This is a genomic window from Pacificibacter sp. (assembly GCF_039769035.1).
Classification (GTDB): domain Bacteria; phylum Pseudomonadota; class Alphaproteobacteria; order Rhodobacterales; family Rhodobacteraceae; genus Celeribacter.
In genome coordinates, this window is sequence record NZ_JBDMZG010000190.1 from 1 (window position 1) to 43,149 (window position 43,149).

At 53.6% G+C, this 43,149-nt stretch carries 42 protein-coding genes and 1 pseudogene; 15 read left to right on the top strand and 28 right to left on the bottom strand.

The annotated features are described in order from the left end of the window. The first annotated feature begins 57 nt into the window (after window positions 1-57). Complete coding sequence (locus tag ABF287_RS15350; protein WP_347185873.1) at window positions 58-1,041, top strand: OmpA family protein; 984 nt, start codon at window positions 58-60, stop codon at window positions 1,039-1,041. 14 nt (window positions 1,042-1,055) lie between these two features. Here the strand turns inward: ABF287_RS15350 and ABF287_RS15355 are convergent, their stop codons facing one another. From ABF287_RS15355 to ABF287_RS15370, 4 genes are all read right to left on the bottom strand, one after another. Further along, a complete protein-coding gene (locus ABF287_RS15355) occupies window positions 1,056-3,074 on the bottom strand; it encodes an NADPH-dependent 2,4-dienoyl-CoA reductase (RefSeq protein WP_347185874.1) in 2,019 nt (672 codons plus the stop codon). A gap of 131 nt (window positions 3,075-3,205) precedes the next feature. Continuing rightward, window positions 3,206-3,592 (bottom strand): hypothetical protein, encoded by a 387-nt coding sequence (locus ABF287_RS15360; protein WP_347185875.1) that lies wholly within the window; start codon window positions 3,590-3,592, stop codon window positions 3,206-3,208. A 9-nt stretch (window positions 3,593-3,601) separates the two neighbouring features. After that, the gene (locus tag ABF287_RS15365) at window positions 3,602-4,375 is read right to left on the bottom strand and encodes a DUF6478 family protein (protein WP_347185876.1); all 774 of its coding nucleotides are present in this window, start codon (window positions 4,373-4,375) and stop codon (window positions 3,602-3,604) included. Window positions 4,376-4,560: 185 nt separating this feature from the next. Next, the gene (locus ABF287_RS15370; RefSeq protein WP_347185877.1) at window positions 4,561-5,202 is read right to left on the bottom strand and encodes a hypothetical protein; all 642 of its coding nucleotides are present in this window, start codon (window positions 5,200-5,202) and stop codon (window positions 4,561-4,563) included. A gap of 143 nt (window positions 5,203-5,345) precedes the next feature. Between ABF287_RS15370 and ABF287_RS15375 the strand changes: the two genes are divergently transcribed. The 3 genes from ABF287_RS15375 (at window position 5,346) to ABF287_RS15385 (ending at window position 8,650) form a co-directional block, all read left to right on the top strand. Next, on the top strand, window positions 5,346-6,239 hold the full coding sequence (locus ABF287_RS15375) for a CPBP family intramembrane glutamic endopeptidase (RefSeq protein ID WP_347185878.1): 894 nt from the start codon (window positions 5,346-5,348) through the stop codon (window positions 6,237-6,239). 63 nt (window positions 6,240-6,302) lie between these two features. Further along, complete coding sequence (accD, locus tag ABF287_RS15380) at window positions 6,303-7,262, top strand: acetyl-CoA carboxylase, carboxyltransferase subunit beta (protein ID WP_347185879.1); 960 nt, start codon at window positions 6,303-6,305, stop codon at window positions 7,260-7,262. Between the two features lie 122 nt (window positions 7,263-7,384). Beyond that, a complete protein-coding gene (locus ABF287_RS15385) occupies window positions 7,385-8,650 on the top strand; it encodes a folylpolyglutamate synthase/dihydrofolate synthase family protein (protein WP_347185880.1) in 1,266 nt (421 codons plus the stop codon). Window position 8,651: 1 nt separating this feature from the next. Here the strand turns inward: ABF287_RS15385 and zapE are convergent, their stop codons facing one another. After that, entirely contained in the window at window positions 8,652-9,740 is a 1,089-nt protein-coding gene (zapE, locus tag ABF287_RS15390) for a cell division protein ZapE (RefSeq protein WP_347185881.1), read from the bottom strand. A gap of 113 nt (window positions 9,741-9,853) precedes the next feature. Here zapE and ABF287_RS15395 point away from each other — a divergent pair, with 113 nt between their 5' ends. Next, a complete protein-coding gene (locus ABF287_RS15395) occupies window positions 9,854-11,107 on the top strand; it encodes an MFS transporter (protein WP_347185882.1) in 1,254 nt (417 codons plus the stop codon). On the opposite strand, the gene ABF287_RS15400 is transcribed toward ABF287_RS15395, so the two are convergent. From ABF287_RS15400 to ABF287_RS15415, 4 genes are all read right to left on the bottom strand, one after another. Beyond that, window positions 11,104-11,727, bottom strand: coding sequence for an HAD family phosphatase (locus ABF287_RS15400; RefSeq protein ID WP_347185883.1), 624 nt, complete (start codon window positions 11,725-11,727; stop codon window positions 11,104-11,106). The two genes, ABF287_RS15395 and ABF287_RS15400, sit on opposite strands and share 4 nt — an antisense overlap. Beyond that, window positions 11,724-12,215 carry a YaiI/YqxD family protein gene (locus ABF287_RS15405; protein ID WP_347185884.1) on the bottom strand — a complete coding sequence of 164 codons (492 nt, stop codon included), beginning with the start codon at window positions 12,213-12,215 and terminating at the stop codon, window positions 11,724-11,726. Before ABF287_RS15405 ends, ABF287_RS15400 begins: the two co-directional genes overlap by 4 nt. A 22-nt stretch (window positions 12,216-12,237) precedes the next feature. Then, window positions 12,238-13,215: an iron exporter MbfA gene (mbfA, locus tag ABF287_RS15410; protein ID WP_347185885.1), complete on the bottom strand. Its 978-nt coding sequence runs from the start codon at window positions 13,213-13,215 to the stop codon at window positions 12,238-12,240. 123 nt (window positions 13,216-13,338) lie between these two features. Further along, a complete protein-coding gene (locus ABF287_RS15415; protein WP_347185886.1) occupies window positions 13,339-13,770 on the bottom strand; it encodes a cytochrome c in 432 nt (143 codons plus the stop codon). 359 nt (window positions 13,771-14,129) lie between these two features. Here ABF287_RS15415 and ABF287_RS15420 point away from each other — a divergent pair, with 359 nt between their 5' ends. After that, window positions 14,130-14,474, top strand: a complete 345-nt coding sequence (locus ABF287_RS15420) for a DUF2794 domain-containing protein (protein ID WP_347185887.1) — start codon at window positions 14,130-14,132, stop codon at window positions 14,472-14,474. A 3-nt stretch (window positions 14,475-14,477) separates the two neighbouring features. Here ABF287_RS15420 and ABF287_RS15425 read toward each other — a convergent pair whose 3' ends face one another. The 3 genes from ABF287_RS15425 to ABF287_RS15435 form a co-directional block, all read right to left on the bottom strand. Further along, a complete protein-coding gene (locus ABF287_RS15425) occupies window positions 14,478-15,296 on the bottom strand; it encodes an NlpC/P60 family protein (protein WP_347185888.1) in 819 nt (272 codons plus the stop codon). Continuing rightward, window positions 15,289-16,674: a leucyl aminopeptidase family protein gene (locus ABF287_RS15430; RefSeq protein WP_347185889.1), complete on the bottom strand. Its 1,386-nt coding sequence runs from the start codon at window positions 16,672-16,674 to the stop codon at window positions 15,289-15,291. The genes ABF287_RS15425 and ABF287_RS15430 overlap by 8 nt, the downstream gene beginning before the upstream one ends. Window positions 16,675-16,774: 100 nt before the next feature. Further along, window positions 16,775-17,152 (bottom strand): hypothetical protein, encoded by a 378-nt coding sequence (locus ABF287_RS15435; RefSeq protein ID WP_347185890.1) that lies wholly within the window; start codon window positions 17,150-17,152, stop codon window positions 16,775-16,777. Window positions 17,153-17,319: 167 nt separating this feature from the next. Between ABF287_RS15435 and ABF287_RS15440 the strand changes: the two genes are divergently transcribed. Then, entirely contained in the window at window positions 17,320-17,967 is a 648-nt protein-coding gene (locus ABF287_RS15440; protein WP_347185891.1) for a carbonic anhydrase, read from the top strand. 84 nt (window positions 17,968-18,051) lie between these two features. Here the strand turns inward: ABF287_RS15440 and ABF287_RS15445 are convergent, their stop codons facing one another. The 5 genes from ABF287_RS15445 to ABF287_RS15465 all read right to left on the bottom strand — a co-directional run bounded on the left by ABF287_RS15445 (window position 18,052) and on the right by ABF287_RS15465 (window position 23,842). Further along, window positions 18,052-19,704 (bottom strand): DUF4139 domain-containing protein, encoded by a 1,653-nt coding sequence (locus ABF287_RS15445; protein WP_347185892.1) that lies wholly within the window; start codon window positions 19,702-19,704, stop codon window positions 18,052-18,054. Window positions 19,705-19,871: 167 nt separating this feature from the next. Next, complete coding sequence (locus tag ABF287_RS15450; protein ID WP_347185893.1) at window positions 19,872-20,894, bottom strand: aspartate-semialdehyde dehydrogenase; 1,023 nt, start codon at window positions 20,892-20,894, stop codon at window positions 19,872-19,874. Window positions 20,895-20,976: 82 nt separating this feature from the next. After that, entirely contained in the window at window positions 20,977-21,600 is a 624-nt protein-coding gene (locus ABF287_RS15455) for a glycosyltransferase family 29 protein (RefSeq protein WP_347185894.1), read from the bottom strand. Continuing rightward, window positions 21,593-22,642 (bottom strand): glycosyltransferase family 4 protein, encoded by a 1,050-nt coding sequence (locus tag ABF287_RS15460; RefSeq protein ID WP_347185895.1) that lies wholly within the window; start codon window positions 22,640-22,642, stop codon window positions 21,593-21,595. The genes ABF287_RS15455 and ABF287_RS15460 overlap by 8 nt, the downstream gene beginning before the upstream one ends. Window positions 22,643-22,645: 3 nt before the next feature. Then, on the bottom strand, window positions 22,646-23,842 hold the full coding sequence (locus tag ABF287_RS15465; RefSeq protein ID WP_347185896.1) for an MFS transporter: 1,197 nt from the start codon (window positions 23,840-23,842) through the stop codon (window positions 22,646-22,648). A gap of 299 nt (window positions 23,843-24,141) precedes the next feature. Here ABF287_RS15465 and ABF287_RS15470 point away from each other — a divergent pair, with 299 nt between their 5' ends. Further along, window positions 24,142-24,360 carry a hypothetical protein gene (locus ABF287_RS15470; protein WP_347185897.1) on the top strand — a complete coding sequence of 73 codons (219 nt, stop codon included), beginning with the start codon at window positions 24,142-24,144 and terminating at the stop codon, window positions 24,358-24,360. A 236-nt stretch (window positions 24,361-24,596) separates the two neighbouring features. On the opposite strand, the gene nirD is transcribed toward ABF287_RS15470, so the two are convergent. From nirD to ABF287_RS15510, 8 genes are all read right to left on the bottom strand, one after another. Then, window positions 24,597-24,917: a nitrite reductase small subunit NirD gene (gene nirD, locus ABF287_RS15475; protein WP_347185898.1), complete on the bottom strand. Its 321-nt coding sequence runs from the start codon at window positions 24,915-24,917 to the stop codon at window positions 24,597-24,599. Further along, window positions 24,914-27,364: a nitrite reductase large subunit NirB gene (nirB, locus tag ABF287_RS15480; protein WP_347185899.1), complete on the bottom strand. Its 2,451-nt coding sequence runs from the start codon at window positions 27,362-27,364 to the stop codon at window positions 24,914-24,916. The genes nirD and nirB overlap by 4 nt, the downstream gene beginning before the upstream one ends. Before the next feature lie 377 nt (window positions 27,365-27,741). Then, a complete protein-coding gene (locus tag ABF287_RS15485; RefSeq protein ID WP_347185900.1) occupies window positions 27,742-27,945 on the bottom strand; it encodes a formate dehydrogenase subunit delta in 204 nt (67 codons plus the stop codon). Further along, entirely contained in the window at window positions 27,935-28,714 is a 780-nt protein-coding gene (gene fdhD / locus ABF287_RS15490) for a formate dehydrogenase accessory sulfurtransferase FdhD (protein ID WP_347185901.1), read from the bottom strand. Before fdhD ends, ABF287_RS15485 begins: the two co-directional genes overlap by 11 nt. A 4-nt stretch (window positions 28,715-28,718) precedes the next feature. Next, entirely contained in the window at window positions 28,719-31,625 is a 2,907-nt protein-coding gene (gene fdhF / locus ABF287_RS15495; RefSeq protein WP_347185902.1) for a formate dehydrogenase subunit alpha, read from the bottom strand. Then, complete coding sequence (locus tag ABF287_RS15500) at window positions 31,622-33,139, bottom strand: NADH-quinone oxidoreductase subunit NuoF (RefSeq protein WP_347185903.1); 1,518 nt, start codon at window positions 33,137-33,139, stop codon at window positions 31,622-31,624. Before ABF287_RS15500 ends, fdhF begins: the two co-directional genes overlap by 4 nt. Continuing rightward, window positions 33,136-33,612 carry a formate dehydrogenase subunit gamma gene (locus ABF287_RS15505; RefSeq protein WP_347185904.1) on the bottom strand — a complete coding sequence of 159 codons (477 nt, stop codon included), beginning with the start codon at window positions 33,610-33,612 and terminating at the stop codon, window positions 33,136-33,138. Before ABF287_RS15505 ends, ABF287_RS15500 begins: the two co-directional genes overlap by 4 nt. 167 nt (window positions 33,613-33,779) lie before the next feature. Further along, a complete protein-coding gene (locus ABF287_RS15510; protein WP_347185905.1) occupies window positions 33,780-34,727 on the bottom strand; it encodes a DMT family transporter in 948 nt (315 codons plus the stop codon). Between the two features lie 44 nt (window positions 34,728-34,771). Here ABF287_RS15510 and ABF287_RS15515 point away from each other — a divergent pair, with 44 nt between their 5' ends. Then, entirely contained in the window at window positions 34,772-35,134 is a 363-nt protein-coding gene (locus tag ABF287_RS15515; RefSeq protein WP_347185906.1) for a hypothetical protein, read from the top strand. A 57-nt stretch (window positions 35,135-35,191) separates the two neighbouring features. On the opposite strand, the gene leuB is transcribed toward ABF287_RS15515, so the two are convergent. Both leuB and ABF287_RS15525 read right to left on the bottom strand, forming a co-directional pair. Then, a complete protein-coding gene (gene leuB, locus ABF287_RS15520; protein WP_347185907.1) occupies window positions 35,192-36,295 on the bottom strand; it encodes a 3-isopropylmalate dehydrogenase in 1,104 nt (367 codons plus the stop codon). 218 nt (window positions 36,296-36,513) lie between these two features. Then, complete coding sequence (locus ABF287_RS15525) at window positions 36,514-37,380, bottom strand: TIGR00730 family Rossman fold protein (RefSeq protein ID WP_347185908.1); 867 nt, start codon at window positions 37,378-37,380, stop codon at window positions 36,514-36,516. Between the two features lie 137 nt (window positions 37,381-37,517). Between ABF287_RS15525 and dapD the strand changes: the two genes are divergently transcribed. Together dapD and ABF287_RS15535 are read left to right on the top strand one after the other, a co-directional pair. Further along, window positions 37,518-38,345, top strand: coding sequence for a 2,3,4,5-tetrahydropyridine-2,6-dicarboxylate N-succinyltransferase (gene dapD, locus ABF287_RS15530; protein ID WP_347185909.1), 828 nt, complete (start codon window positions 37,518-37,520; stop codon window positions 38,343-38,345). Window positions 38,346-38,412: 67 nt separating this feature from the next. After that, on the top strand, window positions 38,413-38,763 hold the full coding sequence (locus tag ABF287_RS15535; protein ID WP_347185910.1) for a hypothetical protein: 351 nt from the start codon (window positions 38,413-38,415) through the stop codon (window positions 38,761-38,763). Here ABF287_RS15535 and ABF287_RS15540 read toward each other — a convergent pair whose 3' ends face one another. Continuing rightward, window positions 38,764-39,819 carry a transporter substrate-binding domain-containing protein gene (locus ABF287_RS15540; protein ID WP_347185911.1) on the bottom strand — a complete coding sequence of 352 codons (1,056 nt, stop codon included), beginning with the start codon at window positions 39,817-39,819 and terminating at the stop codon, window positions 38,764-38,766. A 307-nt stretch (window positions 39,820-40,126) separates the two neighbouring features. On the opposite strand from ABF287_RS15540, the gene dapE reads away from it, so the two are divergent. From dapE to ABF287_RS15560, 4 genes and pseudogenes are all read left to right on the top strand, one after another. Further along, window positions 40,127-41,269, top strand: coding sequence for a succinyl-diaminopimelate desuccinylase (gene dapE / locus ABF287_RS15545; RefSeq protein ID WP_347185912.1), 1,143 nt, complete (start codon window positions 40,127-40,129; stop codon window positions 41,267-41,269). Beyond that, window positions 41,266-41,691: a GNAT family N-acetyltransferase gene (locus tag ABF287_RS15550; RefSeq protein ID WP_347185913.1), complete on the top strand. Its 426-nt coding sequence runs from the start codon at window positions 41,266-41,268 to the stop codon at window positions 41,689-41,691. The genes dapE and ABF287_RS15550 overlap by 4 nt, the downstream gene beginning before the upstream one ends. A gap of 17 nt (window positions 41,692-41,708) precedes the next feature. Next, a complete protein-coding gene (locus tag ABF287_RS15555) occupies window positions 41,709-42,290 on the top strand; it encodes a TIGR04282 family arsenosugar biosynthesis glycosyltransferase (RefSeq protein WP_347185914.1) in 582 nt (193 codons plus the stop codon). Between the two features lie 38 nt (window positions 42,291-42,328). Continuing rightward, window positions 42,329-43,149, top strand: a pseudogene (locus ABF287_RS15560) (ribonuclease R); the annotation flags it as partial.

Here is a 43,149-nt window from a genome sequence, read left to right on the forward strand (position 1 = left end):
CTTGGAATGCAAGAAGTTGATCACTACCATTACAGGCGAAAGGGGCACCCTTAACTTATGCCTGCGCATTCAACTAAGACGGCATTGCCGCGATTTCTATGCTCAACATTGATCTGGGGTTTGACGTGCCTGTTTGCACACCCAAGCTCGGCGCTTGACCTCGATCTGCCAGAAGCCGCGATTCAAACCGCGCTGCGTGAAGAGGTGGCAACATTGCAGCCACTCCCGTCTGGTGTTTTCACTGGATCTGAAACGCCTTTTCTATCTGCCGAGGGTCGCGTGACCCATTCGGCCTATCGGATTGCGTCCACCAGCCTCACCCCGTTCCAAATGATCGCCCCACTGCAAGAGCAACTGACTGCGGCTGGGTATCGGACCTTGTTTGCTTGCGCGGACACGGTATGTGGCGGCTTTGATTTTCGCTATCTTTTAGACCTCTTGCCCGAACCCCACATGCATGTCGATCTTGGGAATTTTCAGTATATTTTGACCCAAGACAGCGACAAAAACGCGGTGGCTATCATCACCAGTCGCGCGCGCACGGCTGGCTTCATCCATCTCACACAAATCAAGTCTGACGGAGCAACGGCCACCATCACCACGTCAACCACGACGCCTGACACCCCAGAAGTCATCGACACAACCGTGACCACTTCGATCACCAGCAACTTGGCGCAAACTTTGACAGCTCGTGGCTCGGTTGCGCTTGATGATCTTGCATTCGAAACCGGATCATCCGCATTGGGCGCCGGCCCTTTCGCATCGCTGGCATCCCTCGCGCAATTTTTGACGCAAAACGCAAATGCGCGGATCATTCTGGTTGGTCACACTGACGCCGAAGGCAGCCTTGAGGGCAACATATCCCTATCGAAAAAGCGGGCAACTTCGGTCCGTGATCGGTTGGTCGACACCTATGGTGTCAATGCGGAACAGGTATCGGCGCAAGGGGTTGGATATCTATCCCCGCGCGCCAGCAACGCCACAGAATCAGGGCGCGAAACCAATCGGCGCGTCGAAGCCGTTTTGGCAACGGCCCCCTAACGCCCATCATTACGTCAAAGCGTTGCCGCCAAGCGTGCACCTTGATCAATGGCGCGCTTGGCATCAAGTTCAGCGGCAACATCAGCGCCACCAATCACGTGCACTGCACGCCCCGCACTTTGCAATGCGTCAGCCAAAGATCGGTTGGGCAACTGCCCAGCGCACATCACAATCGTGTCTGCGTTGATGAACTGGCGCTCGCCAGCCTTGGTGATCCACAATCCGTCAGCCGTGATCTCATCGTAGCTGACACCCCCCATCATTTTGACGCCCTTCATCTGCAGCGTCATGCGGTGGATCCAGCCCGTTGTTTTACCCAAGCCTTTGCCGGGCTTTTCCGCTTTGCGCTGCAACATAACGACATTGCGTTGTGGCATGTCTGGCTTGGGGCCCTTTGGGGACAATCCGCCTCGATCGATATCCGGATCAGTGACGCCCCATTCCATCTTCCAGTCTGCAACATCCAATGTCGGGCTTTCATCCGTGGTCAAAAACTCGGACACGTCAAAGCCGATGCCGCCAGCGCCAATCACCACGACATTCTTGCCAACGGTGGCCGTGCCGCGCAGCACCTCCAAATATGAGACAACGTTGGCATGCGTGTTTTGCCCAGAAATTTGCGGGTCCCGCGGAGTAATTCCCGTTGCAATGACGACCTCGTCAAACGCTGCCAAATTCTGCGCCGTGGCTTCCGTGTTGAGCTGCACCTCGATGCCTGAACGGTCGACCATCGTGGTGAACCAATCGACCAAGCCATGAAATTCTTCTTTTCCCGGAACCTGCCGCGCCAAATTGAGCTGCCCGCCCAAAGCGTCGGCCTTATCAAACAACGTCACATCGTGCCCACGCTGGCGCGCAACCATGGCGACCATAAGCCCAGCGGGTCCAGCCCCGACAACGGCGACGGTTTTGACATTGGGCGCAGCCTCATAGGTCAATTCGACCTCATGACACGCCCGTGGGTTCACCAAACAGGACGTAAGCTTTCCGCCGAATGTGTGGTCCAAACAAGCCTGATTGCACGCAATACAAGGCGCAATTTCATCCGCTTTGCCTGCAATGGCTTTGGCGACAAAATCAGGATCCGCCAAGAACGGACGCGCCATCGACACCATATCGGCACATCCCTCGGCCAACACAGCCTCTGCCACATCTGGCATGTTGATCCGGTTCGAGGTGATCACAGGAACCGAAACTTCGCCCATGATCTTTTTGGTCACCCAAGAAAACGCGCGGCGCGGCACGGACGTTGCGATGGTTGGCACTCGCGCTTCGTGCCAGCCGATACCGGTGTTGATAATCGTCGCGCCTGCGGCCTCGATCTTTTTGGCCAACAGAACAACTTCGTCCCATGTTGATCCGTTTGGAATAAGGTCGATCATCGACAAGCGATAGATCAGGATAAATTCAGGGCCGACAGCGGCGCGCACACGCTTGACGACCTCAACGGCAAAACGCATGCGATTTTCATAAGATCCGCCCCAGCGATCTTCACGGTGATTGGTATGAGCGACAAGGAACTGATTGATCAGATACCCTTCGGAGCCCATGATTTCGACACCGTCATAACCGGCTTTTTGCGCATTCACAGCCGCCGTGGCGAAATCGGCGATTTGTTTTTCTATACCACCTTCATCAAGCTCGACGGGCTTAAAAGGAGAAATCGGCGATTTGATGGCCGAAGGGGCCACGCATTGCGGGCTGTAGGCGTAGCGGCCCGCATGCAGAATTTGCATCGCAATTTTGCCGTTTGCGGCATGAACACGGTCCGTGACGATCCGGTGATTTGCGATGTCTTGATCGGAAAACAGGCCTGCAGCACCGGGGAAAACGCCCCCTTCAGAATTCGGGGACATTCCGCCAGTCACGATCAACCCGACACCGCCTTCAGCACGCGCGCCGTAGAAAGCAGCGACAGCATTCCAGTCTTTTTGCTCTTCAAGGCCCGTGTGCATCGACCCCATCAACGTGCGGTTTCGCAGTGTGGTAAAGCCCAGATCAAGTGGGGCCAATAAATGTGGGTAATGTGTCATGCGTCGCGTCTCCCTTGTTGCAAAGATGACCAGCCTTAGAACGGCATGTCACGCGCGACGCCGCGTCATGGTAGGAGTTAAACACAGGGCAGGCACCAGTGATTCACAACCAACCTTCGGTGCAGACAGGTCTAGCGGTCTGCAACCTCGCCACAATGACGTCGAAAGGAACGCTTCAGCAAATCAAGCTCAGCGCGCAAAAGGTCCACCTCAGCACGGATATCGTCCGCCAATGCTTCCCCTGCAATCACTGAAAAATGGCCCAGTTTTTCACCGGTATCCACGTTAGACAGAACAAAAGCCTGCACACCATCATTCAAAAGCTTCGCCGGAACGGGAAAGCTGACATGCCACGTCGTCGAGTCATCGGATTTTTGCGTCAACTCGAGTCCGCCCACGGCTTGGCCATGTAGGGTCACAGATAGTATTGGCGGGGTATCGATGCTTTCAGGGGCCAAAAGTTCGCCCTGCCACACACCAGCATGCAATCGCGTTTTAACGAGTTTGATGTCGCTCATGTTCGTTCCTTACAGGTTTGCGCGCGGACGGCGAGAAAAGGTGAGATCGCGTAATACAATACGGTTCATTTCTGGGTCGCCAAAGATAAAGTCGATCCATACTTTCTCAACGCGTTTTTCGTTCAAATTGGTGTAAGCGAGGTCGAATTCAGCTGACATGCCAGCATCATCCAGAGGCAATTCACGCAAAATTTGTTCCACATTGGGACCATGTTTCACATTGAGACGCGCCGTGATTTTGACGGGCTTCTCGACATCGACGCTGCAATCAATGCGAAAGATGAAGTCTTTGCTCAGGCCCGCGCGGACGGTGTCCGGCATGTCCAAAGCCAATGACAAGAAATTCCCATCAAAACGAAAGATTTCTAGGCTCAAGCCAAACGGCGCAAGATCTTCTGACGAGGTGTTTCGAACTTGCTTATAGCTTAGCTCTGAAACGCGACAATCATGAAACAAAACTGCGCCCGAGCCGATCTGCGTTTTGTTCGCGACCGATGCCCCTCCTTGAGGTGTAATCGGACCTCGCCAGATTTCAGGACGGTTTGACCAATCGGTGTGGTGCGGCACTTGCATGGCGTTCGAGCCAACTGCAGGAAGCACCAAACGCGCATCTGCCTCGAACAGAAACTTGTTCAACTGCATTTTCAAAGCGCGGGCGTGTGAGCGTTCTTCACGTAACTCAAAGATGCTAAGGTCTTGAACATTGTCACCAAGTTGACCCCATTGCCCCAAGGACAAGGTGTTCAAATAGCGTTTCAAAAGTTTGCTAATGCGCGAACCCATAATGTTTTTACATGCCTCAGTTTTACTGCGCCCTGCGTGTTGCAATGCGCTGTCGCTTACGATCTTGGATTGCCCAGTCTCATGCGCGGCTTGTTTACTTTCACACCAAATTGCCAAGAAAAGATGACGACACCTTAATCACTGACTTCTAATCTTCTATGCCACTTCGTGACAGAAATTTAAAGCTAGCTGTCTGAATTGTCAGCCTTAAGTTGACGCGCAAGTTCAATAACCAGTGCATCCGCATTGTTTCGAGCGGCATGCGTCGCGATCAACGGAATCCCCGTCAGCGAAACCAATCGCCCCTTTGCAATGACAATCACCCTTGATTCGTCTTGCGCCAACCCTTTGTGAAGCGTTGGAGATGTGTCACTGGCTCGCAGCACCAAGATATCGCCGCTTAACACGCTTGCATTTGCAGACACTTGGCTCGGATCCCCACTGCGTGACAAAACGGCTCGGCCTTCAGTTGTTTCGAAAAATTGTGCCAATGTTTGAGATTGCAAACGGGCTGCATCCCCAAGAGGCGTAGAGACTGAGGCCGTCAACATGACCAGCTTCAATGATGCGCCTCGGGCAGCTGTTCCGTGTAACGCAGCACAATCTGCCATCATTACAAACCCAACCCTTTGCGTATCTTTGACCGAATTCTGGTCTACGCAAAAGCCGTCTGGCGCTGTCACAATAAGGTCTGATGAAGCGAGGCGCACAGAGGTTTGACCTGCGACATGATCAGAGTTGGTCACGCCTGCTGCGGGCAGTGCGAGCTGGCACCCAGCCAAGCCCAAGCACGCTAACATTGCAACGCCAACAGTTTTAAACTTCATGCCGAACACCTTCGCTCACTATCGCCCGCCAAATACATAGCGCATCTATGCGGCACAAGGGTTGCCTAGTATGCCCAAAAGCGATTTCTTGCGCATAAAGCCCCGTGGCTGATATCACCGAAATCAAAATTCTGGGGAAAATAATGAACTACAGTGCATATGCGGGAATGCTGGCGTCAGCCCAAAGAAAGCCAGCCTTTTGGCGTATAGCTGTGGTGTTGCTGGCGTCTTTTGCTGTCACCGTCATTTTGATGCCCACGAGCATCGGATTAATCGCATTGCTTGCCCCTGAACTGTCTGCAATCGACGCAGCAAACACGGGCACCGAAATCGGTGCCACGCAAGGCGGCCTCTTTGTGGTATTGGCCAGCTTCGCCTTTATGATCGTCTCCACAGTGCTCTTGTCCAAAAAGATGGCGCACCGGCGCCTGAGTGACCTCACAGGGCCTTCAAATCTTTTGCGCGCGCAGTTTTGGGGCGTGCTGAAGTGGATTCTGGTCCTCTCGGCTGTGATTGTGTTGATTCCGATGCCTGACGCAGCGGGAACCCTTACTCGGCAACTGTCTTTGGGCGCTTGGCTCGCATGGATGCCACTCGCCATCATTTGCGTCGCAGTGCAAGTCACGGCAGAAGAACTGCTGTTTCGCGGCTATTTGCAGACGCAAGTCATTGGCGCAACGCGCTCTTACGCGCTCGGCATGATCATTCCCGCTTTGTTGTTTGGCCTCGGCCACATGTCCCCGGAGCTTGATGGCTACGCGGCCCTGTTACCGATTCTGTGGGCCACGCTGTTTGGTCTTGTCGTGGGGGACCTCACCGCACGCAGCGGCTCGCTCGGCCCCGCCATTGCCTTGCATCTTGCCAATAACTTATTGGCAATGTTGTTTATGCCTGTGGCGGGTCAACTGTCAGGATTTGGCCTATGGACCAGAGATATGGATCTGACAGAAGCCTATTCAAACCCGTATTTGATCGCAATCGAGGTCTTATTTTTGCTTTTAACGTGGCTAACTGCGCGCATTGCCCTCAAGCGTTGATTGCAATTCCTCTCATTGCGTCTTATTTGAATCTTAACGCAGACTTCGGCCAAAGGCTCACGCATGAACTGGATTTCCAACTACGTCCGCCCGAAAATCAATTCGTTGTTTTCGCGCCAAGATACACCTGACAACCTTTGGACGAAGTGCAAAGAGTGTGGAAGCATGCTGTTTCACCGCGAATTGGCTGACAATTTGAACGTCTGCACCAACTGTGATCACCACATGCACATCACACCACGTGCACGCTTTGGCGCATTGTTTGATGGTGGGATCTTTACAGAAGTTGAAGTCCCAGCTGTCGTCGAAGATCCTTTGAAATTCCGCGACCAGAAAAAGTACCCTGATCGCATGAAAGCCGCGCAAAAAGCGACTGGTGAAAAAGACGCCATGCTTGTTGCAGAAGGCGAAATGGGCCGCACGCCTATCGTTGCAGCAGCGCAAGACTTTTCCTTCATGGGTGGGTCCATGGGCATGTACGTCGGCAACGCGTTTATCGCAGGTGTCGAACGCGCGATTGAGTTGAAACGCCCCTTCGTAATGTTCTCGGCAGCTGGTGGCGCACGCATGCAAGAGGGTATTTTGTCCCTCATGCAAATGCCGCGCACGACCGTTGCGATTGAGATGCTCAAAGAAGCCAACCTGCCTTACATCGTTGTGCTCACGCACCCGACAACTGGCGGTGTAACAGCGTCTTACGCGATGCTCGGCGACGTTCAAATCGCTGAACCAAACGCGTTGATCTGTTTTGCTGGGCCACGTGTGATCGAACAAACCATCCGTGAAAAACTACCTGAAGGTTTCCAGCGTGCTGAATACCTTTTGGATCACGGCATGCTCGACCGCGTCACGCACCGTTCCAAAATGAAAGATGAATTGGTCACGATTTTGCGCATGCTTGGCGGCCTGCCACCTGCAGTTGTCGCAGATCTTCCGGCACCAACCGAGGCAATCGAACTCCCAGCGCCAGAAGCGGCTGAGGCCGAAGCGCCCGCCAAAAAATCTGGCAAAAAAGCCAAATAAAAGTATCGGCGAAGCCCCAATGGCGTGCTTCGCCGCCAGCACTTCCACCTAATGGGTTCATCGCATCAACAGTGCGGCGAACCCACTCTCACAATTCCCACATCGAAATCACAGGTCCTCGCATGCGTTCCGATATCATCCTTGATCGCCTGATGTCTTTGCACCCCAAAGTGATTGACCTTGTGCTTGATCGCGTGTGGCGACTGCTGGACGCACTCGACAATCCGCAAGACAAGCTGCCGCCTGTCATCCATATCGCAGGCACCAATGGCAAAGGGTCCACCCAAGCCATGATCCGCGCGGGACTTGAGAGTGCTGGGAATACCGTTCACGCCTATACATCCCCGCATTTGGCGCGATTTCACGAACGTATCCGTCTTGCAGGCGAATTGATCTCAGAAGAGATGTTGCAAGAGATTTTGGAAGAATGTGAACGCGCGAACAATGGCGAGAACATCACCTATTTCGAAATCACAACGGTCGCAGGCTTGCTCGCCTTTTCGCGCACTCCTGCTGATTACACCTTGCTGGAAGTTGGCCTCGGCGGCACCCTCGACGCCACAAACGTCGTGGCCAAACCTGCCTTGACCGTCATCACGCCCATTTCCATCGACCACACCCAATTCCTTGGGGATACGATCGAACAAATCGCAGCCGAGAAAGCCGGTATCATCAAGCGCGGCGTGCCTTGCGTGGTGGGCCCGCAAACCGATGCGGCGCTTGAAGTGATCGAAGCACGCGCAGCCCGCCTTGGTGCACCGCTGTTGGTCTATGGTCAGCATTGGCACGTCGGCGAAGAACATGGTCGCCTTATTTATCAAGACGAAACTGGTTTGCGCGACTTGCCCTTGCCTGCGCTCATCGGCAAACACCAAGTGCAAAACGCGGGCATCGCCCTTGCTGCCTTGCGTCATCTAGAGATGCCAGATGTGGCGTTGGAAGCAGCTGTGACCAAAGCCGAATGGCCCGCGCGCATGCAGCGCCTGAAAAAGGGACCGCTGATCGATGCCGCCCCGCAGGGTGAAATCTGGCTTGATGGTGGACACAACCCAGCCGCAGGATTGGCACTGGCCGAAGCCATGGATCGCCTGCCCAAGCGGCCCACATATTTGATCTGCGGCATGCTGAACACCAAGGACATCACCGGCTATCTTACACCACTCGCGCGCCACTCAGAAACTCTGTTCGCCGTCTCGATTCCGGGTGAAACGGCAACGCTTACGTCGGCGGAAACGGCCAGCTTCGCGAAAGACGCAGGCATGACTGCCATTGAAAGTGAAAGTGTTCAGGACGCCCTTGAAACCATTGTGGCCCGCGATCCGCAGGCACGGGTTTTGATCTGCGGATCATTGTACCTTGCGGGTACAATCTTGCGCGAAAACAGCTGACCTAGTCAGCGCCTTCTGTGGCCCAGTCTTTGTCCTGCATTTCACGCAAGCGCGACGCCGTACGTTCAAATTCAAAGACACCTGCCCCTTCAATATAAAGGCTCTCAGGCTCGTCAACGGCACTGGCCACAACGCGCACTTTGGCCTCATAAAGCGCATCGATAAGCGTCACAAATCGTTTGGCTTCATTAAAGTTACCGCGGCCCAGCCGTGGAATGTCTTCGATAATCAACAGCTTCACTGCATCAGCGATGGCCAAGTAATCACCGGGACCAAACATTTGACCGCACAGATCCCAAAAGGTCGCGCGAGCAATGCCGTTGTGAAACTTGGGCAGATTTACATCACGCCCTTTCACCTTGATGGTCAAACCATCCGACACACCCCCTGTAAGGTCTGTCCAAATATCGTTGATAGTCGTTCGTGTGTCATCATTGATCGGGCTAAAGTACACGGGTGTTCCCGTCAGACGTCCTTGGCGATAATCGACAGGCGAGTGCAAATGGTGCACCTCAAGCTTGTCTTTGATGATCTCGATAAAGGGCAAAAACAACTGCCGATTAAGACCGTTCTTGTACAAATCATCGGGCACGCGATTGGACGTCGTCACCACAGTCACGCCGCGTTCAAACAGCCCCTCGAACAAGCGTCCGACAATCATCGCATCCGCAATATCCGTGATTTGCATCTCATCGAAACACAGCAACCGCACGTCTTCGGCGACCTTATCAACCACAGGCACAATCGTGTCCGCGATACCCTTTTTACGCGCCTCGAAAATCTGCGCTTGTACCTCTTGCATAAAGGCATGGAAGTGGACGCGGCGCGATGGCACCGGCGAATGCTCGTGGAACAAATCCATCAACATCGACTTGCCACGACCAACACCGCCCCAAATGTACAAACCTTTGGGCGTTTGCGGCTTCTTGCGCCCGCCAATCAATGACAGCAAACCGCGTTTGCCGACAGATGCGGTCGCCAAATCCTGTTGCAAACGATCAAACAGCGGCAACACTGCTTCTTGAGCGGGATCAGCGCGCAACGAGCCATCGGCGACGCGGGCTTTGTAAACTTGTGTCAAACTAACCATGACATACCCATACTGCCCGAAGTTCCATAAGAAAAGATGATGTGCGCCATGCCAATCAATTGTTTGACGCCACGCGCAACAAAGTCGATAGATTGTGCACAAAGGAGTTCCCCATGACCGACACGCGCGCACCGCTGATCACCCCCGTTCTTGTCGCGGGCTGTGCAGTCATTTTGGTCAGCTTCGCCATTCGCGCGTCCTTTGGGGTGTTCCAAATTCCAATTGCGACAGAATTCAATTGGCCGCGCGCAGAGTTTTCGATGGCGATTGCTATTCAAAACCTGTTTTGGGGCATTGGGCAGCCGCTGTTCGGCGCCTTGGCCGAACGCGTCGGCGACCGCAAAGCCATCATATTGGGGGCACTTTTATACGCAGCGGGTCTGGTTTTGTCGTCTTTCGCGGTCACGCCCGAAGCGCATCAATTCTATGAAACGCTCATCGGTTTTGGCATTGCTGGCACGGGGTTCGGCGTGATTTTGGCCGTGGTGGGGCGTGCCTCATCGACAGAAAATCGCTCCATGTCCTTGGCCATTGCAACTGCAGCAGGCTCCGCAGGTCAGGTCTTTGGTGCGCCTGTTGCTGAATGGCTGCTTGGCTTTATGAGCTGGCAAGAGGTCTTCTTGCTCTTCGCGGCCGCCGTGCTCACGTCCCTTTTGGCGCTCCCGTGGATGCGCTCACCGCAAATGGCGACCAAGACCGAGCTGGAAGAAAGCCTAGGACAAATTTTGACAAAGGCTTTCAAGGACCCAAGCTTTACACTTATTTTCCTTGGCTTCTTTTCTTGCGGGTATCAACTGGCCTTTTTCACGGCGCATTTTCCTGCGCTGGTTACCGAAATGTGCGGCGCGATTGATCCTCGCGGATTGCTGGCGGGGCTTGGCATCACCTCAACCTCTGCGCTTGGCGCTATCTCGATTTCCGTGATCGGCGCGGCCAACATTGGCGGCACGTTGCTCGCGGGTTACTTGGGGAACAGACTGCCAAAGAAATACCTACTTACAAGCATATACGCGCTGCGCGCCGTCGCTTCGATCGCCTTTATTCTGTCCCCGATCACACCTGCATCTGTGTTGCTGTTCTCGCTGGTCATGGGCGCATTGTGGCTGGCAACGGTGCCCCTCACATCCGGTCTCATCGCGCATATTTACGGGCTGCGTTACATGGGCACACTGTATGGAATCGTTTTTTTCTCGCACCAACTTGGCGCATTCTTAGGGGTGTGGCTCGGCGGGCGTCTTTACGACATTTACGGCGATTACACGGCTGTTTGGTGGGTCGGCGTTGGCGTGGGCATTTTCTCTGCCGTGGTCCATTTGCCAATCAAAGAAGTGCCATTGGGCCAACGCGTCGCCAAGGTGTTTTCTTAACCTGCCGCCTCTGCATCCGTCAGCAAGCCTTCAAAGACCAAGCGCTGCGCCCATCCTGATGGCCCATTAAACAGATGGGTTTTCCAGCCACGGCGCATCGCCGCGTTGATGTTTTCCTGACGGTCATCGGCGAACAAAAACTGCGCGCCAGTCGCTTGCTCGCCGGCCTCAAGCATCTCGTAAATCAAGCTATGTGGCTTCACACAGCCCATACGCCCTGACACATAAGTTTTATCAAACTCGGTCAGAAACGGATATTTTGTTTCAGCAAACTCGAAGCTTTCAATGCCAAAATTTGTCAAAGCCACAACCCGAACGCCCTTAGCCCGCAAGGCACGCATCAAAGCCACAGAGTGCGGAATCGCTGGGGTCGCCATATTGATCCAATCGAAATACCACATGAGAATTTCGTCTTTGAATTCAGGATAATCTTCAGTGGCTTGTTCAATCGTTGCACGAAATGGTGCGCCACAATCGACCTTGTCATTGATGCCATGCAAATCGACCGCCGCGAACATTTCTTTGCGTCGATCTTTACCTATGACACTGTCGTAATGTCGCTCTGGCTGCCATTCGATCAACACATTTCCAATGTCAAAAACAACAATATCAACAGTCATGCTAAATCCCTTTTTGCAGCCTGCACGGCGCGCTCTAATGCGTCCAAAAATCTTGATCTATCTGCTTTAGAAAATGGTTTGCCGCCGCCTTGACGAAACGGATCAGAGGCACGCAAATCCGCCATCAAATCCCGCGTCGCCAGCACGTTGCCAATATTGGCAGTCGTCAGCGGTTCGCCGTTGTGCTTGATCACCCGCGCACCAGATTCCACCACTTTGGCCGCAAGCGGGATATCGCCCGTCACCACAACATCGCCAACGCCAGCACGATCCGCGATCCACATGTCGGCCACATCGGGGCCATCTGGAACAAAAATCATTTCAACATAAGGGTTTGGCGATGGGCGCAGTCCGCCATTGCACACAAAAAGACACGAAATTTTGTGTCGCGTCGCCACCTTTTCGGCCTCGTCCTTGACGGGGCAAGCATCTGCATCAATATAGATCTTTGGTAACTTTGGCGCAGCTGGTTCTGGGGTGTCCGTCACAGGGGTCTCCTTTGCAACAAGTTTACCCGCCCCCGATCAAAGCACCAGCGGCAAAAACCAGTCCGCCCCCCAAAACAACCTGAAAAACGGCCCGCATGATTGGCGTTTCCATGTATTTGTTTTGAATCCAAGCGATCGCCCAAAGTTCGACAAATACAATCAAGATCGCCGTGATCGTTGCCGTCCAGAAATCAGGAATCAGATAGGGCAGAGTATGCCCCAATCCGCCAATTGTGGTCATGACCCCAGCGGCAATGCCACGTTTGATTGGCGATCCCCGTCCTGACAGCTGACCATCATCAGACGCAGCTTCCGTGAACCCCATCGAAATGCCCGCGCCAACAGACGCAGCCAAACCAACAAGAAAGGTCGTATGCGTGTTTTGAGTGGCAAAGGCCGTCGCAAAAATCGGGGCAAGGGTCGAAACAGACCCGTCCATCAGACCCGCAAGACCCGGTTGCACCCATGTCAAAATGAATTTGCGATGCGCATCGCTGTCTTCATTGGAGCGCGCACTCTCGTTCAGATGCGTGTCTTCCATGGCGCCGGCTTTTTGATCATGCGTCGCCTCTGCCGCAGCCAATTTCCCAAGCAAATCGCGCGTCGCGGCATCGGTCGTCTGCGCCGCCGCCTTAAGATAAAAAGCTTCTGCTGCTTGCTCCATGCCGCGCGCTTCGGATCTGATACGATCCAAAGACAAGTTTTCGATAAGCCACACAGGCTTGCGCGCATAGTATCCTGAAACATGTTCACGGCGGATCATCGGAATCGTGTCGCCGAACCGCTTTTGGTGCAGAGCGATTAATACTGACCTATGCTCGTCTTCCTCTGCCGCCATATCATCAAAAAGCGCCGCACTATCAGGGAACTCGTCGCGCAATTTCTGCGCATAGGTCCGGTAGATGCGGGCGTCATCTTCTTCCGACGAGATCGCCAATGCGATGACGTCCTGCTCCGAGAGATCAGAAAACCGTTTTCTCTGTGCAAATCCTGGAATCATCGGCCTACTCCTTTGGAAAATTCGATGGTGAATCTCTTCCAAAGGATGTCCAAATCAGACCTCGATAGCAAGCCGCACGGTGTCGCATGCCGTGCGGCTTTTCTTTATGAAGTACGGATCAAACTACATCCGGTATTTTGAATGGCACCCTTTGCAAGAGCCCCCGATCGCACCCATCGCGTCGCGCACGGATGCGGCATCCGTAATCGAGACCCCTTTTGCAGCACTCTCAAGTGCCGCAGCTTTCGAGACAAAATCATCCCAATTTGTCCAGATGTCAGCTTTGGCTTCACTCATTGGGTCCGATTCTTGAGCTTCAAACAAAACAGGTATCGCAGCCGCCTTTGCCGCAACAGCATCAACTGCCGCCTGCGCCGCAACAGCGTCAAATTCGACAGCACCTTTGGCCATGCTACCCAGCGTTTTCATCGAGGCGCCAATCGTTTTCATTCCCGCCATGCGATCCGCGACCGCTTGGTTCTCGACCCCAGAATGCGCAAACACCGCTGCTGCAACACTGATCAAAACGGCTGATGTTGTGAGGAGTTTTTTCATTTTCTTCCACCTGTACAAAAATAAAGAGCAACGAGGCGCACGTTCTAAGCGCCTGTGACGGGATTATACACCAAAATTGCGTCTCGCCATATGCGCAAAATTACCAAGTCGATTTTGGACCCAATCCCTCTCTCGCAATGGAACCCCGAGGCCACCAAGTTGTGGGGGCCGTTAGCGGCGACCTCGGGGAAAGCACATTCGTGCTTATCCAAATCATCGCATCATATTTTGGTCAAATGAGGATACGCGCAAGAAATTCAAAGGCTTTTTCATGGCAATACCAAGGCAAAAGGCGTGGCAGCGCAAATCACCTTGGGCAGTCCCTTGATTTATCGGCGCAATGGGCTCACTTTGAAAGCATGACGATGCCGACACCCTTTCCGGGGCAGAAAAATCCACACGACAAAGTTGCGTTCGACCGGCACGAGCTGGGCGCGATTATGGGGCTATATGGCAAAATGGTCGCAGCGGGCGAATGGCGCGACTACGGCATGTCATTTCTCAAAGATGTCGCTGTGTTTTCGGTGTTCCGCAGAACCGCTGAAAACCCAATGTATCGCATAGAAAAAAGACCCAGTTTGCGCAATCGCCAAGGCATGTATTGCATCATCGCCATGGACGGTCACATTTTAAGACGTGGGCATGATTTGCGAAAAGTGCTGCGCGTGTTGGAACGCAAACTCATCCGCAGCGTCGAACAATAGCACTTAACTCAACCGCCGATGCCCCGTCAGTGGACCATCCCCTTGGGCTTCAATCCGCGCAATGGCTTTTGCAATCGGCTCATACGCCACCGCCATGTGATGCGCATTGGCGTGAATCAGTGTTTCGTCATCAACGCAAATCGCGATATGGCCTTTCCAAAACAGTAAATCGCCGCGCGCGAATCCAGACCCAAACACATCTTGGCCCACGCTCATCTGCTGATCGCTGTCACCTGGACACGCAATATCGCACGCCAATAAACTCGCCTGCACCAAGCCAGAGCAATCAATGCCAAAGCTTGAATTACCGCCCCAAAGATACGGCGCGCCAAAAAAGAGCTGTGCTACGGGAACCGGATCTGAAAAGGGTCGCGCTTTCAAACGCACATGCGCTTTGGGCACGAAGTGGCCAGTGTCCGTTTCCACAAATTTGCGACGCTCATCGACCACACAGATTTGCGTCCCAAAAGATATGGCTTCACCGGCCTCTGACTTAAAATCATCCTCGGGATAAAGGTGACTCGCGCGTGCAGAAATAAAGTGCGTCGGCTGAAACGGAAATCCAAGATCGCCTTCCGCAATATATCCCACATAACCATCACGTGCCGCACGGCCAAAGGCCCAACCTTGATGGCGCTCAAGCACCTCGAAGCGCTCGCCCATAAGAAGCTGGCGATCGCGCGCACCGTTCGGCGCACGCCGTAGATCGGCGACCGGTTTAGAAACCGAGGCCTCTATCGCTGCGACTTCTGTTTGGCCATTTGAGGCATGTCCAAACAAGGCCACGCGCGCATTTGCAGGGGTGGTGCGCCGATCACTCATACTTCAACAAGTCCGGCAAAGCAGCCAAAAGCGCGCGCGCGCCCATGCCTACGCCACCTTTTGGGCGCCCCGGCAAAGCGGACGGACACCATCCATAAATGTCAAAATGCATATAGCGCGGCGTTTTGGTCACGAAGCGGCGCAGGAACAATGCCGCTGTGATCGATCCAGCCATACCGCCAGCGGGCGCATTGTCCAAATCTGCTATGCTCGGTTCAATAGCTGCTTCATATGGATCCCAAAACGGCATTTCCCACACAGGGTCGCTTGCAACCATCGCCCCTTTTTTCAAGGCAGCCGCATCGTCGGTTTCAGTTGCGTAAAATGGCGAAAGATCAGGGCCGACAGCCACACGTGCAGCGCCCGTCAATGTCGCCATCGACACGATCAAGTCTGTTTCTTCCTCATCGGCCAAAGCCAGTGCATCCGCGAGCACCAGCCGTCCTTCGGCATCCGTGTTGTTGATTTCGACCGTCAAACCCTTTCGAGAGGGTAAAATATCTTGCGGCCGAAACGCGTTGCCGGACACCGAGTTTTCCACCGCAGGGATCAAAACGCGCAGTTGAATCGGCAAATCAAGCGCCATAATCATATGCGCCAACCCCAACACAGTTGCGGCACCACCCATATCTTTTTTCATCAGCCCCATAGATGCGCCGGGCTTAAGATTCAGTCCACCAGTGTCAAAGCACACGCCTTTGCCCACCAAGGTCAATTTTGGACCCTGTGTGCCCCAACGCATATCGATCAAACGTGGCGCACGGGGTGAGGCGCGCCCGACTGCATGGATCATGGGGAAGTTTTCATTCAAAAGTCGATCACTTTGAATCGTCGTGAATTGCGCACCAAAGTCTTGCGCGAGCGCGTTCGCCGCATCTTCAAGCTCTGCCGGACCCATATCTGAGGCGGGTGTATTGATCAGGTCACGCGTTAAAAACTCACCCTGCGCGATGGCTTCAAGGCGCGCGGCATCAATGTCTTTCGGCGCAGTGAGCTGTGCCTTTGGGCGCGATTTTTCAGCGTACCGGTCAAAAACATACTCTGCCAAAAGCCATCCCAGAAGCTGTTCGTCCAACTGCACGCCGGTGAGGTCAGTTTCCAGATGGTACACGGCCTTTGGCAGTTTGCCGCGCACAGTCGCCAATGCAAATCGCGTACGTACGAGATCCTTTTGCGTTCCAAGCCCAGCGACAGCCCCGCCAATCCCGTCTTTCGATGGCAAAATGCAAAGACTGCCTGAAGCGCCAGAAAACCCATTGGCCTTGAGCCACGATGCGTCTTCATCGGATAGCGACGACATCAAAGCATCTAGATCGGATTTCATCACAAGATACAAAGGAACGGATTTGGTAGACGTGTCGGTATTGAAAAATGGCATTGGACAAGCTCTCGTGAGTGTTTCTCCTCAACCTAGCCAATCCAACGCCACCTGCAAGCCGGATCGCGATGCGCAACCCGATCCCTTGTGCACCAACCCGCTAAACAGATGCGTCTTGGAGGTCCCACACGGCCAAAAGCGATCTTTCACCGATGCGCTTTAGCCGCGCAACAGTGGCAGCCAAGGCCGCCCCGTCATCTTGCGTAGCCAACATGTTTACGTCTGACGCGACACGCGCAAATGTTTCCATTCCGATCTGTTCGGATATGGCGATCATTGAGCGCGCTGCCTTTTGCATTTCGCCGAACTGACCCTTTTTGTAGCTTCCTTCGACCTTATCCAACCGCGCCGCGAGTTCTTCCATGGCCCGTGAAACGATCTGTTCTGCGTTGGATGCCCCCAACTGCGCATAGAGATGATCCAAACGTTCTCTATCAACTTGTACGACCGCTTCGGGCCGCATTGTTCTCACCACCATCTTATCTCAATCCTAAATTATGCACGCCCCCACGTGCTGCACGTTCAAATTGATGCAAGAGGCTCAAGAAAAGGTTTAGACCCCGCAGTTTTTTCCCTCGAATTCCGCTCAAATTATCTATATGTTTGGCGAAATTCGTTCCCCATATTTCAGGAGATTCACCACTAATGCAGTATGTTAAAAACCTGCCTGGCTATATGGTTCAGCGCTATCATGGGTGGAAGGCCACCGCTTACGCCGACAACAAGGCTTGGTATCGCCGCCTTGCTGAAGAAGGGCAGCGCCCACGCGCTATGATCATTTCGTGCTGCGACTCACGTGTGCATGTGACGTCTATCTTTGGTGCGGACGAAGGCGAGTTCTTTATTCACCGCAATATCGCCAATTTGGTGCCACCCTTTACGCAAGACGGCGACCACCATGGTACCTCTGCTGCGATTGAATATGCCGTCACCGCGCTGAAAGTGGCACATATTGTTGTTTTGGGTCATTCCAATTGCGGCGGCATCAAAGGGTGTCACGACATGTGTGCAGGTCTTGCGCCAGAGCTTGAAGAAAAATCATCTTTTGTGGGCCGCTGGATGGACATTATGCGCCCTGGCTATGACCGTATTTCGTCACTGCCCGAACAAGACCGGACACGCGCGCTTGAAAAAGAAGCTGTGCTTGTGTCGTTGGAGAACCTTGTTACGTTTCCCTTCGTACAAAGTGCCGTGGAAGATGGCAGCTTGACTCTGCACGGCCTGTGGAACGACATCGGAGACGGGTCTTTGCACCAATATGAATCAAAATCACGGTCATTCGTGCCTGTGTAACTTAAAGAAATTCGAACCAAAAAATCGGCGGCCCGTTGTAACGGTGCCGCCGATTTTGGTTTCAGGCCATAAATCTCGTGACCTCTAGCGCAGGATTTGCCCCTCGGGCCACCGCAGGTTTTCATCAAGTTCTATGCTTTTTGAAGCACCTGCCCCTAGATCAAAGCGCCAACTCAAAACGCCGCGACGATCATCTAGGTCTTGCTCTGTTGGCATCGGACGCGCTGTCCATCTGACCTCAAGATCGTCTTGCTCTGACACAGACACGCGGTCCAAAACTTCAACAGGCCACGCACGACTTGTCAGGTTTTCGACATCGATGCGCACGTTGCTTGATGTCTGGTTGGACTTAGAAATAAACCCGCGGTCACCTTCGTTGCGATCCAGAACCACGCGGCTCACTTTGACCCCGTCAACACGACCAAAGGGCATTGTAAACTCTGCACCGTCCACAACACTGCTCAAGTGGTGCGACCCAATGTAGGCGCCATCACGAAACAACTTCACAGGACCTTGTAGCAACGCTTCACCACTGTCGTTGGTCACATCGGCGATTAGGTACCCCGCGTCATTGTACAGTGGCACAGCGCGCAAGGTGAGATCTGGTACGAGCGAAATCGCATCCAACGCCAGTTCCGTGTGCGCCTCATTTGACGACAACAACGTAACGGGGCGCGGGTAATCGTAAGACTGGCTGAGGCCATAACTGCGAACACTTGCGGTCTCTGCGACGGCGCCCGATTGCCTTTCCATCATCGGCTCTGCCAACGACATAGTGGCGTCCGCCATTTCCACTTTCTGCAAGCTTCGCGTTTGATAGGGGTCAGTGAGACGGCGAATATATTCGTACACCTCACTTGGCGCGACGCTTTGAAATGGCATATCGGTCGAGACACTCAGGTCGACATCCAGCCAAGACTCCCCTGTGCCTTGCAACACGGCCAACGTGCGTTCGAGCGCCAACGTGTTTTCGACAGTATCGAGCGTCGCTTGGTACGTGGGCGCCCAACTGGCACTTTCGGTGAGATATTTGAAAGACACGTCGACGTCCGTTGGCGCATCAAGCGTCAGGTCAAACGTAATCCGCAAGCGGTCATTGTCCATCGGTACGATCTTGGCCAACGCCGCTTCAGCAGCGTCTAAATCCAGCTTCAGATCGGCAACAATCTCAGCCGCAGCACGCGAGCGCACTCGCGCATCTTGCGCCGCCAAACGGGCCTCAAGCGATTGCGCCCGCACCATTTGCGAAAACTCCGCCACCTCAGCCGCCGTCGCCGTATCAGGAGCAACAAGACCGCTGATAAACCGCAACGCATCGTCCGCGGCGGTAATTTCTAGGTTTATGAGGTCCACGTCTTGCTCGGCCTGCGCAAGCTTGTCTTCGATCTCAACATAAACCGCATACTCTGGCAGGTCGCTGACGCTTGCACGATAGTCGCGTTCATCCAGCGTCTCAGATCCAACAGACACTTGGCCAAGGACGCCACTGCTCACCTGCGTTTGCAGGCTGTCCGCCTCAAGCGTGCTAAAGTTCAGCGGAATATCTCGAAAAGTGATCTGATGCGTCCCTGCCGGAAGCGAAAGCGTCGCCTCGCGCAGGACACTGGCACCTCGCACATAAATGGTTGCCTCGGAAACGGTGCTACGCGCTTCGAACAGGTCGGCGAATGCCACGCAAGGTACAAGTGCTGTGGCGGATGAAATTGCGAAGAGTGTTGAAATCAATTTGGGGGTCATGTCTTCCTCCGATTGGCTGATCAGAGTGTTCTATGCCCCCGCCGCAATCACAAGGCGCAAGATTGCGCATTGCATCAAAGGGGCGGTTCGTTGCCGATGTCATGCGCGCACGAAAAAGGGGCGCTCGAAAGCACCCCTTGTAAACTTTGCAATCACGAAAGACGCGATTAGCCTTTTTTGAGCACCCGACGGCCCAGCAACTCGGCGATCTGAACTGCGTTCAAAGCAGCCCCTTTGCGCAGGTTGTCAGAGACACACCACATGTTCAGGCCGTTTTCGACAGTCACATCTTGGCGGATGCGCGAAATGAAGGTCGCGAAATCGCCAACACATTCAACAGGCGTGACGTAACCACCATCTTCGCGCTTATCGACAACCAAAATACCAGGAGACTCGCGCAAGATATCGCGCGCTTCTTCTTCGTCGAGGAACTCTTCTGTCTCAACGTTGATCGATTCAGAGTGGCCAACAAACACAGGCACGCGCACACAAGTCGCGGTGACTTTGATAGATGGATCGATGATTTTCTTCGTCTCGACGATCATCTTCCATTCTTCTTTGGTATCACCCGAATCCAAGAACACATCGATGTGCGGGATCACGTTGAACGCGATCTGCTTGGGGTAAACTTTCGGCGCTTTTTCCTGACCGGGCACGTACATGCCTTTGGTCTGATCCCACAACTCATCAATCGCGTCTTTGCCAGAGCCAGACACAGATTGGTACGTGGACACAACAACGCGTTTGATTTTTGCGCGGTCGTGGATTGGCTTCAACGCAACAACCATCTGCGCGGTCGAACAGTTCGGGTTCGCGATGATGTTTTTGTTAGAATACATCGTGATCGCGTCAGGGTTTACCTCAGGCACGATCAGCGGAATTTCAGGGTCATAACGGTACAAAGACGAGTTATCGATGACCACACAGCCAGTTGCCGCGGCTTTGGGTGCGTATTCTTTTGTGGCTTCTGAACCAACAGCAAACAACGCCATGTCCCAGCCCGTGAAATCAAACGTGGCAAGGTCTTTCGTCGTCAGGGTCTTGTCGCCAAATGAAACTTCGGTGCCGAGAGATTTACGTGACGCAAGCACAGCAATCTCATCTACAGGGAACTGGCGTTCAGCCAAAATGTTTAGCATTTCGCGGCCCACATTGCCTGTGGCGCCAACGACGACGACTTTATAACCCATCTGGGGTACTCCTTATGTCCAATGACAGCCACGGGGGATACCAATTTGCACAGAATTGTAAAGCCACAATCCGTGATGGGCCTTATTTCATGGGGTGAAGTGTGACCCTTGGGTCTGATTTCACAAGGTCGTGGACGTACTGTGCCTCTGAATCAAAATCGTGCGGCACATCATCGGCCGTGCGGCGGCCAGACAACGATAGTGATGAAAAGAAATCAAACCCGTACAGGTTGATCTCGCGCGCGCTACTTTTCGCCACAAGATCAATCATCATCGCACCTGTCGTGGGCTGGCGCCCCAATCTGTCCTTCATCGCGTGAAACTGCGCCAAAGGATGCAGGTAAAATCCATTTGACGTCGCCGTAGCCCAATCCAAACGTTTGCGCTTATGACTCATCCACAGATACGTTGCAGCATTGATCCGAAGTCGGTCTGCCGAGGACAGGTTCGTCGCCAGTGCCAGCCAATCGGTTTTGCTGCCGTGACTGACCGCATCCGGCATCGGCGCGCGGTTGATGCGAATAACAACGTCGTGGCTGTCGATGTCTGCACCAAACGTCGTACGTGCCAAGGCCCGCGCATTTCCGATCACAGCGACAGATTTACCAGCCAAAGTGGACAACAACGCTTGCTGCGTCACCGATAGACGTCCAAGCGGCGCATCTTGGCGCAGGGTCCGCGCGTATAGGAATTGAACCCTATTCATTTGTCAAAAGTGCTTCATACGTATCAATCAAAGCGTCAGCTTCCCTTTGAATTGAGAAATCCTTCTCCACATGCGCCCGCGCCGCTTCGCGCATGTTTTGCGTGCCAGCGCGATCATCAATCAAACCAGATAAGGCTGTCGTCAACGCGCGCGTATTGTCTTTCTCAATCAAACGCCCTGTCACACCTTCTTTGATCTGCGCATCAAACGCACCAACCTCGTGACACGCAACGGCGGGCGTGCCGCACGCCATCGCCTCAATGGGGGTCAACCCAAACCCTTCGCGACGTGCAGGCGCCACAAAGAGATCCAAAGTCTGATACAATTTCACAACATCCGCCCATGGCAATTCTCCCAGAAACGTCACCCGATCTGCAAGACCCGCCTCAACCAGTTTAGCCTCAAGGTCCGCTTGAAAAGGTTCAAATTCCTTCGTCGTTAGTCCCGCAAAGACGATGTGCACATCGGGGCGCGACGGCAAAAGCTCAAGCGCTGCTTGAACAAGCAAATCTTGCCCTTTTTGCGGACGAATGCGTCCAAAGCACCCAATCAAAAAACCCGAAGGCATCTTCATCTGAGCGCGCAAAGCCATTCTGTCCGGTGCAGGGTGAAAAACAACGGTATCGATCCCATGCATAATCACGGTCGCAGGGTGGTCCAGAAAACTTGCAGCTTGCGGCGAGGTCGCCACGAGCGCATCCATTTTAGAAATCAGGCGTTTGGTGAACGGCTTGTGATTGCGCTGCGCGGCAGAGGTGAACAACAGCTTGAACTTTCGCCGCAGAAGCTTTGTGAAAACCAACCCAAGGACCATCTCATTGTTGCGGCGCGCATGCCAAACGCGCCACCGATTGCGCGGCAAAACTGAGACGCGCCACAATGAAATATGCGGTACATTTTCAGGCAAACCAAGGCCCGTGGCGCGAATATGGATTTTGCGCGCCTGAACAGGAATCAACCGCAGAACAGTCGTGGTTACGCCCGATAACCGCCGGTTTAGATTTGGCGCAAGGACTTGTACATCGTCTTTATTCTCACGCATCTGCTATCCTTGATCGTCGCGCTCTTTGCTCAAAAGATATACCAGACAGCCCACACACAATGAAACGGCAAAAAGTCCGAAAACCACTTTGTACGCCACCAAGTTATCTGTGCCCTGAACTGCTGCGCTGACAAAAACGCGCCCTGTCAGAATTTGGAAAATCCCAACGCCGCCAATTGAAAACAGATTGATCAGTGTCACACCGCGTCCGGTCAAATGTGCCGGCAATAGTGTACGCCCGTGGTTCATGATTTGTGAGAATGCTGATCCAAAAAAACCGATCCCCACCAATAAAACCGTGACCATAAACAAACTCTGCTGACCCGCACCGGCCCAAAGCCAAGCGATGCATACGCATGCCAGTGAGGTTCCCAAAAGAACAATATGCTTTCGACTGCGAATGATCCGATCCATTGGACCAAACGCAAGCGCGCCCACAATCATCGACAACGCCATAAAGAATGTGACGCGCCCAATGCCGTCTGCGCCCAAACCGTAAACATCCGATAAGTAGCCGCCAGCCCAACTGCCGCGCAGTCCAGCGGGCGTGGCATAGGCAACACCCGCAATTGCCAAAACAGGATAAAGCGGCCAGATTTTCAACACCGCCGACAACCCACCTGAAGACGACGTCTCGGACTGGTCCAATATGGGCGGATCTTGGACGAATTTATACAGTGCAAAGGCGATCGCTATCGTTGCGACGACCAGTGCCCAACACGCGCCTCGCCATCCGATCAAAGACATCGTCCACGACAGTGGCGCCGACGCCGCAAGATTGCCCAACGACCCCAAACCGACCACAAGGCCAGCCAAAGTCCCGAATCGATTTGTCGGTGCGCTTCTGGCAAAAATGTAAAACGAGGCCATAAGAACTGGCGAACATCCAATGCCGATCAGCAGCATCGCCGCGTAAATGGCCCATGGCCCCTGCGCCATGGCAAACACCATTGCGCCGCCTGCACCCCCAGCTGCCAAAAATACGGCAGCCGTTTTACGCGGGGATCGGTTGTCCAAGAGCCAGCCAACTGGAATTTGCATTGCCGCAAACGCGAGGAACCAAACACCCAAAGCCGTCGACACTTGATCGGCCCCGAGGCCAATATCAGCTTTGAGAACAGGAGCGAAAACCGCCAAGCAAGACCTGTAAAACTGGCTGAGGCTGTACGCAACGATCAGCCATACCAAACCTTTTACCATGACTTAAATCCTCGCCTAAAAATTGAATTTGCGCGCTTGTGGGCTATCCGCGACGCAAGTTGCTTCAAGAGAAAACCTCATAGCACAGCCATGCACTAGGGGGGAACTTTTGGAAATTAACATCAGTTTTGGCTATATAGGGTCGGAAAACGCTAAAAATGTGCCCTCCATGCCACTAGTACCCCCTAAGACAACAACCGCAAATGAAGTTTAGGGTTTATATGTGAAAGAGAATATGGCACATCTGGAGTGATCTTGGCACAGTAGCCGAGTGAATACCTCTTTATGGAGATTTGGTTATGAAAAAAGTTATCCTTGCAGCAACTATCGTTGCAGCTTCCGCTTCTGCTTCTTTCGCTGGCGGCTACTCTGAGCCTATGGTTGAAGCAGCTCCTATCGTTGTTCCAACTGAAGCTGGTTCTTCTGGTTCCCTCGGTGGCAACGCAGCATTGATTTTGCTCGGTCTCGTTGCAGTAGCAGTTGCTTTGAGCACTGACGGCAGCGGCAGCTCAGAGTAAATTCTTGGCGCAAGCCTAGGAATTTGAAACGGCGATCTTTCGAAGGGGTCGTTTCGACAGTCAAGATATTAAAAAGGCCCGCAACAAGCGGGCCTTTTTTAATGCGTCATGATGTCAGCGCCCTTAGGTGCTCAAAGCCGCAAGCGACAGAATACCATATTGCCAGCACTGGCACCCACCATGTTGGATCGAATAAGAGTGTCCTTGGTGGACATCAGAATTGTCGATGAGGCGGATCAGAGGCCCAAGAGGATAATTCCATTCTCAACCTTGACAGGAAACGAAGCCGTCTGACCTTCGTCGGCGCCTTGTGCAGCACCGGTTTCAAGCGAGATAACCCAGTTGTGCAGAGGGCATGTGACGCATCCGTCATGTACGATCCCTTGGCTGAGCGGGCCGTTTTTGTGCGGGCATTTATCTTCGAGTGCGAACACGCGATCATCTGTGGTGCGAAAGACCGCAATGGTCATGTCGCCGTTTTTTACACAGCGTGATCCTTGGCGTGGAATGTCTGTAATTGGGCCAACTTCGACCCAGTTTTTGGCTTGGATGTTCATTCCGCTGCCTCCAATTTGAGGTCAGCCATGGGTGCGAATTCATGCGCCTCAGCGCCTGCAACACGTTCCGCCCATGGGTCGACTTGTGAGAATTTTTGTGAGAATGCGAATCGTTCAGCATAGGCTTTGCGCGCATCAGCATCGTCGTAGATCACCGACTTGATGTGGTCATATCCCAAACGATCCGCCCATTTGTAGATACGCTCGAGATAGAACCCTGTTTCACGGTAATACTGCGTCAATGCACCGACAATTTCGATCACATCTTCTTCTGTTGGAACAACACCCAGCTTTGTGGTGCCTTGAATATGCAACCCAGCAGCGCCACCATATAGGATCTCATACCCACTATCGACGCAGACAATCCCGATATCTTTACAGGTGCTTTCCGAACAGTTGCGCGGACATCCTGAGACGGCGAGTTTCAACTTGGCTGGGGCCCATGCGCCCCACAAATGTTGCTCCAACTTGACCCCAAGACCCGTTGAGTCCTGCGTGCCAAATCGACACCATTCCTTACCAACACAGGTCTTTACGGTGCGCAAACCCTTCGCATAGGCAGCACCAGAAATCATGCCTGCGTCGTTCAGATCCTTCCAAACAGGGACAAGATCTTCCTTTTTGACACCAAGCAAATCAATACGCTGACCGCCTGTGACTTTAACAGTTGGTATGTCGAATTTATCAGCAACATCGGCAATCGCACGCAGTTCGTCAGGGGTCGTGAGACCACCGAACATACGTGGCACGACAGAATATGTACCATCTTTTTGAATGTTGGCATGGACACGTTCGTTGATGAAACGAGACTGCATGTCATCAATGTATTCACCGGGCCAATCGCAAACCAAATAGTAGTTCAACGCTGGACGACATTTGGCGCAGCCTTCAGGCGTGGACCATTCCAATTCCTGAAACACTGCAGGGATCGACTTCAATTCTTTCGCTTTGATTAAGCGGCGCACATCGCCGTGTGAGTGTGTCGTGCAACCACACATGCCTTCGGCTTCTGGGATCACAAAAGTATCGCCTAGGGTGAGCCCCATGACATTTTCGACCAGTCCCGTACAGGTGCCACAAGAAGCGGACGCCTTTGTGTGGGCGCGCACTTCGGCCAAGGTGCCCAAACCTTTGTCGTTGATCGCGGCCACGATTTGGCCTTTGGTGATGCCGTTACAACCACAGATTTCTGCGTCATCCGACATGTTTGCGACAGCCGCCAATGGATCAACCGCTCCGCCGCCTTGGAACGCCTGACCAAAGATCAAGGTCTCACGCATCTCTGAAATGTCTTCGCCGGATTTCAGCATCTCGTTGTACCAGCCGCCATCCGCGACATCGCCGTACAACACCGCACCGATCACTTTGTTGTCTTTCAAAATGACCCGCTTGTAGGTGCCACGCATCGCATCGCGCAAAACGATGTCTTCGCGATCAGGGCCTTCGCCAAAATCACCAACGGAATAGAGATCACAGCCTGTGACTTTCAGCTTGGTTGGGGTTTCAGTGTGTTTGAATTCGGCGTCACTTGGGCCTGACAAATGCGCCGCAATCACGCGCGCCATTTGGTACAAAGGCGCAACGAGGCCGTAAACCATACCGCCCACTTCAACACATTCACCAACGGAATAGATATTCGGATCAGAGGTGCGCAGCGTAGAATCCGTGACGATGCCACGACCGACTTCCAAACCTGCATCAACAGCCAGTTGCGTGTTGGGACGAATACCAACGGCCATCACCACAAGAGAAGCATCGATCACCCGACCATCGGCCAGCTCAACGCCTTCAACCTTATCGGTGCCCAAAATCTGTTTGGTGTTGGCTTCGCACAAAACCTCAATGCCACGGCTTTCCAATTCGCGTTTCAGCAAGAAACCCGCAGCAGGGTCCAGCTGACGCTCCATCAGGGACGGCATCAAGTGAATGACAGTCACGTCCATGCCTTGCATTTTCAGACCAGCTGCGGCCTCAAGTCCCAGCAAACCGCCGCCGATGACAACTGCGTTGCCACCTTTTTTAGCCGCATCAACCATGCCTTGCGTGTCGTCCAAATCGCGGTAAGCCAATACGCCATCAAGCTCGTGACCGGGGACAGGAATAATGAACGGGTTCGACCCTGTTGCGATCACCAGCTTGTCATACTCAGCGACGATGCCGCCTTCAGACGTGACCGTTTTTGCCTCACGGTCGATCTTTGTCACCTTCTCACCACGGTGCAACGTCACGCCATTTTCAGCGTACCAATCGTCTGAATGGATAATGATATCTTCGTAAGTCTTTTCGCCGGACAAAACTGGAGAAAGCATAATACGGTCATAGTTCACACGCGGTTCGGCGTTGAAAATCGTCACCTCATAGGCGTCGCCCGCCTCGAACAGATGCTCCAACATCCGACCCGGTGCCATGCCGTTTCCGACCACTACAAGTTTGAGTTTTTGTGTCATGTACTCGTGTCCCATTTCGGCTTTTGCACGCTGGAACACGGGGGTGTTTGACAAACTCGGCACCGCATCCCTGACCTTGTGAAAGGTCACGTGCAGCGCCGTTGCTGCGCCCTCAAAGAGAGCAAATATCTATGTCTGCCACATCATTGTGGCGGGGCATCTCTACCCGACTTAACAAAGCAATGCGCCTAGATGCAGAACGGTTCAAGTGCACCGCTTTATACAGTTGCGAATTTGAGGCGACTTTCAGGTAAAGTTTTTAAACTGCGCAAAAATTACGCAGTAATTTCCATAAATGACCAAAAAGTGTCTCGATATGTACTTGGCAAAAGGCATCACCCGCCGCACGCCAACGGCTGTGATTCCCTGTAGCTAAGTCATAGCCGTCGGCTGGCCTCAATCACAAGATCATCCAAACCAGCACCGCCATCGGCGACAAATGCCACCAGTTGCGCTTTCATGCGAGGCTCCCAAAAATCCGAAATATGATCGGCAACACCTTGTGCTTGATCAATTTTGGGCTGGGTTTTGAAAAACGCAGCGATCTGATTGGCCATACGGATCATCGTTTCAGGTGACATTTTTAGGTCCTGCCTCAATACGGTTGGGATGTGAGAAGATTTCAAATTCGGGAGAGCGCGCATAAGCGACCAACGTCACACCTGCCTCTGTGGCCACATCCACGGCCAATGCAGTGGGCGCGGATACAGCAATCAAGGTGGAACACCTCGCCATTGCCGTTTTTTGCACCATATCCATAGAGGCCCGACTGGTGATCACAAAGGCGCCCGTCGCAGGATCACGCCCAGCGCGCATCAAGGCACCGATCAATTTATCAAGCGCGTTGTGCCGACCGACATCTTCGCGCGCCATCACGATACCTTTGCCAGCCACAAGAAAACCTGCGGCGTGAACCGCACGGGTTTGATCGTGAAGCGGCTGTTGACTGCGCAAGTGATCGCTGGCCGTGGCAAGATCGCTTTGTTCAAGATCAGAGGTCACAGAATTTAAACTCGGCAACGCGCGCATCGCTTCATGAAGGCTATCAATGCCGCACAATCCGCAACCCACTGGCCCCGCCATTTTACGACGACGCGCAGCAAGCGCTTCTGCTTTTTTCGCACTCAGCCACAGCTGAGCCTCAACGCCTTTGTCATGCGTCACAATTTCAAACCGTTCGATCTGCGCAATCTCAGACACAAAACCTTCGCTCAACGCAAAGCCATAGGCAAAGTCCTTCAGGTCTTGCGGAGAAGCCATCATCACGGCCTGCGTCGTGCCATTAAAACTGATCGCGACAGGCGTTTCCTCGGCCAGATCACGCCCAGATATATGTCGAAACGGTGTCACCACCCTACTCGGCAGCCGGCACGATACGGCGCGATTTCGCGGCTTGAGACGCATAGTCTTCCTGCCAATCGCTTGGACCATTCGACAGGCTTACCTGCACCGCGGTGACTTTATACTCAGGACAATTTGTCGCCCAATCCGAATAATCCGTCGTGATGACATTGGCCTGCGTGTCGGGGTGGTGGAACGTCGTATAGACCACGCCTGTGCTCACCCGATCAGTAAGAGTGACCCGCAAAGATGTCTCGCCAGCCCGCGATGTCAGTCGCACCCAGTCGCCTTCTGAAATACCACGTACTTCTGCATCATGTGGGTGCACCTCAAGCACATCTTCTTTGTGCCATTCCACGTTCTCAGTGCGCCGCGTTTGTGCGCCGACATTGTATTGCGACAAAATGCGACCGGTGGTCAAAAGCAACGGGAATCGAGGCCCAGTGCGTTCATCCGTGGCGATATATTCAGTCACCATCAAGCGGCCTTTGCCCCGCATAAACCCATCAACATGCATCAAAGGCATGCCATCGGGGCTATCCTCGTTGCACGGCCATTGCACCGATCCTTTGTCTTCGAGCAACTGGTAATTCACGCCCGCAAAAGACGGCGTCGTCATCGCGATCTCATCCATGATCTCGCTTGGGTGCGTGTAATTCCAGTCCGCGCCCATGGCATTGGCCAACATTTGGGTCACTTCCCAATCGCCATAGCCATTGCGCGGCGCCATGACTTTGCGCACGCGATTGATGCGGCGCTCAGCGTTGGTGAACGTCCCGTCTTTTTCCAAGAAGGTCGATCCAGGCAAAAACACATGGGCGTAATTGGCGGTCTCATTCAAGAACAGATCATGCACGATCACGCATTCCATCGCGGCCAAACCAGCTGCGACATGTTTGGTATCAGGGTCAGATTGCAAAATATCTTCGCCCTGACAGTAGAGACCTTTAAAGGTTCCATCGACAGCCGCATCGAGCATATTTGGGATGCGAAGCCCTGCTTCAGGGTCGATTTTGACGTTCCATAGGTTTTCAAACACATCACGCGCATCTGTGTTTTTCACATGGCGATAACCCGGCAGTTCATGCGGGAACGACCCCATGTCACAGGCACCCTGAACGTTGTTTTGACCACGCAAGGGGTTCACGCCCACACCTTTGCGACCGATATTTCCAGTCAGCATTGCAAGGTTGGCAATGCCCATAACGGTTGTCGACCCTTGGCTGTGTTCTGTCACCCCAAGACCATAGTAAATCGCGCCATTGCCACCCTTGGCGAACAAACGCGCAGCGGCACGCAGTTCGCCCGCATTGACGCCTGTCAAAAGCGCTGTGCCCTCTGGGCTATTCTTGGGATCAGAGACAAAAGCAGCGTAATCGAGGAATTCATCCCAATCGCAACGGGTGCGAATGTAGTCCTCATCCATCAAGCCCTCAGTCACGATCACATGGGCCAAAGCCGTTACCACAGCCACGTTTGTGCCCGGGCGCAGAGGCAAATGATGTGCTGCCTCAATATGCGCTGACTTCACCAAATCAATGCGACGTGGATCGATGACGATCAGCTTAGCCCCTTGGCGCAGGCGCTTTTTCAACCGCGATGCAAACACAGGGTGACCATCTGTCGGATTGGCCCCGATTACGATCACAACATCGCTGTGTTCGACACTGTCGAAATCTTGCGTGCCTGCGGATGTGCCAAAAGTCTGACCCAAGCCGTACCCTGTGGGCGAATGACACACGCGCGCGCAAGTGTCGGTGTTGTTATTGCCAAAGACAGCGCGGGCCAGCTTTTGCACCAGATAGGTTTCTTCGTTGGTGCAGCGGCTCGATGTGATCACGCCAATGGATTTTTGCCCGTAAGTCTCTTGCAAGCCATGCATCTTTTTCGCGGCAAACCCCATTGCTTCGTCCCATGACACTTCGCGCCATGGCTCATCGATACTGTCGCGAATCATGGGCGACAAAATGCGGTCGCTGTGGCTGGCATAGCCATAGGCAAACCGCCCTTTGACACAAGAATGCCCACGGTTCGCCTTGCCGTTTTTATAGGGCACCATGCGCACCAAAGTGTCGCCGTTCATTTCCGCTTTGAACGAACAGCCGACCCCACAATAGGCACAAGTCGTAACCACAGATTTCGTCGGCGTACCAAGCTCGATCACCGACTTTTCTTGCAGCGTCGCTGTCGGACATGCCTGCACACAGGCGCCACAGCTGACACAATCGGACGACATGAAATCATCCAGTTTCGTGCCAGCAGAAATACGACTGTCAAAGCCACGCCCCTCCATGGTCAAAGCAAAAGTGCCTTGGACCTCTTCGCAGGCGCGCACGCAACGCGAACAGGCGATACATTTGGAGGGCTCATAGGTGAAATACGGATTGCTTTCATCCTTGGGCATGTATTTCGGGTTCGGCCCCGTGGCGGTGCGGGTGGCGAAATGGGTTTCCTTGGCGTCATAACGCACATCACGAAGGCCAACGACCCCCGCCATATCTTGCAATTCGCAATCGCCGTTGGCGGCACAGGTCAAGCAATCAAGCGGATGGTCAGAGATATAAAGCTCCATCACGCCCTTGCGCAGTCTTTGCACTTTGGCGGTCTGGGTTTGAACGACCATGCCCTCAGCAACTGGCGTTGTACAGGACGCAGGCAGGCCACGCCGCCCTTCGATTTCCACCGAACACAAACGGCAGGACCCGAAGGCTTCCAAGTTGTCTGAGGCACAGAGTTTTGGGATCGTCACGCCCGCCTCAGCAGCGGCGCGCATCACAGAGGTGCCTTCGGGCACAGTGATATCAAATCCATCGATGCTCAGCGTGACGGGCGCACCGGTTTTGGCGGGCGTCCCCATGTCGCGGTCATCTTGAATACCGTTGCTGTCCACAGCGTCCCAAGGGATTACAAAATCTTTCATTCTGCGGCCTCCGCTTTGCACTCGAAGTCATCTGGAAAATGCGTCAGCGCGGACATCACCGGATAGGGCGTGAACCCACCCAAAGCGCAGAGCGATCCGTCTCGCATGGTATCACAAAGATCAGTCAAAAGCTCTTTCGCTGCCTCGTCACCTTCAGCGATGCGGTCGATAGTCTCGACGCCGCGCACCGCACCGATGCGGCATGGCGTGCATTTCCCGCAGCTTTCCACCGCGCAAAACTCCATCGCAAAGCGCGCCATCGACAGCATGTCTGCGGTCTCATCGAACACAACAACGCCCGCGTGCCCAATTAAGCCACCTGCTGCGTCGAATTCTTCATAGCCAATCAATGTGTCGAATTTCTCAGGCGGCATATAGGCCCCGAGAGGCCCGCCGACTTGCACCGCTTTGACCGGTTTGCCAGAGGCCGTGCCGCCACAAATGTCATTGACCAAATCGCCCAAAGGAATGCCAAAGGGCGCTTCAAACAAACCGCCCTGTGCGACATTGCCAGCGATCTGCAACGGCGTGGTGCCCCGCGACCGACCAATGCCGAAGTTTTGGTAAAATGCAGCACCTTTTTCAAAGATCACCGGAACAGTTGCCAAGGACAAGACATTGTTCACAACAGTGGGTTTGCCAAACAGACCTTCCAGTGCAGGCAGCGGAGGTTTTGCCCGAACAACACCGCGCTTGCCCTCCAGCGAATTGAGCAAAGAGGTCTCTTCACCGCAGACATATGCCCCCGCACCAACGCGCACTTCCAGATCAAAAATGTAATCCGATTCCAGCACATTTTGACCCAAAAGACTTTGTGCAAAAGCGATTGAGATCGCCTTGTTCATCACATCAATCGCATCAGGATATTCAGAACGCAGGTAGATGTAGCCCTTTGTGGCACCGACCGCGAGGCCAGCGATGATCATGCCTTCGATCAGACAAAAAGGATCGCCTTCCATCAGCATGCGGTCGGCAAATGTGCCGCTGTCGCCCTCGTCCGCGTTGCAAACGATGTACTTTTGATCGGCCTGAGCGCCGGCAACCGTGTTCCACTTGATCCCCGTAGGGAAACCCGCGCCACCACGTCCACGCAAGCCGGAGTCTGTCACTTCAGAAACGATCTCAGCGCCCGTCATGGTCAGGGCGCGTTTTAGACCCGAAAGTCCACCATTCGACGCATAATCGTCCAAGCTCAAAGGATCGATCACGCCACAGCGTGCAAAGGTCAGCCGCGTTTGTTTGGCGAAAAACGGGATATCTTCGACACGTCCTAAAGACGTCAATGTGCCATCCAAAAGTGCGGAAACATCATCTGTTGAAACAGGCCCAAAAGCTTTGCGCCCCTCGCCTGTGTCGACCTCGACCAAAGGCTCAAGCCAGATCATGCCGTGCGATCCATTGCGGATCAATTCAATGTCTAAACCAAGCTTTTGTGCCTCAGATGTGATGGCCTCAGCCACATCATCAGCCCCCAAAGCTTTTGCGGCGCTGTCCAGTGGAACGTAAATCTTCATGCGCCTGCCTCACTGATGATTTGATCCATGCGCTCTGCATCGACCCGTCCGATAACTTTATCGTCGATCATGACCGCTGGACCACAGGCGCACAGCCCCAAGCAATACACGGGTTCAATTGTCACGGCGCCATTCGCCGTTGTCCCGTGCCAAGCAACGCCGAGTTTTGCCAAAGTGGTATCGGCAAGGGCATTGGCCCCAACAGCCTGACAGGCTTCTGCGCGACAAATCTTGATGACGTGGTGACCAGAGGGAGCATCCTTGAAATCGTGATAGAAAGACTGCACACCATGCACTTCGGCGCCACTGATATTAAGTGCGTCAGCGATCAAATCGATTGCCGCCTGCGGCACATGATCAAACGCCTTTTGTAGCCCGTGCAAGATCGGTAAAAGCGGACCTTCCAGCGCAAGGTGCGCGTCAATAATCGCCCTAATGTCTGCGTCATCTGGGGTCTGATATGGTCGCGTCATAGCGGATCCTCTTGCAAGCGTTTAGCCAATTGAGCATGGCGCGCGCTGAGACATCAAGAGTGAAACGCCAATTTCGCCCTGCGCAAAAACACACAACTACCTCATGCCAGCTGAGCAACCTTGCAAAGTGACATTTTTACGCAACCGAAAGAAGCCAGCGGCAGGTCTCAATCTTCGCGCTTCGCACGGCGCAAGAATGGCGAGATACGGAACGACGCTGCAGAGGATGCGCGCGACCGCGTGCGCAAAACTGGCGTGTTTTCAGAGTTGCCGCTTTGCGATTCACGGAACACGATATACAGACCCGACGCGATAATGATGCCAGCCCCAATGATCGTCGGTAAGTCGATGCTTTCTCCAAAGAATAGCGCCCCGAACAAGGTCGCCCAAATGATCTGCGAGTACTGCATCGGCGCGACGATGGCGGCCTCTGATGCCTTATAAGCAATGATAAGGAAGATACCGCCCGTGAAGCCCAACAAAGACAACGCGCCAATACCCCCCATGTCCGCAAGCGGCATTGGTTGATACGCAAAGATCATCAAAGCGCCCATAATCACAAAGTTCGAAACCATCGGGTACAACATCAAAACGACGGTGCGCTCTTCTCGCCCGACTTTTCGCACGATAATCGACGCTGTCCCGCCAACAAACGCACAGGTCAGCGCAGCCATATGGCCCAAGGTGAATTCGGTCGCACCAGGGCGCAATACGACGACAACCCCGATCAAGCCGACGATCACGGCGATCCAACGATGGCGCCCAACTTTTTCTCCCAAGACGGGGATCGACAACACGGTGATCAACAACGGTGTCGCAAAGAGGATCGCATACACCTGTGCGAGCGGCAAAACCGTAAAGGCGTAGAAGGCCGCCATGGCATTGATCGTCGAGCACGCTGTCCGCAAGGCTGTCCACCAAGGATGCACAGGGCGCAAGTTTCCAGAGGTCTTGTCACGCATCAGCATAAATGTGACGAGTGGGAAGGAAAACAGCGTCGAGAAAAAGATCATTTGGAACGGCGAATAGGACACGCCCAAATACTTGATCACAGCGTCATGGGTCGCAAAGACCGCGAAGGCGAACAATGCGTAAAATGCGCCAGTGATATTCATGAGCAGCCCTTCCGAGAGTATACTTAGCTATAGCTTACAGCATCATGGGTTTGGTACCCGCACTTTTTGCACTTGTCGAGACAGCACTGACGCCCCAAATACATGATATGAAGAACGCAACGAAATCCGCCACTTGCTGCTATTGCGGCTCAAAGACCATTTTGACGCTCACAGGCAAGGTCAGGCACGAATTGCAATGCACCTCATGTGGTGCGCCATTGCGGCGTATGAAGTCTTTGCGAAAAGACCACGTGAATGATCCGTTTACGGTTCAAGGCAAGCGTAAAACAAAACCGACGTATATCAAAGAAAAGTCTAAAGATCGGTATAGATCGCGCAAGAAAAAGAAATCTATGGCGCATCGGTTGTTTGACGTGGCCGAAGACATTTTCGACATCTTCGACTGACAACAAAAAACCGAGGCACTGCTTCCAATGCCTCGGCCAATAATAATTTCGAATGTCTTACAGGCTTGCTGTAAGCGCCTCGATGATTTTGTCGCCCATTTCAGTTGTTGAAACAGCTGTCACGCCTTCTTCACCCAGCAAATCAGCAGTGCGCGCACCGCCAGCCAGAACAGCTTCAATTGCCTGCTCCAAACGTGTTGCTTCTTCGCCTTGATCAAACGAGTAGCGCAGCGCCATCGCGAAAGACAAAACACAAGCGATTGGGTTGGCTTTGCCTTGACCTGCGATGTCAGGGGCTGAGCCGTGTACCGGTTCGTACATCGCTTTCGGGCGACCATTTGCCATTGGCAGACCCAAAGAGGCAGATGGCAACATGCCGAGCGATCCTGTGAGCATCGCCGCACAATCAGACAAGATATCGCCGAACAGGTTGTCGGTGACGATCACGTCGAACTGCTTTGGCGCACGCACAAGCTGCATCGCGCCGTTGTCAGCGTACATGTGAGACACTTCAACTTCTGGGTAGTCGGCGGCTACTTCATTGACGACGTCGCGCCACAAAATGCCAGATTCCATCACATTGGCTTTTTCCATGGAACACAGACGCTTGTCGCGCTTCATCGCCAATTCAAACGCGGCACGTGCGGCACGTTCGATTTCACTTTCTGTGTAACGCTGGGTGTTGATGCCTACGCGTTCGTTGTTTTCAGTGAAAATGCCGCGTGGCTCACCAAAGTACACGCCAGACGTCAATTCGCGCACGATCATGATGTCGAGGCCCGCAACGATGTCTTTTTTCAAAGATGAGAAGTCAGCCAAAGCATCGAAACACTGCGCAGGACGCAGGTTGGCGAAGAGATCCATCTCTTTGCGCAGACGCAAAAGGCCGCGCTCTGGCTTTACGGAAAAGTCGAGATCGTCGTATTTTGGACCGCCAACAGCACCAAGCAAAACTGCGTCAACAGACTGCGCTTTTTCCATGGTTTCGTCGGACAAAGGCGCGCCATGTGCGTCATAGGCAGCGCCGCCAACAAGATCGTGAGACACGTCAAATTTGAGACCGCGATTGTCGCCAAACCAATCAATGACTTTGACAACTTCGGCCATCACTTCGGGGCCAATACCGTCACCGGGCAAAATTAGAAGAGATGGCGTGCTCATATCGCGTTTTCCTTGTGTTTAAGCGTTGGCTTCGCCTACCCGACACGCGCCCAAACGTCAAGGAATGGCATGTTTAACACGATTAAATGCTGCGAATCGCAGATGCCAAACGCCAGTGTCGCGCTCACAAACAGGCAGTGCAATGCCGCGCAGGGGCAACGGAACCGCTGACTCCGTAACCCTTGCGCAATCAAAACGTTTGTTTCGAGTGAGACGTGTTAGTCGCGCCCCGGCAATGACCCACGTTTTTCATCTCCGTCCTGCCAGTGGTCGATGGCTTGAACAGCTTCTTCTGCGGTCTCGACGAATTTGAACAGGTCGAGATCTTCCGCGGAAATCGTGCCGGCGTCAGCCAACGCGTCCCAATTGATGATCTTTTCCCAGAACGCGCGACCAAACAGCAAGAACGGAACGCGCTGCATCCGACCTGTTTGAATCAACGTCAACGCTTCGAACATTTCGTCCAATGTGCCAAAACCACCGGGGAAAACGGTGATCGCCTTTGCGCGCATCAAGAAGTGCATTTTGCGAATCGCGAAGTAGTGGAAGTTGAAACACAGATCTGGCGTCACATATTCGTTGGGCGCTTGCTCATGTGGCAACACAATGTTGAGACCGATGGAGACACCGCCTGCATCCTGTGCACCGCGATTGCCTGCTTCCATCACACCTGGCCCACCACCGGTGACAATCACATCTTCGCGGTGGCCATTCACCTTGGCGCGTTCGGTCATGATCCGCGCAAATGTGCGCGCCTCGTCATAGTATTTGGACAAATCAGCCAAAGTTTGTGTGCGCGCTGTGTCCTTTTTCGCAGGCTCTGGAATACGAGCGCCGCCAAACAGCACAATTGTGCTCTCGACGCCGTATTCGGCCATCATCATTTCAGGTTTCAGCAATTCCAACTGCAAACGCACGGGGCGTAGCTCGTCGCGACACATGAAATTTTCGTCAGAAAAGGCCAAGGCATAGGCCGGCGACCGCGTTTGTGGCGTGTCTGGAATTTCGCGCGATTTCTCGATGTCTTCGTGACTGTCGCGCAATGGGTGGCGTCGAATGTGTTTGGTGTCGCTTTGCTCGGACATCTCGCGTTCCTTAATAAGGTCAATCGTGATTTTGGTCGTAATACTCGTTGGCGCAAATCAGCTGTGCGTTGCGTGTACGCCTCCAAGCGACTATAGCCACTTGCAACAGATGTTCCATGACCACTTGGGAGACAAATATGTCCAACGCTCAACTCGAAACCGCCATTGAATCCGCTTGGGAGGCACGTGACACAATTACGTCCGCCACCACAGGTGAAACACGCGAAGCTATTGAAGATACACTCGCAGCCCTAGACAGCGGCAAACTGCGTGTCGCAGAAAAAATGGAAAACGGCGATTGGCACGTGAACCAGTGGGCGAAGAAAGCCGTTCTGCTTGGCTTCCGAATCAAAGATATGGAAGAGCACGCTGGCGGCCCACAAGGCTCTGGCTGGTGGGACAAAGTTGACAGCAAGTTCAAAGGCTGGGGTGCTGCTGAATGGAAAGAAGCCGGTTTCCGCGCTGTTCCAAACTGTGTTGTGCGCAAATCTGCCTACATCGCACCGGGTGCGGTTTTGATGCCATCTTTCGTGAACTTGGGCGCCTATGTTGATGAGGGCACTATGGTTGACGCTTGGGCCACTGTTGGTTCCTGTGCGCAAATCGGCAAAAACGTGCACCTGTCTGGCGGCGTTGGTATCGGTGGTGTTCTTGAGCCTATGCAAGCGGGCCCGACCATCATCGAAGACAACTGCTTCATCGGTGCACGCTCTGAAGTTGTTGAGGGCTGTATCGTACGCGAAGGCTCTGTTTTGGGCATGGGTGTGTTTATCGGCCAGTCCACCAAGATCGTTGATCGCGAAACAGGCGAAGTGACTTACGGCGAAGTGCCACCATACTCAGTTGTTGTGGCCGGCTCCATGCCATCCAAAAACGGCGTTAACCTTTACTGTGCTGTGATCGTGAAACGCGTTGATGCGAAAACACGTTCCAAAACGGGCATCAACGATTTGCTGCGCGACTAATCGAAACCAATTTTGAATGCGCCCGCCATCTGTGCGGGCGTTTTCTATTGCTACAAAAGGCATCGTCATGACCGAAAAAGTGAAAAAACCGTCCCGCCAAAAGGCCTACACGCTGCTTGTTGAAGTTGGTCGTAAGGAAGACGATGGCTTGCCCAAGAACGCAACGGGCGGCGCGCTCATGATCTATGCCTCAGGTGTTGATGAAGCCGAAGCTGTGCGCGAAACTGTTGCTCTTCTAAAACAAGCTGATCTCGCACCACTTGATGTCACGGGCTACGGCACTTTGGAAGAACGTCTGGCCGAAGGGCATGACATCTCAGACGACGAAATCGCTTTGATGCAGCGCGCGTTGGACGAAAACTCTGTCGTGGTTGCACAAATGACACCGTTTTTCGGCGACACTCCACGCGACGAATAACTACCTGCTACCGAACCATTTTTTGTAGATACGGTCGTAAGTTCCGTCTTCACGCAGCTCTAAAAGGCTGTGATTGATTTGTTCTGCCAAAGGCGAATTTGACTGCAGCGCTATGCCGTAGTTCTCTGCCAAAAAGACCTTCCCGATCAAACGCGCATTTTGGTCGCGCTGGGAGTTCACGTAATAGGCAAGAATGGGTGCATCGAACACAACCGCGTCGATTTGTTCACTTTCAAATGCATCGATCATGCTGGTGACGTCGCCGTATTCGAAATACGCAATGTCACGCGCATCAAGAAAATTCGCTGAGGTCGACCGCGAAATCGTGCCGACATTTTTGCCATATAGATCGTTGATGTCGCTCACATTGGCTTGGATCGCGCCAACCGTCATCGCCGCTGTGATTTTTGCGACAAAAAGCGACACGAAGAACAACGACGAGATGACGAGAAAAACACCGAACAATCGGCCCATAGGAGAGCGGGGCTGACGCTCTTCGAACCCGCCATTGACGATCAAATTCAGGGCCCACCAAAAGGCTGGGAACATCGCTTCACGCGCATTCAGGGCAAAGTATTCTTGGTGCCGGCGTTCGAAATGCCACATGAGCATACCGCCCCCCAGCAACAGCGCGAAGGCGCCAAAAATAGCGAGAACCAAGTCTTTCGACAGCAAAATTGAAAAAATCGACCCTGTGTTTGGATCGGAATGCGTCATAATTTGCAAACCAGAGCCGAAGATTGGTTGAGAGAAATCCATAACAGCTTCGCGACGCGCAGTGATCGAAATATTGGCAACAGCAGCATCCGCTTGACCGCTCTCGACAGCCGCAAGCATGTCGCTGAAGTTGTCCTGGCGATCGATAGAATAGGTCCAACCAAGATTTTTTGCGATTTCATCGAATAGATCGATCGAAAACCCAGTGTCTTTGCCATTTTCAATCATCGAAAACGGCGCGCGAGTCACGGTCGTTATCGATAAGTTTTCGGCACGCGCACTGCTGATCGTCAAAAAGCAAACGCAAAGCGCCACAGCTACCGCTAAGTAATGTTTCATTTCGTCCCCCAACGTAATGGATATGCCATATTGGGACCGCTTTTGGCAATCGGACTCTCCGAAGATCCAACGTAAACGTCTGTTATTGCTGACTGTAGGGTCGCAATCCAACGAAGTGGTGCCTAAATGTCATGCATCCGCAATTCGCACTGTTCGTATTTGAGCACTGGAATTTTGGCTGCCCATTTTTTCGCATCAAGATTTGGCGGTTTTCGGGGTTTTATGAAGGTGTTTGACCCTGCATTGGCTTGCGCGCATTGCCCAGCCGCAATTGGCGCGCTAACCATGACGCAACAGGAGTGAATAAATGACGATAGATCCAGTAGACCTCACCGCAGCCCTAATCCGTTGTCCGTCAGTAACACCTGCGGAAGCCGGCGCGCTTGTGCTACTCGAAGACATGTTGTCTGAGGCGGGTTTCGTTTGTACGCGTGTCGACCGCAATGGCACACCCAACCTTTTCGCGCGCTGGGGCGAAAAAGGCGCAAACAAGTCGCTTGGCTTCAACGGTCATACTGATGTTGTTCCTATTGGCGACGCAGCGGCTTGGACCAAAGACCCTTTTGGTGGCGAGATCGAAGACGGCATTTTGTGGGGTCGTGGCGCGACAGATATGAAGTCTGGCGTCGCAGCTTTTGTTGCAGCCGCTGTGGATTTTGTCATCCAAACACCGCCCCAAGGCGCAATCGTCATTGCCATTACAGGTGACGAAGAAGGGGACGCGCTGGACGGCACGACCGCTTTGCTGGATTGGATGCATGCAAACAACGAAAGCATGACCGATTGTATCGTGGGCGAGCCGACAAGCTTGGACACGATGGGTGACATGATGAAGATCGGTCGCCGCGGATCGCTGACGGGCTTTTTCACAGCGCATGGCAAACAAGGACACGCAGCCTATCCGCACCGCGCCAACAACCCAGTGCCCGCCATGGCACGCCTGATTGATCAACTGGCGCGTCATACGCTTGACGAAGGCACCGCACATTTTGACCCGTCCACATTGGCAGTGACGACGTTTGACACAGGCAACCCTGCCACAAATGTCATTCCGGCAGAGTGCAAAGCCACAGTGAATATTCGCTTCAACGACGCACATGAGACGCACGACTTGATCGCTTGGTTCGAGGCAAAAGCCCAAAAGATGAGTGAAGAAACCGGCGTTTCGATCACTGTTGAAACCAAAGTCACCGGCGACAGCTTTGTGACACCTCCGGGGGCGTTCGTCGATCTTGTGGCCAATTCAGTTGCAGCGGAAACAGGCGTGACGCCTGAACTGTCAACTTCGGGTGGCACCTCGGACGCGCGATTTGTCAAAAACCACTGCCCTGTGGTTGAGGTTGGTTTAGTTGGCAAAACAATGCACCAAGTCGACGAACGCGTTCCGGTTGAGCAAATTCAAACGCTGAAGAACATCTATTCGCGTTTGATTAGGGACTATTTTGCATGACGGTCACGATCGAGAAAACATCTGATTTTTCCGAATGCCTCGCGCTTCGCCTTGCTGTTTTTGTGGAAGAGCAAAACGTGCCTGCTGAGGAAGAGGTCGATGACCTTGATGACCAAAGCGTGCATTTCATTGCGCGGGACCAAGACCAAAATCCCGTTGGAACCGCACGCATCTATGAGGTTGGTGACACAGGCAAAATCGGTCGAGTTTGCGTCGCAAAGGCTCAACGCGGCACGGGGCTTGGCGTAAAACTCATCGAGGCCTGCATCGCAGAATTGTCTGCACGGCCACACATCAAACAAGCCAAACTTGGGTCGCAAAACCATGCGATAAAATTCTACGAGCGGTTCGGTTTTACCGTGCAGGGTGGTGAATACATGGATGGCGGCATTCCGCATCACGACATGGTTTTGCCCCTGTGAAGCCACGGCTGATCATCATGGTCAAAGAACCCATTCCAGGGCGTGTAAAAACGCGCCTTGGGCGCGATCTGGGTATGGTCCAAGCCGCCCATTGGTTTCGCAAACAAGCGCTCGATACAATTCATCGGTTGGAAGACCCTCGTTGGGATCTCGTCTTGGCGGTGTCGCCAGACCACGCAGGGATGACAAGCCGGTTTTGGCCTGCGCATCTAGAACGGCTGCCACAAGGTCGCGGAGACTTGGGCGCCCGCATGGGCCGACTTTTGCGCGCGTCGCCTTCGACCAAAACCTGCATCATTGGCGCGGATATTCCCAACATTCGCCCGCAACACATCGCCTCGGCTTTTGCCGCACTTGGGTCGCATCGCGGCGTGATTGGTCCCTCTGATGATGGCGGCTATTGGTTGATTGGCATGCGTCACGGCAGACACGCGCCGGCGACACTGTTCAAGGGTGTCCGCTGGTCCACACCATGTGCTCGCAAAGACACGCAGAGCAGTGCCAAAGACCTCAATTGGGCTGAGATAAACACACTGAGCGATGTCGACACGCTTGAGGACCTGACACGCTTAAATGCACAGGCGCGCGGTGCTCTTTGAGTGTGGTGAAGCGCCTCGGGGCATGGTAGATTCGTGATATGAACAAAATCCCGACAAAACAGGCGATCCTTGACTGGATCACAGAGCACCCGACCAAAGCCGCCAAGCGCGATATCGCCAAAGCCTTTGGCATCAAAGGGGCTGCTCGGATCGACCTGAAGCGCATCCTGAAAGAGCTTGAAAGCGAGGGTCATTTGACCAAGCGCACCAAGACCTATCGCGACCCTGACAAATTGCCACCGATTTCCGTTGTGCAAATCTTGGCTCCTGACGCGGATGGCGATCTATTTGCGCGCCCATTGGAATGGACTGGCTCTGGCTCTGAACCTCGGATTTTGATGGTTCAAAAAGCTGGTGAAGCAGCGCTGGGGGCTGGCGAGCGAATTTTGGCCAAACTTCAGTCCGTCCACGGCGAAGATCACGCTTATGTCGCACGCATGATCCGCAAGATCGGTTCCAACCCTGAGAAAATCTTGGGGATTTTTCGTGCCAATGCCGAAGGCGGCCGTGTTGTCCCGATCGACAAAGGGGCTGGCAAAGAATGGCTGGTTGGCGCGGGTCAAAGCAATGGCGCTGAAGACGGCGAGCTTGTCGAGGCGGAACAGTCTGGGCCCAAAACCCGCATGGGTTTGCCGCGCGCACGGATTGTCGCCGTTTTAGGCGACCCAACTGCGCCCCGCGCGGTGTCTTTGATTGCGATCCACCAACACAACATTCCTGACGCGTTTCCTGACGATGTCATTGCGATGGCTGATGCGGCCAAACCCGCGACCGGAAAAGGCCGCGAGGATATGCGTGATGTCCCGCTTGTCACTATTGATCCGCATGATGCCCGAGATCACGATGACGCGATTTGGGC

Coding starts and splice junctions, on each gene's coding strand:
- ABF287_RS15355 (WP_347185874.1), bottom strand. CDS start 3,074: ATGACACATTACCCACATTTATTGGCCCCACTTGATCTGGGCTTTACC.
- zapE (WP_347185881.1), bottom strand. CDS start 9,740: ATGGTTAGTTTGACACAAGTTTACAAAGCCCGCGTCGCCGATGGCTCG.
- ABF287_RS15395 (WP_347185882.1), top strand. CDS start 9,854: ATGACCGACACGCGCGCACCGCTGATCACCCCCGTTCTTGTCGCGGGC.
- ABF287_RS15525 (WP_347185908.1), bottom strand. CDS start 37,380: ATGTCCGAGCAAAGCGACACCAAACACATTCGACGCCACCCATTGCGC.
- ABF287_RS15430 (WP_347185889.1), bottom strand. CDS start 16,674: ATGCCATTTTTCAATACCGACACGTCTACCAAATCCGTTCCTTTGTAT.
- ABF287_RS15400 (WP_347185883.1), bottom strand. CDS start 11,727: ATGACTGTTGATATTGTTGTTTTTGACATTGGAAATGTGTTGATCGAA.
- ABF287_RS15420 (WP_347185887.1), top strand. CDS start 14,130: ATGACGATGCCGACACCCTTTCCGGGGCAGAAAAATCCACACGACAAA.
- accD (WP_347185879.1), top strand. CDS start 6,303: ATGAACTGGATTTCCAACTACGTCCGCCCGAAAATCAATTCGTTGTTT.
- ABF287_RS15540 (WP_347185911.1), bottom strand. CDS start 39,819: ATGAAACATTACTTAGCGGTAGCTGTGGCGCTTTGCGTTTGCTTTTTG.
- ABF287_RS15470 (WP_347185897.1), top strand. CDS start 24,142: ATGAAAAAAGTTATCCTTGCAGCAACTATCGTTGCAGCTTCCGCTTCT.
- ABF287_RS15555 (WP_347185914.1), top strand. CDS start 41,709: ATGGTCAAAGAACCCATTCCAGGGCGTGTAAAAACGCGCCTTGGGCGC.
- mbfA (WP_347185885.1), bottom strand. CDS start 13,215: ATGATTCCAGGATTTGCACAGAGAAAACGGTTTTCTGATCTCTCGGAG.
- ABF287_RS15450 (WP_347185893.1), bottom strand. CDS start 20,894: ATGGGTTATAAAGTCGTCGTCGTTGGCGCCACAGGCAATGTGGGCCGC.
- ABF287_RS15500 (WP_347185903.1), bottom strand. CDS start 33,139: ATGAAGATTTACGTTCCACTGGACAGCGCCGCAAAAGCTTTGGGGGCT.
- ABF287_RS15550 (WP_347185913.1), top strand. CDS start 41,266: ATGACGGTCACGATCGAGAAAACATCTGATTTTTCCGAATGCCTCGCG.
- ABF287_RS15465 (WP_347185896.1), bottom strand. CDS start 23,842: ATGGTAAAAGGTTTGGTATGGCTGATCGTTGCGTACAGCCTCAGCCAG.
- dapE (WP_347185912.1), top strand. CDS start 40,127: ATGACGATAGATCCAGTAGACCTCACCGCAGCCCTAATCCGTTGTCCG.
- ABF287_RS15440 (WP_347185891.1), top strand. CDS start 17,320: ATGCAGTATGTTAAAAACCTGCCTGGCTATATGGTTCAGCGCTATCAT.
- ABF287_RS15445 (WP_347185892.1), bottom strand. CDS start 19,704: ATGACCCCCAAATTGATTTCAACACTCTTCGCAATTTCATCCGCCACA.
- ABF287_RS15510 (WP_347185905.1), bottom strand. CDS start 34,727: ATGAATATCACTGGCGCATTTTACGCATTGTTCGCCTTCGCGGTCTTT.
- ABF287_RS15460 (WP_347185895.1), bottom strand. CDS start 22,642: ATGCGTGAGAATAAAGACGATGTACAAGTCCTTGCGCCAAATCTAAAC.
- ABF287_RS15505 (WP_347185904.1), bottom strand. CDS start 33,612: ATGACGCGACCATATCAGACCCCAGATGACGCAGACATTAGGGCGATT.
- ABF287_RS15385 (WP_347185880.1), top strand. CDS start 7,385: ATGCGTTCCGATATCATCCTTGATCGCCTGATGTCTTTGCACCCCAAA.
- ABF287_RS15415 (WP_347185886.1), bottom strand. CDS start 13,770: ATGAAAAAACTCCTCACAACATCAGCCGTTTTGATCAGTGTTGCAGCA.
- ABF287_RS15435 (WP_347185890.1), bottom strand. CDS start 17,152: ATGGTGGTGAGAACAATGCGGCCCGAAGCGGTCGTACAAGTTGATAGA.
- fdhF (WP_347185902.1), bottom strand. CDS start 31,625: ATGAAAGATTTTGTAATCCCTTGGGACGCTGTGGACAGCAACGGTATT.
- ABF287_RS15455 (WP_347185894.1), bottom strand. CDS start 21,600: ATGAATAGGGTTCAATTCCTATACGCGCGGACCCTGCGCCAAGATGCG.
- nirD (WP_347185898.1), bottom strand. CDS start 24,917: ATGAACATCCAAGCCAAAAACTGGGTCGAAGTTGGCCCAATTACAGAC.
- ABF287_RS15425 (WP_347185888.1), bottom strand. CDS start 15,296: ATGAGTGATCGGCGCACCACCCCTGCAAATGCGCGCGTGGCCTTGTTT.
- ABF287_RS15375 (WP_347185878.1), top strand. CDS start 5,346: ATGAACTACAGTGCATATGCGGGAATGCTGGCGTCAGCCCAAAGAAAG.
- ABF287_RS15535 (WP_347185910.1), top strand. CDS start 38,413: ATGACCGAAAAAGTGAAAAAACCGTCCCGCCAAAAGGCCTACACGCTG.
- leuB (WP_347185907.1), bottom strand. CDS start 36,295: ATGAGCACGCCATCTCTTCTAATTTTGCCCGGTGACGGTATTGGCCCC.
- ABF287_RS15360 (WP_347185875.1), bottom strand. CDS start 3,592: ATGAGCGACATCAAACTCGTTAAAACGCGATTGCATGCTGGTGTGTGG.
- ABF287_RS15515 (WP_347185906.1), top strand. CDS start 34,772: ATGGGTTTGGTACCCGCACTTTTTGCACTTGTCGAGACAGCACTGACG.
- ABF287_RS15350 (WP_347185873.1), top strand. CDS start 58: ATGCCTGCGCATTCAACTAAGACGGCATTGCCGCGATTTCTATGCTCA.
- ABF287_RS15365 (WP_347185876.1), bottom strand. CDS start 4,375: ATGGGTTCGCGCATTAGCAAACTTTTGAAACGCTATTTGAACACCTTG.
- ABF287_RS15370 (WP_347185877.1), bottom strand. CDS start 5,202: ATGAAGTTTAAAACTGTTGGCGTTGCAATGTTAGCGTGCTTGGGCTTG.
- dapD (WP_347185909.1), top strand. CDS start 37,518: ATGTCCAACGCTCAACTCGAAACCGCCATTGAATCCGCTTGGGAGGCA.
- nirB (WP_347185899.1), bottom strand. CDS start 27,364: ATGACACAAAAACTCAAACTTGTAGTGGTCGGAAACGGCATGGCACCG.
- ABF287_RS15485 (WP_347185900.1), bottom strand. CDS start 27,945: ATGTCACCTGAAACGATGATCCGTATGGCCAATCAGATCGCTGCGTTT.